Source organism: Candidatus Colwellia aromaticivorans (assembly GCF_003333305.1).
In the GTDB taxonomy this organism is placed as follows: Bacteria; Pseudomonadota; Gammaproteobacteria; order Enterobacterales; family Alteromonadaceae; genus Colwellia; species Colwellia aromaticivorans.
This window is the reverse complement of sequence record NZ_QOLD01000013.1, coordinates 57672-115342: the sequence shown is the minus strand read 5'-3', so window position 1 is coordinate 115342 and position 57671 is coordinate 57672. Positions and strand designations below refer to the sequence as shown.

The window sequence follows — 57671 nt, the reverse complement described above, 5'->3', positions numbered from 1 at the left end:
TTTGCCACATCATTTGCAGCAATTAAATCAAGATTCTTACGCATTAATTTACCACGGGCATAATGTTCTACATTTTGTGTTTCCGCAGCAAAGCCAATAATAAAGGGTTTATCAGTTAAACTGGCCACATCGGCAACAATATCATCATTTTTAACTAACTCAAGTTGCATGGCATCATTTGTTTTCTTGATTTTTTGTTCGGCGATATTTGCAACGCGATAATCAGCAACAGCGGCACAAGCAACAAAAGTTGTGCATTTTTTTGCATAGTTAAGTGCTTGTTGATGCATTTCGTCAGCGCTAATAACCGGTATTAATTGGCAGCCAATAGGCGGGCTAATAGCAACAGCACCTGAAATTAAAGTAACTTCTGCACCAGCTCGTAAGGCTGCTTGAGCAATAGCATAACCCATTTTACCTGAGCTATGGTTTGAAATATAGCGCACGGGATCAATTGCTTCACGGGTGGGTCCTGCGGTAATAACCCAGTGTTGACCTTGTAAATATTTATCAGCAAAAAAATCATTACTTAAATTGACTAATTCACTGATTTCTAACATGCGACCTAAGCCAATATCGCCACAGGCCTGTTCGCCACTACCGGGCCCCCAAAGATGGTAACCACGTTCATTCAGTGTAGCTACATTGGCCTGTGTCGCAACAGCATGCCACATTTGTTGGTTCATAGCGGGCGCAAGGGCAATAGGCGCATTGGTTGCTAAACACAGTGTAGTAAGTAAATCATTTGCCATTCCTGCTGTAATACGAGCAATGATGTCTGCAGTTGCAGGGGCAATAATAATTAAATCGGCCCATTTTGCTAGCTCAATATGTCCCATAGCAAGCTCTGCTTGAGTATCAAGTAAGCTATCAGCAACGGCATTGCCTGATACTGCTTGTAAGGTTAGTGGCGTGATAAATGCCTTAGCCCCTTCGGTCATGACAACACGTACGTTAGCACCTTGCTCTTTTAATCGACGTACTAATTCTGGGATTTTGTAAGCGGCTATACCACCACTTATACCAAGAACAATTTTTTTGTCCTGAAGAATTTGCATAATCTGCTAATCTTAAACTTATAAATATTGGTAATACGATAGCATTTATTATGAATGTTGAAAAATAGAAAACACTAATTAAACGCAAGGAAGCCGTGTATGTGTAAACCTGACCTATTGAGAAACAATGAATTTAAAGATCAAACCTTAAAAAATTGGCCAAGTGCGGAGCGTCCGCGGGAGAAGTTACTTAAATTAGGCGCCGTAAGTTTGAGTGATGCTGAGCTACTGGCTATTTTTTTAAGAACAGGGGTGAAGGGTTGTAATGTCGTAGATTTATCAAGAAATTTATTACTGAATTTTGGTAGTTTAGCCAATGTTTTTCGCGCGAATCAAGAAGAGTTTTGTCAGCAGCATGGGTTAGGTAGCGCTAAATATGTTCAACTTCAAGCCTGTTTAGAAATGTCAAAACGCTATTTGGCTGAACAATTAGTTCAACAAGGCAGTGCGTTAACGTCATCACAAGCGACACGAGATTATTTGATTAGCGAACTACGCCATGAAACTAGAGAGGTATTTGCCGTACTTTTTTTGGATAATCAACATCAAGTGTTAAAATTTGAACGGTTATTTTTTGGTACGCTTGATGCGGCAGCCGTTTATCCTAGAATTGTAGTGGAGCAGGCGTTAAAACACCATGCAGCAGCCGTTATTTTGGCCCATAATCATCCGTCAGGAATAGCGGAAGCAAGTATTGCCGATAAACAAATAACGCACAAATTAGAGCAAGCATTACAATTGGTTGATATTCGTGTGTTAGATCACATGATAATTGCAGGGCCTCAGTGTTATTCCTTTGCAGAAAATAGCGAGCTTTCATGACTATATTCCAATATTCCAATGAGATTAGTGATTTAAGTTGATAAATAGTTCAATGCCAGTTACTTTTAGGGGATATTAAATATTTAAGTATATACCCGTTCCACTTGAAGATGCATGATTCGAGCATCTTCAAGTGGAACGGGTATCAATAAAAGGATCCTTTTATGGCTGATAGTAGTATTGATGAGTCGGAACGCCGTAGTTCATTTCGTTTGGATATGGAAAAAGAGTTTATAGATATTATGTGGACGGATGAGAGTGGTCAAGAAAAAAGCAAAAAAATTGTTTGTTTAGATTTTTCTCGAGGTGGTTTGAGGCTTGATTGTGATGTCGCTTTGCCAGTACAAACCGCTGTTACAGTGATTTTTAAATCGGCATCTGCGAATAATCAAAAGTTATATGGCAAAGTTTTGCGCTGTATCAAGCAAGATACTGGTTGGTTTGAGATAGCTTTAGTACTTGATAAAAATAATTAATATTTCTACAACGGGCTGTAAAAAGCTTTTGTTAAAATTGGACCATAATTAACACTTGGCCTAGTCTTCTGTTTTTAATCAAGAGTTAGGTAGTATTTAGGAAGAAAAATATATGATGATATTAGTGGGTGGCGAAAAAGGTGGTAGTGGTAAAAGCTGCTTGGCGCAAAATTTAGCGGTATATTTCGCCCGAAATAAAAAAGCCATAGTATTAATGGTTGATTGTGATCCTCAGCGTACCACATCAGATTGGATACAGGCTCGCAACAGTGATCCATCTCTTCCTGCAATTAATTGTATTCAACTTTACGGTAAAATTCGTAATGATTTACTTAGTTTAGCCCAACATTACGATTATGTGGTTGTTGATTGTGGTGGCCAAGATAATTTAGCGTTACGCGCGGCAATGTCAGTAGCAGATCACGTTGTTATTCCACTAAGGCCTAAACGACGTGATTTAAAAACAGTACCTCATATGGAAGATATGCTCAGTACTTGTAAAATGGTTAATCCGAAAATGTTGGCTTCTTTTGTGATGACTCAATGTCCTTCATTGCCTAATCAAGCGCGTCGGATTATAGAAGCTAAGGACGTTTGTACTTCATTTGGTATTAATGTTCTCGATGCTTTGACGTATAATCGTAATGTTTATGACGATAGTGAAGAGCTAGGTTCATCGGTTATTGAAATTGATCCCGGTGGTAAAGCTGCCGCCGAAATGATAGCTATAGCTGAAGAGCTAATGGCAATGAAACCGGACAATGCGCATGAGTTTAACTGATCTAAAGAAAAACAAGGACAGACCCCATTCGAAGGGAAAGGTTAAAGGACAATTTACCATTGATGAATTTATTGCTGATGCGGATAACTATGCGAAAGGCACGCCGCAAATAGTTAGTAATGAGAATCACGGTAAAATGAACCTTAAACAGGCAATACATGATGCTAAGCGTCTTATTGAGCGAAAAAAATTGGCGGATGTTCAAAGCACACCTTTTAGGCGCGCAACATTTACGTTGAGTGAAAACACCATAGAACAATTAAAACAATTGTCTGAGGGCACAGATCTAGCTAAGTCTCATATTATTCGTATTTTAATTGATGATTTATCGAGTAAAGAACAAGAAGAGCAAATTAAAAAATTATTTGAATCAGATGTGGGCTAAACCGACTTACTTTTTTGCTGGTTTGTTGACGAATAAAACGAAAAGTATTAAAAAACACCTAAAAACTCACCTGCGCGGTGAGTTTTTGGGTGTTAGACCTATTATAATCTATTGATTACTAATGACTAAAATTGATCTGCAGCCTTTTTGTTAGCTTTTTACGCTTAGGGCTAGCATTCATAATTCAGTTTCTCTATAATATGCCACCTTTTTCAGGATCCCGAGACGACGGTCTTGGGGAACATATAGCTCGAGCTGAAATTAATATTGGAGTACTCACATGTCTAAAATTTGCCAAGTAACAGGCAAAGTGCCAATGGTTGGAAACAACCGTTCTCACGCAAGAAACGCGACTCGTCGTCGTTTTTTACCTAACCTTCAATCTCACCGTTTTTGGGTTGAGAGTGAAAATCGTTTCGTTAAATTACGTTTAACTCCGAAAGGAATGCGTATTATCGATAAAAAAGGTATTGATGTAGTATTAACTGACATCCGTGCCCGTGGCGAAAAAATTTAACCTAGTGTTAACTTTTGAAAAATTAAGGAATTATTATGCGCGATAAAATTCGTTTAGTTTCTAGTGCCGGTACTGGTCATTTTTATACTACTGATAAGAATAAAAAGACTATGCCTGAAAAAATGGAAATCAAAAAATTTGATCCAACCATTCGTAAGCACGTGATCTATAAAGAAGCTAAAATTAAGTAATTAACTTTAGTCTCTATTAAAAACCCGGTATTTACCGGGTTTTTTATTGCCAAAAATTCAGTATGATAAAGAGATACATACTTTAAATATTAAATTATACCAATACTAGTAAGTTAGTGATCAAATATTAATGAGGATAAATCTTCAAGAACACAGGTTTTTAGTTCCAGACAAAACCTAAGTACCTACATCCGTGTAGGCAAGGAGCTTGATTGAGCAATAGCTCGCTATTGGGATTGAAAGCAACGACGTTATTGGAGTATTTAGTCCATTTAGAATGATTACATATTTATTTGTATTGGTATTATCTACGCTAAGTCTATTAATCTATGAAACTAACTCGAACTGGCTGGAATAATGTTATTATTTTTTCAGTAATGATTATTATTTTACTTATAAATGCCACCAATGATCGTTTATTTCCTGAAGGAGATAGCGGCAGTGATAAGCTACTTTTACCTGAGCATAGTGTCATTTTAACGTTAGTTATTAATTTTTCAGATAATCGCCAATTAAAATTTGAACGTGTTGGCAGGGCATGGCAAATGACCAGTCAAGGCTTATTGCTAGATTTAAGTAATCAACAAATAGAGCAGCTGATGTTAGCATGGCAGCAAAGTAGCGGTTTAGTTCAAGCTGATGATATTGTTGTTGAAGGGTTGAAAGGTATTGAGGTTTTAATTAACACGGCGACAAATAAGCATGAGCTAGTTTATATGCTGTATCCTCTTGTTGATCAGTTATTGGTATTCAATTTACAAAATAAGTTGTGGTTAGCTTTACCTAAAGCCGTCGCTCATCAACTAGCTCCAATCAATAAATAGTTATACTCATGTTACCTCGAAATGCTCGTTTCAGCGAGAATTTAAAGGCTTAGAGGCAAGGCATTGATTGAAGAGAATGGCCTATTTCCTTGTCAAAATCAATAACGCCGTATGTAAGCCTTTAAAACACGCTCTTCGGGGGCACCTGAGAAAATCATGCTCGTCGTTGCTCCTTTTTTTAAGGGAACAACCATTAATAAAAATAAGCGTCTTGATCATGAATTGCTCAGGCGTCCTGAAACAGACATTTTGAAGTGTCATGAGTATATATATGCCTGAATTACCCGAAGTTGAAGTATGTCGTTTAGGCATTAGTCCCCATGTTCTTGATAATGAAGTGAGTAACGTTATTGTGCGTAACGCGCGATTACGTTGGCCTATTCCTGAGGAAGTACAGAGTATTGTTGGTCAACGCGTGATAGCGGTAGATCGAAGGGCTAAATATTTATTACTCCGTTTTTCTACCGGTACTTTGCTTTTACATTTAGGTATGTCAGGCACTATTCGCGTAATTGACAAAAGTATACCGGTTGCCAAACATGATCATTTTGATTTGGTTTTTGTCAATGGTACAACGTTACGCTTGAATGATCCCCGTCGTTTTGGGGCAGTACTTTGGTTTGAAGGGCATAAAGATGAGCAAGGCTTATTAAGTAAGCTAGGTCCTGAGCCGTTAAGTGATGACTTTTCGCATGGGCATTTATTCAGTAAAGCCAAAAATAGAAAAGTACCCATAAAAACTTTTTTAATGAATAATCATATTGTGGTTGGCGTGGGAAATATATATGCCAATGAAGCTCTGTTTCAAGCCGGAATATTACCAATGGCAAAAGCAGGAGAGATTAGCGAACAACGTTTTAATAAATTAACAGATATTATTAAACAAGTATTAAGCGCCGCCATCGAACAAGGCGGTACAACCCTAAAAGATTTTACTCAAGCAGATGGTCGTCCTGGATACTTTGCTCAATCACTTTTTGTTTATGGTCGCGCAGGCCAAGCTTGCTTGACCTGCAAAGAAACTCTGTTAGAAATTAGACAGTCAAACCGTAGCTCTGTGTATTGTCCTAATTGTCAGAAAAACTAGCTTGGCTTTGGTTCAAGTGCTGCTTTAACGGAAGGATGAACAAATTGACTGACATCGCCATTATGCAAAGACACTTCTTTTACTAAAGTTGATGAAATAAAAGAATTACCTTCAGCAGGCGTTAGGAAAACACTTTCTAAGTCAGGGGATAACCGTCGGTTCATATTCGCTAATTGAAATTCATATTCAAAATCAGACACTGCGCGCAAACCACGTATCAACACTTTAGCTTGATGGTCTTTAGCAAAATCCACTAGCAGACCACTAAAACCAACGACAGTGACATTGTTTAACCCCGTGGTAACTTCTTCAATCATATCGACTCTTTTTTCAAGAGAAAAACGAGGCTTTTTACTGGGGTTTGAAGCGACGCCAACAATAACTTCGTCAAACAACCTACTAGCTCGAATTATTAAGTCTGAGTGCCCATTCGTGACAGGATCAAAGGTGCCGGGATAAATTGCTCTTATGCTCATAAGTTATACGTCAACCTTAGTGGCTATTGTTACTCTTGTTGCTATTGTAATAGCTTATGTAAGTTTTTGACAAGAGAGACATTTAAAAAAAATCATTTAATATTAAAGTATTTACTCAAAATCATTTAATATTGACGAATTTTGGTAGTATGATAGACAGCTTATGATTGATTGATTTTAGATTATATCCAAGTGAATTCTTATGTCGAGTTTGCTTGGATATAATCCTCAACGGAAAAGAAGCAAAAATATGAAGACCCGTGATAAGATAATTCAGGCGAGTATTGCATTGTTTAATGAGCAGGGAGAGCGAAATGTTACTACGAACCATATTGCAGCACATTTAAGTATAAGCCCTGGTAACTTGTATTATCATTTTCGTAATAAAGAAGACATTATTTTGTCTATATATGAAGAATATGCGCGTAATCTACTTCTTGATACCTTTCCGCAAGTAACCAGTGAAGTTGAGCCACTCGATGCCATTATTTTATACATGGATTCTGTCTTTCAAACGACAATGAAATTTCGTTTCTTTTATAGTAATTTGCCAGTGTTACTTGGTAAAAGTCCAAGTCTTCGTGAAAAATACGTGGAAGTTCAGCACGCTATCGCTGAGCGGGTTAGCCAGTTACTTGTATCACTTCGTACTGCAAATATTATAATATTTGAGGATGAAGAGTTGGTCGATATGGTGAGTATTTTACGTCTTATTAATACATTTTGGGTGAGTTTTTATCAAACTCAAAATATTGTCAATGAAATTAATGATTCAGTATTCTACCAAGGTGTATTGAAAATATTAGTTATTTTACGCCCATACACCACAGAGGCCTCTTTACCTGGGTTACTTAAAGCGCGAGATATGTATCAGCAGCGTTATCAAGATGCATTATACCCGTAATCATTCAAAATGCTCGATTCAGAGTGCTTGAGCCATTCCAGTTTGAGGCGCATCAATTAAATCATGGTTATTCCCTATTTCTTTGATGCAACAATAAAATGGGATGGCTCAAGCGCTTCTACGATGGGGCTAAAAACGATTTATACGTCGTTATTGATTTTGATAATGGCGCTACATGGATGTAGCTTATTAGATAATGCAGGAGCACATTATCCGGAACAACCATTCCCTGCAATCAATGCCTTGTCAAAATCGTTTTTTTCTCCCACTGAAACATGCATTTTGAATGGTCACGGGTATAAATGTAGCATAGCAGCCGGTCTAAGTCGTTCATCTTCAGTGACTAAGATAGCCTTCAAGCAGTAGCCGCCAATTATCATCTTGCCAATGAAATGTTGGTAGTTTGTTAAACTCTTTTAAAAAAGAGCGTTGTAATCTTGCCATATTAGCCTGTTGCCAACTTGCTTGGTCATTTTTTCTGACCTCTCCGCGATCAAAATCAATTAAAAAAACATTGTCATCTTTATCTATTAAAATATTATGCGCGTTTAAATCATGATGATAAATATTATTATCATGAAAGCGTTTAATCGTTATGCCTATTTTTTTCCACAAAGCGTCTGATAAAGTTGTTTTTGATAATAATGCGACTAAGTCTTGAGCATGTTCAATACGGCTACTCAGTAGATCTGCGCTGTAAAACAATCCGTGGCGAGTAACTCGACAAGCAATAGGCTTCGGTGCAGGTAATGCCAATTTTTGCATGTAAGTCAGTAAATCAAACTCACGCGCTGCTCGAGTGTTTTTCTGTGAAGTAAACCAATAGCTGTCGCTGATTATTTTACCGATTAAACCACCGCGATAATAATGGCGCAATACCCAGTGCTTTTCTTGCTTGCTGGGTTTGCCTGAGTGTTTAACAAACCAAGTGGTACCACGCCCTTGTGCTGAGCCAGTGATAGTATTTTTCTTTTGCCAATAGCTTACATCGAGCATGTTGGGTACAAATGAATTAATTTCATGGCTATCGTAAAGGCAGTAGCTTTTACCTTGTTGAAAGGTTTTTATCTGTAAGCCGTTATTCATGACATTAGTTCCTGCACTTGTGACAATGTACGATCACTTGCGCCTTGATTATTCATCACAACTTGAAGGGCTTGCTTGCCTAATAATTCTGCTTTTGGTTTATCTTGTAGTAAATTAATAATCATTTTGGCTAGCTGAGATGCTTGCCTTGTACTGGTTTGATTTACGGGTAGTTGCACTATGCCTTGAAGTTGCTTTAATTGTTTTAAAATATCAGTAAAATTACTCATATCACTACCAACCACAATAGGTTTTTTAAACAAGGCAGGTTCCAACGGGTTGTGTCCGCCGATATGGCTAAAACTGCCACCCATGGTGACTATATCTGCTAAGGAATAAGCGGCCATTAATTCACCCAGGGTATCAAGGAGCCAGATGTCTTGTGACTCTACAGGATTATTATCACTGCGCTTAACCAGTGTAAAATCATGACTAAGACAAAGTTTTTCAACTGCATTAAAACGCTCTGGGTGTCTAGGAACTAGCACTAAAAGTAGCGTTGGGAATAGGGCTTTAATTTGTTTAAATGCCGTTAAAGCAATTTCCTCATCCCCTTGGTGGGTACTGGCGACTAACCAAAGTTGCCTGTTTTCAGGCAGTAATGCTGTTAACTGAGCTTTTTTGTCTAATATTGTGGTATTGATGCAGATATCAAACTTAAGGTTGCCAGACACCATACAGCGCTTATTGTGTGCGCCTAGTTGAAGAAAATTCGTTAGATTATCTTGGCTTTGGCATAATATTTTATCAAAACTATTGAGTGTTGGTGTAATCAACGGGCTTATTTTTTTATAGCTTTTCATTGAATTAGCAGACAATCTACCGTTAATTAATAAAAGCTTTATCTGCTTTTTTGCACATTGGTTAATTAGGTTTGGCCACAACTCTGTTTCCATAAAAATCATGAGTTTAGGTTGTAATCGTGATAAGAAAAGCTGTGTGCATGGGAGAATATCTAAGGGTAAAAAGCTATGTTGCACTCGTGATGAAAACTGTTTCTTTACTTGCGCTGAGCCCGTAGGGGTAAAGGTGGTCAATGTGATTGGTAGTTCAGGATAAGTTTGCAATAGCTGTTCAATAAGAGGTGTTAGCGCTATAACTTCACCGACACTAGCAGCGTGTACAATAATGCCATTTTTTTTATATGGCTTTGAAATTAAGCCAAAGCGCTCACTTAGTCGTTGGCGGTATTGCGGGTTACGGATTGAGCGAAATAATAACACCAATAATATAACAGGCAAAAGTAATAGTAATATTATTCGGTAAATTAGTAACGCAAACATAAATTGTTCTATAGTGAGTTTATGATAGATTATACCTAACTTTGATTAAATGCCTATTAATACTGATGAATATGCCTAGCCAACAAAAAATAAAATATTTTTTCCCACTTTTGAGCGCTTTAATGGTGACGTTAATATTTCTCATGTCAGTTAATGCGTATGGTTATGAAAAAGAAACCCCTTCGATAAGTAATGCACAACAAGTTAAATTCAAAGCAAGAGTCGACAATGATTTTTTACTCGTTGCTGACTATTATGCGGGTGGAAAAAGATCGGGTGGCGTTATTGTGTTGCATGATTGCAAAAGTGATCGTAGTCGCTATAGCACTATGGCGAATGGTCTTTTTCAACAAGGTTTACATGCCTTAGCACTTGACCTTCGAGGATATGGAGATAGTGTTTCACCCGCATTTTCACGAGAGTTAATTAAACAAAATGCTACAGACATTGTGAGTTATCAAAGTGAAATGGCATTGTTAACTACTTATTGGCAAGATGATTTGATAGCAGCTTACCAATTTTTACGTAGTAAGGTTGATTCAAGCCAAGGTATTGCTATTGTTACAAGCGGCTGTAGTTCAACTTATGGGGTTGCGTTAGCAGAGAAAATCTTGTTGAATTCTATCGTTATGATCACACCACAAATGACTTATGCGGATAAAGAGCGTTATAAAAATTTAATTGATATTCCTAGTTATTTTGTTACTTCAGCACATCACGCTGATAGCTATCAAGTTGTACAGGAATTATTCTCTTGGAACGGTTCAGAAAAATCAAAAATGCAAATATTCAAAGGTGGCCGTTATGGTTATCATCTGATTGCTCGTGAAAAGTCGTTAATTAATGACATTTCCCAGTGGATTGAATTAAATGTTAGAAAATAAATCAGCAACTTTTTATCAAAATATTCAAACACAAATAGATCAAGTGAAAGTTGAGGGATTGTATAAAGCTGAGCGAATTATTACTACCGCCCAACAAGCTAAAATAGCGGTAAATACTGGTGAGCAGGTTATTAACTTTTGCGCCAATAACTATTTAGGTTTGGCTAATCACCCTGAACTCATTGCTGCAGCAAAAACAGGCTTAGATGAGCATGGTTTTGGTATGGCTTCAGTGCGCTTTATTTGTGGTACGCAAGATATTCATAAAATGTTAGAGCAGGGTATTAGCAAATTTTTAGGTATGGAAGATACTATTCTATATTCTTCTTGTTTTGATGCTAATGCGGGTTTATTTGAAACCATATTAACCAGTGAAGACGCTATTATTAGTGATGCTTTAAACCATGCCTCTATTATTGATGGTGTGCGCTTATGTAAAGCTAAACGTTTTCGTTATGCTAACAATGATATGGCGGCATTAAAGCAAAGCCTTATTGCTGCTGAGGAGTCTGGAGCTCGTTTTAAGCTAATTGCCACTGACGGTGTGTTTTCAATGGATGGTGTTATTGCCAATCTTAAAGGCGTTTGTGATTTAGCGGATAAGTATAATGCAATGGTAATGGTTGATGATTCTCATGCGGTTGGTTTTGTTGGCGAACATGGTCGTGGTAGTCATGAGTTTTGTGATGTGATGGGTCGTGTTGATATTATAACTGGCACCTTAGGTAAAGCCATGGGTGGAGCATCGGGCGGCTTTACCTCTGCTAAAAAAGAAGTGGTTGAATGGTTACGTCAACGTTCGCGTCCATATTTATTCTCTAACTCGTTAGCGCCAGCAATTGTGAATGCTTCATTACGGGTACTACAATTATTGGCAGAAGGTGGTGAATTACGTAAAACCTTAATAGATAATACGGCTTATTTTCGCAACAATATGGAAGCAGCTGGTTTTACTTGTGCGGGCGCTAATCACGCCATTGTACCTGTGATGTTAGGGGATGCCAAAGTAGCAAGTGATATGGCTAATAAGCTTTTGGCTGAAGGAATATATGTTATTGGTTTTTCTTTTCCTGTGGTACCAAAAGGGCAAGCAAGAATTCGCACACAAATTTCAGCGGCACATACTAAAGAGCAGCTTGATCAAGCTATAACAGCCTTTATTAAGATTGGCAAAGAAATGAATGTGATTAGTTAAGGCCGTTGGGAAATATGATGAAATCTTTATCTAAATTAAAAGCTGAACCGGGCATTTGGTTAACGCGCACAGAACGACCGAAAGTAGGCCATAACGATCTATTAATTAAAATTAAAAAAACGGCTATCTGTGGTACAGATATTCATATTTACAATTGGGATGAATGGTCGCAAAAAACAATACCTGTGCCTATGGTTGTTGGCCATGAGTATGCTGGTGAAGTGGTTGGTATTGGTCAAGAAGTCAAAGGGTTTTCATTAGGTGATAGAGTCTCAGGCGAAGGTCACATTACGTGTGGTCATTGCCGAAATTGCCGTGGAGGTCGTACGCATTTATGTCGTAATACTGTAGGTGTTGGTGTAAATAGAGCAGGCTCTTTTGCTGAATATTTAGTTATTCCTGCTTATAATGCCTTCAAATTACCCGATGAAATTTCTGATGATTTAGCTGCTGTTTTTGATCCTTTTGGTAATGCTGTACATACTGCTTTATCGTTTGATTTGGTGGGTGAAGATGTACTGATTACGGGTGCTGGCCCTATAGGTATTATGGCAGCAGCGGTAGCAAAACACGTAGGTGCTCGTCATGTAGTTATCACCGATATCAATGAATATCGTCTTGATTTGGCGAGAAAAATGGGAGTTACTCGTGCGGTTAATGTTTCAACAGAAAGTTTAACGGATGTTATGGCTGAACTCGGTATGACAGAAGGCTTTGATGTTGGTTTAGAAATGTCAGGTGTGCCAATAGCCTTTACAAGTATGTTAGACAATATGAATAATGGTGGTAAAATCGCTATGCTAGGGATTCCTGGCAAAGAAATGGCGATTGATTGGAGTCATATCATTTTTAAAGGGCTAACCATTAAAGGTATTTATGGTCGTGAAATGTTCGAAACTTGGTATAAGATGGCGAGCCTTATTCAATCTGGTTTAGATTTATCACCTATTATCACTCATCATTTTGATATTGATGATTTTCAACAAGGTTTTGATGTCATGCGTTCAGGGCAATCAGGAAAAGTAATTTTAAATTGGGAGTAAACTAGCAATGTCTGACAAGAGCGCCTCTAATGAAGAACGTTTTATGCACATGCAAGTAGAAGAATTAGCGCAGGTGCTTAACGATAAAACTCACGTAGTAGTGGATATTCGTGATGCCACTTCATTTGTGAATGGCCGTATTACTGATGCACTTCACTTAACTAACGAGAGCTTAGCTGATTTTTTACGTGAAGCAGACCCTGATGCACCCGTAGTGGTCTGTTGTTATCATGGGCATTCTAGTCAGCAAGCCGCGCAATTTTTGGTTAGCCAAGACTTCACCAAGGTTTATTCGCTTGATGGTGGTTTTACGCAATGGCAATCACAATATCCAGATAATATTTCTCGCTGATGGTTGATCATGAAGGTTTACAGCCATTAGTACAGCTTGAACAGCATAATATAGCACTACTTTTTGCTAATTATTTAGCTACCTTAGGCATTGATGCTAAAGTGGTTAGTGAATCAAAACAAGCCCATATGGTTTATTGTCAACAGGATAAAATTTCTCAAGCTAAAGCTGAATTTGATGTTTTTATTACAAAGCCTTTTGATAAAAAATATCAACAAGCGGCTTGGCAGTATGGTGAAACGGTTACTATCAACAGTAGTGACGTGTCATTATTTGCTAATTTTAAAGAAAACTTCCTTGATCATGCAGGTATCGTAACCCTGCTAGTTTTTGCTTTATGTTGGTTGGTATTTATCGGCAGTAATATTGGTTGGGGCCAGTCAATATTTAACCAACTGCAGTTCTATCCTCATCTATCTATTGATGCTTTCCTTGCGGAGCCTTGGCGTTTATTAGGACCTGCTTTTTTTCATTTTTCTTGGTTACATATTGTTTTTAATACCATGTGGTGGTGGCAGTTAGGTGGCAGTATTGAAGAAGCATTAGGTAAAGGCACATTGATTAATATATTATTAATTTCAGCTATTTTTTCAAATTTAGGGCAGTTCATTGTCTCAGGAGCAAGCTTTGGTGGTTTATCAGGTGTTGTATATGCCTTGGTAGGCTTTATTTGGTGGTATGGCTATTTAGCGCCGGAAAAAGGTCTGTCTTTATCTAAGTCTATTATTGGTTTTTTATTGTTTTGGTTGTTGTTGGGTTTTATGGATATATTACCAGTAAATATGGCGAATACAGCACATTTACTCGGTTTAATTTCAGGGTGTTTGTTGGCCGTGTTTAGTGTGAAGTTATCTCGTAACTAGTTAACCTGAGCTCGGCTTAACAAATGTTTCTCTAGCAGCTGTTTTTACTTATTTCTGCGTTAAATTCACTTGCAATAGGCAAGCTATTGACGCGTAAATTTGCCTTGAAATAAGCAAAACTATCAAGCTAGAGATAGTGTAGATTAATTTATATTTTAATTATCTAACCATTGGGTGAATAATAATTTTTTGATCAAAGGCTGACCGGTTTCTTTGGTGAGTAACTCTTTTACTTGCTCTTCACAGAGTAATTGAATTTCAGAGCGGCCTTTAATGGATTTGACTTTAGCTTCAGCTTGTCTACCAATGATATCGATAATAGCATCACGTAGTAATGGTGAGTGATGCATAACTATTTCTAAGTTATCACTTTCAACCATTAATTCGACCGTGAGACGCACATAACCCATTTTTTTCTTTTCGGCGACATAATTTGTGACTATGTCCGGCTCAAAGCCAAAATAAGCATAATTACTAGCCTTAATGGATAGTGAAGTAAAAAAGAAAGATAAAACTATTAAATATTTGATCATTAGAAACTTATTGTCATCAAAAGAAAAAATCACTATTCATCTCACTCTGGAAAGCTCGTTATTCCGTAGGTTTTTATACGGAGCGTTGTGCATTAATCCTGAGATCCTCAATTTAGACATAATGAGGATGATGAAAGATGAATAAAAACATATAAAACGTTGGCTTTATCATAACCTGATTTTTTCTTTTTTCCTGAATAATTTTAAATTATTTTTATTACAAGTTGGGGTGAGCATGCTTTTCTTTATTAAAGCCTGTTACTATACCCGTTCCACTTGAAGATGCATGATTCAGCTGGAATTAGAAACGCTTTTAGGCAAGGCATTGATTGAAGAGAATGGTTACTCCCTTCTCAAAATCAATAACGCAGCATAAAACGCTTCTAAACCAGCCCTTTGGGGAAGGCTGAGCAAATCATATTCTCCTGAATAACCCTTAATAAAAAAATGCGCCTTGATTATGAATCGCTCAGGCTTCCTGAAACGAGCATCTTCAAGTGGAACGGGTATATACCCTTATTTTTGTCTAATTAATATTCGATAGTACGTTATGAATTTGCAGTTACTTTTTCCCGTTACCCTACCAAGCCATTGGCAAAGTTCAGATTCATGTGAATTGCCAGATAATTTACAATCTTGGTTACTTGATCCTGATTCACTGACGGCGCGCTTAAAAACACATTGTCATCAATTTAGAGTTGAATTGTTAGGCCAAAAAGTTGAACACTGTCAAGCATATGAAGCAGTAGCTTGTATTCCTGTTGGAGAGAAAGTGCTAGTGCGTGAAGTTTTGCTTTATTGTGACGATAAACCACAAGTTTTTGCCCGTAGTTTATTACCTATGTCTAGTTTAACTGGTGCGGAACAAGCATTAGCAAATTTAGGTACGCAATCACTTGGGCAGGTATTATTTAATAACCCATCGCTTGAACGAAAATTTATTGAAGTGGCAACGTTTGATTCAACTAGTTCAGTCGCTAAATTAGCGTGTGACTTACAGTTAAATATGACTCATACACTATGGGGGCGACGATCTGTTTTTGTGCTAGAAAATAAACCCTTAATGGTTGCAGAGGTTTTTCTGCCCGGTGCCTTCTCTTATCAAACAATTGAAAATTTAGTTACTAACCCAAGAACTGATCATGTTTAATAAGCTGCAACAAAAATGGTTAGCCATTAAATTAATCACGCGTATGGATAAACCCATTGGTACTTATCTATTGTTGTGGCCAACTTATTGGGCATTATGGATTGCTAGTGATGGCTGGCCTAATTTACATTTACTCATGGTTTTTAGCTTAGGCGTTTTTATTATGCGTAGTGCAGGCTGCGTAATAAATGATATTGCCGATATAAAAGTAGATGGTCAGGTTGAGCGGACTAAAAATAGGCCGTTAATTTCTGGCTTAATGACTAAAGCACAAGCAATTAATTTGTTTGGCGTATTGATTGGTTGTGCTTTAGGTTTAGTGTTAACTTTGAGTTGGCCAACTATTTATTTGTCTGTAGTTGCTTTCGTGTTAGCGTCATCTTACCCATTTATGAAACGCTATACCCAGTTGCCACAAGTGGTATTAGGGGCGGCTTTTAGTTGGGGTATGATCATGGCCTTTTCTGAAACAATGGGCGAAATTCCGCTCATTGCTTGGTTATTATTTTCGGCAAACTTATTGTGGACCGTTGCTTACGATACCATGTATGCCATGGTTGATAGAGAAGATGATTTAAAAATAGGTGTGAAATCGACGGCCATTTTATTTAACAATCATGATAAGCGGATTATCGGCTTTTTACAGATAACAGTATTGGGCTTGTTATTTACCGTGGGTGATATGTTAGCTTTTGGTTGGCCGTTCCAATTAAGTTTAGTGGTATGTGCTGGTTTATTTAGCTATCAACAATTATTGATTAGTAATAGAGAACGAGATAAGTGTTTTCAAGCATTTTTACATAATCACTGGGTTGGTATGATCATTTTTATCGGTATATTTATTGAATACTTGTAGGAACTGCTGATCTTTCGCAGTTAAATTTTGTTTGAAATAAAAATATCTTAATCGCGGCGAGTGGTGTGTAGCCTATTAGGCAATGAAGGAGCATATACCGATGTTACTTCAATATGTCGGATTCAGCTGGAGTTAGAAACGTCTTTAGGCACAGGTTCATAGTTCCCGACTGAACCTAAGTACCTACATCCATGTAGCGTCATTGTCGAAATCAATAACGTAGCTAAAGCGTTTCTAAACCAGCCTTACAGGGGCCCCTGATCAAATCATGTTCTTCGTTGCATCTCTTTTTAAGGGAACGACCCTTAATAAAAAGATGCGCCTTGATCATGAATCGTTCAGCTGCCCTGAAACGCACACTTGAAGTATCATGGGTATATAGTCCTGAACAACCACATGACAAATACTCTATCTTGTATAAATTTCCAACAAAGGCCTGCAAAAATAATCTCGAAAGATCAACAGACCCTAAGGGTTTGAAAAACAAAACTAGCTGTCAACTAAGCCATGATTAACGGCATAGCGTATTAAATCGGCCAAGCTCTCTAATTGTAACTTTGTTTTTATATTACGGCGATGAGCCTCAACCGTTCGAAAGCTAATATCGAGCTTTTTTGCTACTAGCTTGCTTGATAAACCTTGAGCTATAAAAGCTAGCACCATTTGTTCTCGTGTTGTTAATTTTTCTTGTTCTTCTCTTAATGGATTTTCTAATAATGCTGCTGCTACTGAAGGGCTAAAATGTGTTTTTCCTGACGCTACTGCTTTAATTGCTAAATAAACTTCAGCTGAACCAGTATCTTTTAAAATATAGCCTGAAGCGCCGGCTTGCATTGCACTGTTAACAAACTCTAAACTATCATGCATGCTAAAAATAAGTATTTTTGTACTCGCTAATTGCTCAGTAATTATTTCAGTAGCATCAATGCCATTCATATCTGGCATGCTTATATCCATTAATATCACATCAGGTTTTAAAGTAAGAGCCTGCGCTAGCGCACTTTTACCATCTTGTGTTGAGCCAATAATTTCAATGTCATGATAGTAGGATAAACAAGCCGTTAAGCCGTCTTGAACCATTGGGTGATCATCGACAAGTAATACTGACGTAGGTCGTTCATTTTGTGATGATATTGTCATGCCGCGCCCTTTTATTTAACTGGAGTTGATGTGTTAGTTTCTTTAGTGTTATACGAATTGCCTTTTTGAGCATTATTATTAAAATAATAAGCAAAAACATGGCTTGGAATTATAGCGGTAATACTTGTTCCCTCTTTTGAAGTGCAAACCTTAAGTTGGCCACAATGGTATTCAATTCGCTCAGTTAAATTACGTAAACCTATACCAAAAGATTCAATAGGAGCGCCTTTTTTATTTTTTTTGCTACCACAAAAGCCTATACCGTTATCTTTTATGGTTAACGTGAGCCGTTTATTTTCTATAGACAGGTCAATGGTAACATGGGTTGCTTGTGCATGCTTTTCGATATTAATTAACGATTCTTGAACGACCCGATAAAGGCTAATATTAATATCATCAGGGAGCAATTTACTTAATTTGGGCTTAGTTAAACTGATTTTAATGTGAGTTTGTTTGGAAAATTCTTTAGCTAAGCCTGCAATTGCTGCAGATAAACCTAACTCATCAAGCACTCTAGGGTGCAAATGATGAGAAATGCGCCGTACCTCTTGAATTGCTATCCTGAGATTTTTTTCGGCTTCTACTAACGGTTTTGGCTTTTCATGTTTTGACTGCATTAAAAATATTCCGGTTGCTTCAATAGAATACTGGATAGACACTAAAATTTGTACTATTCCATCGTGCAATTCACGGGAAACATGTCGATGCTGATCTTCTTGCAGGTTTATTATTTTTTGCCCTAACTCGTTTATTTTTTTATCGGTTTTTTTCTTATGGCTTAAATTAATAATCAACCCAAATAGGAAAATAATAAATATTGAGCTTAAAGAAATGATCAGGATGATTTGTTTTGTATTATTAATATGCTGATCTATTTTTTCCTGTATTGCCGCTAATTGTTGATTAACATCGTCTAGGTAAACCCCTGTTCCTAACATCCATTGCCAATCGTGCAAGTAAGTTGAATAGCTCATTTTACTCGATTTTTGTTGGTTAGAAGGCTTTCGCCATTGATAGTGAAGAAAATCACCACCGGCTTTTGCATTGCTAATTAACAGTTGAATGATTTTGTCGCCTTCATCACTTTCTAAATTCCACCAACTCTCACCAACTCGATGTGGTTCTTTAGGGTGAGCCATACTGATCCCTCGATCATCGTAAGCGAAAAAGTAACCGTCATCTCCGTTATACAATAATTTATTGATCAAGTTTTGAATAGCAAGTTGTTTTGATATTGACTCAGGCTCAGCATCAGGATGAATATGTTTTATTGCCGCACTCGCGAGTGAAGTATAATTTTTTAGCTCTTGTTTTTTTTGGTTGATCAAAAATGATTCTAAAATCTTTAAGTTATTATGAGATAGCTCTCGGTACTCACTAGATACGAAAAAATAAATAACGATAGAAGTAAAAATTACTTGTATCACTGCAATATAGAAGAGGCGAATTGGCAGAATCATTCGAAAATTAACCCGTAATAAATAATTTAATTAATCATTACAAATTTCGACATAGATCACTAGCTAGTATGTTATAAATTATAGTTTGCGACTTTAGTCTTAGGTGTTCTTACCGATAGCCATATGATGATTATTATACTATTGTAGGTATATGCTTAAAAAGCATAAAAAAGTTATTCAAAAAAAGAAAATAATAATAATTATTAAATTACAATAAGTTAAAGGATAAACAAATGAAAAAATCAGTGTTTTTAAAGGCGGCACTTATCGTATCGCTTGGTCTTTCTTCGCTTGGCTTGTCAAGTGTAGCAATGGCCGCTAATGATAAAGTATATCGTTGGAAAATGGCGGAAACATGGGGGCCGAATTTCCCTATTTTTGGTGAAGCAACTAAAAATTTAGCCAAAACGGTAAAAGAAATGTCGAATGGTCGCTTAATCATTCGTGTCGATTCATCCAATAAACATAAATCACCACTAGGTATTTTTGATTTTGTTAAAAGTGGTCAGTATCAAATGGGGCATTCAGCTTCATATTACTGGAAAGGTAAAAACTTCAACGCCTTGTTTTTCACTACCGTACCATTTGGTATGACAGCGCCAGAGCAATATGCATGGTTCTATTATGGCGGTGGCATGGAGCTAATGAAGAAGGTTTATGATAAGTACGGTATCTTATCCTTCCCAGGTGGTAATACAGGTAATCAAATGGGTGGTTGGTTCAAAAAAGAAATCAACAGTGTTGCAGACCTTAAAGGTTTGAAAATGCGTATTCCAGGTTTTGCTGGTGAAGTGTTAGCAAAATTAGGCGCTAAACCTACCAATATCCCAGCGGGCGAGCTTTATACTGCGTTAGAGCGTAATACTATTGATGCACTTGAATGGGTTGGTCCATCGTTAGATTTACGTATGGGCTTTCATAAAATTGCCCCTTATTACTACACAGGTTGGCATGAGCCGGGTGCTGAATTACAGTTCATGGTAAATGAGAAAGCTTATAACAAGCTTCCTAAAGATTTACAAAAAATCCTAACAGTAGCAATGAAAACCGCTGCTTATGATATGTATATTCAGTCTTACCATGAAAGTGGTAAAAACTTAGCAACCTTGAATAAAGATTATCCGAACATTAAAATGCGCTCTTTCCCTAAATCAGTGATGACAGCAATGAAAGAAACGAATGATGTTCTATTGAAAGAGTTTGCTGCTAAAGATCCAATGACTGCAGAAATTCTTAAGTCAATTCAAGAATATCAAACAAAAGTTCGTGCATGGACTAATTTATCTGACCGCGCATATTTAGACACTACTGATCCTAAGTAGTTTTATACCCATAATACTTCAAAAATCGAGTTTCAGGATGCCAGAGCGGTTCATGATCAAGACACATCTTTTTATTAATGGTCGTTCCCTTAAAAAGAGATGTAACGAAGAGCATGATTTGCTCAGATATCCCCGTAGGGCTAGTTTAGAAACGCTTTATGCTACGTTATTGATTTCGACAAGGACGCTACATGGATGTAGCTTATTAGAGAATGCAGGAGCTTATTCTCCTGAACAACCATTCTCTTTAATCAATGTATTGCATAAAGGCGTTTCTAATTCTAGCTGAACCTGCATCTTGAGGTTATATGGGTATCTATGTGTAAAAGCAGCTGCCATTATTTATTGATAGTGTGGTAGCTGCTTTTTTTATGCTTTAAATGAATCGTTGTTATAATAGATAAATGACAGAAAAATGTTGCGGGAAAAAAAATGAAAACTAGTTTAAAAATAATTGGCAAATTTATCGACATGCTTGGTAATTTTTGTAGTTTGTTAATGGTGTTAATGATACTGAATGTTTTTTATGATGTAATTATGCGCTACTTCTTTAATGATGTAAGCATTGGCATGCAAGAGCTAGAGTGGCACTTATTTGCTGCCATGTTTATGTTTGGTATTGCTTATACGCTAAAAGAAGATGCACATGTACGCGTAGATATATTTTATGATGCCATGACCAAACGTAAAAAAGCTTTCATTAATATTTTTGGTTCAATCATTTTTGCTCTACCTATCACGTTATTAATCTTTTATTACAGTATTGATTATACATTAGATGCTTACACTATGGGCGAGGGCAGTGGAGACCCTGGTGGTTTACCGCATCGTTGGATAGTACGCTCGGTTATCCCCTTATCTTCACTTTTTCTAGTTTTAGCCATTATTCATGTGGTGCTTAGCCAAATTCAAATACTAACTAACAATGATAGTAGTAATACAACGAAGCATGAAGGAGAGCACTAATGACTGGATTGATTCTTTTTGCCATTGCGCTAGTTTGTCTATTTTTAGGCTATTCCGTTGCCTTTACTTTTGCCGGTATCTCATTAATTGTTGGTGCGTTAACCTTAGGTGTTGAACTATTCGAATTCATGCCATATCGCATTATGAGCATTATGGAAAACACCATCTTAATGGCCGTTCCTATGTTTATATTTATGGGCATAGTTTTACAAAAAACAGGTTTAGCAGAACGTTTATTGGAATCTGCCGCGAAGCTATTTGGTGGTATGCCAGGTGGTGTTGCTATTTCGACTATTGTTGTTGGCGCCTTGTTAGCTGCTTCTACTGGTGTTGTTGGCGCTAGTGTTGTCGCTATGGGAGTTATTTCCTTACCTGTGATGTTGAAAAATAACTATCATCAACCGACCGCAGCAGGTGTTATTTGTGCGTCTGGTACGTTAGGGCAAATTATTCCACCTTCTATTATTCTCATTATTTTGGGTGATGTAATGGGAGTACCTGTTGGTGATTTATTTAGAGCGGCAATAATTCCCGGAATGTTGCTGATTGTTTCTTATGCTCTATACATAGTGATTTTAGGGAAAATAAGACCAGATTTTTGTCCTCCTATGATAGTTAATGAGAGTAAACGCGAATTATTAGTGCAGGCGCTAAAAGATATAGTGCCACCATTGACACTTATTCTCGCGGTGCTTGGTTCAATATTTACCGGTATTGCCACACCAACTGAATCCTCTGCTATTGGCGCTGTTGGTGCTGTTATTTTATCCATTTTCTATGGTGGATTTTCATTTGCTAAAATGCATGAAGTGTCAAAAGAAACGGTAAAAGTTACCTCGATGGTCTTTGCCGTATTAATTGGCGCAACTGCATTTGCGATGGTTTTTAGTTACTCAGGCAGCGAATATTTAATTGAAGAATTCTTTATGGAATTACCGGGAGACAAGTGGACCTTTATCGCCTTAGCGATGATAGCGATTCTTATTTTGGGCTTCTTTATTGATTTTATTGAAATCGCTTTCTTAGTGGTGCCGATATTAACACCAGTCGCTATTGCACTTAATATTGATTTGGTTTGGTTTGCTATCTTAATTTCAATGAACTTACAAACCTCCTTCTTAACACCACCCTTTGGTTTTAGTTTATTTTACTTAAAAGGGGTTGCACCAAAATCGTTTAAAACCACCACTATTTATAAAGGGGTCATACCGTTTATTCTTATACAAATAGCCGTATTAGTCTTAGTGCTACTATTTCCTGAATACTTGATATTCTCTTAGGGCAGGGGTGAGGCTTGTGATGTAATAAAAATCTCGGTTGCCTCTATTCTATTTAATAGAAAAGAGGCAATGATATCACTGCAACCCAAATTAGCACCTACAGAACCATGTGAAATTTATGGTGCTTTAAAAGAACACACTAGAAATGATTGGCGCCTAAAACTTAATTCAAAGAACAATACATCTCGTTATAAGCCAAACTAAGCATTGATTTTACAAAAATCCTGTATATACTACCAGTATAACTGTCAATATATACAGGAAGTCCTTCATGGTTGCTATTCACGAACTCAAACCGTTAACTAATAGACAACAACAAATATTTGATCTTATTAAAGAGACCATTAGCGATACTGGAATGCCGCCAACTCGTGCGGAAATTGCTAGATTTTTTGGTTTTAAATCAGCTAATGCGGCAGAAGAACACTTAAAAGCGTTAGCTAAAAAAGGCTATATAGAAATGCTACCTGGCACATCTCGTGGTATTCGTTTAGCTGAACAGTTTCTTGAAGAAGAAGGCTTACCTTTAATAGGCCGTGTTGCTGCAGGAGAGCCAATTTTAGCCCAAGAACATGTTGAAGATCACTATAAGATGGATGGCAGCTTATTTCATCCTGCGGCAGATTACTTATTACGAGTAGATGGCGAAAGCATGAAAGATATTGGCATTCTAGATGGTGATATACTTGCTGTGCATCAAACGACTGATGTACAAAATGGGCAAGTTATTGTTGCCCGTGTGGAAAATGATGTTACGGTTAAGCGCTTCAAGCGAGAAGGAAATGTCGTTTATTTACAGGCTGAAAATGAAGATTTTGAGCCGATTATAGTTGATTTAACTTGCCAAGAATTTAACATTGAAGGTCTTGCAGTTGGTGTTATTCGTAATGGTAACTGGATGTAGTATGTATTTACGAATTATGAGTTAATCATTTGTAAATACATAGAATGAGTATCGAAATATGGTACTCGTTTACATTTTTTAAAAGCTGTTCTGTTAAAAAGTTATTTTTTATATTTCAATAACCCCTATCTGCCCTTTATTAGTTTGTATCAAAATAATTGATACAAATAAATTACTTAAACATTTCAAAATATTTATTTTCTGAATGATGAAAATATTCCTCGCATATACCACTAAAGCCTGTACTGCTTGAGCCTGTGCCTTATCTTAGAGTTGTTACTCTATTGAAATTATTGATATTTATTTATTTGCAGTTGAAAAATTGTTTGACCTAGATCAAATTTTGAGTGATTCTAGATCTGAAACCTAACAAAAAATAACAGAATACAATAATAAAAAAGGCGTTAGTGTGCTCGATATCTGCCTCGCAAGTTAAGGTGTGCCATTTCACGTCGGTAAATTTAATAAAACAATAATAACTAAATTAATAGATATTCAGTTTAATTAGTTGTAATGAGCATTACAGCATTTCTGTTTTCTATTTTTAATAAATAGGGGAGAGGTTGAGTGAGTAGAGGTAACCAAAATTGGTTGGTGAGGGCTTGGCTGTTTTTAGGAGCTATGCTTTCTAGTTCAGCATGGGCAGATACACAGTTAAATCTAACTAAAGGGGTAACAGCAGTTAGTAGAGAGGTATATGACTTACATATGCTATCACTCTATATTTGTACTGCTATTGGTGTGGTTGTGTTTGGTGCTATGTTTTGGTCTATGATTTTTCATCGAAAATCTAAAGGCGCGAAAGCTGCTGACTTTCATGAGAGCACTAAAGTAGAGATACTTTGGACTGCAATTCCTATTGTTATTCTTATTGCTATGGCCGTTCCGGCAACTAGCACATTGATTAACATGGAAAATAATGACAATTCAGATGTTACTATTCAAATCACTGGTTCACAGTGGAAGTGGCATTATAAATATTTTGATGAAAATATTGAATATTATTCCGTGCTGTCAACGCCACGAGAAGAGTATGAAAATCAAAATGGTAGTTTTGACGGTAACGGCGCCCAGAAGGGCGAAGATTATTTACTTGAAGTAGATAAACCCTTAGTTATCCCCGCTAATAAGAAAGTCCGTTTTTTAATTACCTCTGATGACGTTATCCATTCGTGGTGGGTTCCTGCCTTTGCCGTTAAGCAAGATGCTAATCCAGGCTTCATTAATGAAGCTTGGACTAATGTTGATTTACCTGGAACTTATCGAGGTCAGTGTGCTGAGCTTTGTGGTAAAGATCATGGTTTTATGCCCATTGTTGTTGAAGTTAAATCAGTGGAAGATTATGACGCTTGGTTAAAAGAGCAGCATGAATTGACGGCTAAAACAGCAGATGCAGAAAAAGCGTCTTTAAGTGCTTCTATGGGCAAAGACAAGTTAATGCAGCTAGGTGAAACTACTTACATGGCTTATTGTGCAGCATGCCATCAACCCACAGGTGTAGGATTACCGCCAGCGTTTCCTGCGCTTAAAGCTAGCCCAATTGCCACAACAGGCTCAGTGGTCGACCACATTAATGTAGTCTTCAATGGTCGCGCAGGTACGGGTATGCAAGGTTATGGTAAGCAACTTAGTTTGAAACAAATAGCTGCAGTGGTTACTTATGAGCGAAATGCTTGGGGTAATGATACTGGTGATCTAGTGCAAAGTTCAGATGTTAAAGCGGCAAGCGAGGAGTAAAACATGACAACAGAAACAATAAATGAATCGCTTGATGATGCGCATAATGATGATCATCACGACCATAAAATGACTGGAATAAAGCGTTGGTTATACACTACAAATCACAAAGATATTGGCACATTATATCTATGGTTTGCATTCATTATGCTACTAACCGGCGGTGCTCTTGCAATGGTGATCCGCGCTGAGTTATTCCAGCCTGGTTTACAAATTGTAGAACCTGACTTTTTTAATCAGTTAACGACAGTGCATGGTTTGATCATGGTGTTTGGCGCGATTATGCCCGCTTTTACAGGATTTGCTAACTGGATGCTGCCTATGATGATAGGTGCGCCAGACATGGCGTTACCACGTATGAATAACTGGAGCTTTTGGATTCTACCTTTTGCTTTCGCTATTTTACTTGGCTCATTTTTTATGGAAAGTGGTGCTCCTAACTTTGGTTGGACATTTTACGCCCCATTATCAACCACCTATTCAAATGGTAGTACTGCCTTTTTTGTATTTGCTGTTCATATTATGGGCATATCTTCAATTATGGGGGCAATTAATATCGTTGTAACCATTATGAATTTACGTGCTCCGGGTATGACCTACATGAAAATGCCGCTATTTGTTTGGACATTTTTTATCACCGCTTATTTGCTCATTGCCGTAATGCCCGTGTTAGCGGGTGTAGTGACAATGCTGTTAACGGATACCTATTTTGGCACCAGTTTCTTTGATGCAGCAGGCGGTGGCGACCCAGTAATGTTTCAGCATATTTTTTGGTTCTTTGGCCACCCTGAAGTGTACATCATGATTTTGCCTGCTTTTGGTATTGTTTCAACCATTATTCCAGCTTTTTCACGTAAGAAACTATTCGGTTATAGTTCAATGGTTTATGCAACATCGTCTATTGCGTTGTTGTCATTTATTGTTTGGGCGCACCATATGTTTACTACGGGTATGCCGTTATTTGGTGAATTATTCTTCATGTATTGCACCATGTTAATTGCTGTACCAACCGGGGTTAAAGTATTTAACTGGGTTGCGACTATGTGGCGCGGCTCTCTGACCTTTGAAACGCCGATGTTATTTTCTATCGCCTTTGTTATTTTGTTCACTATTGGTGGGTTCTCTGGTTTGATGTTGGCATTGACTCCGGCAGATTTTCAATATCATGATACGTACTTTGTTGTTGCCCATTTTCATTATGTACTCGTAACAGGTTCGTTGTTCTCAATTTATGCTGGAGCTTATTTTTGGCTACCAAAATGGACTGGGCACATGTATAACGAATCTTTAGCTAAATGGCATTTCTGGTGTTCGTTAATTTCGGTCAATTTATTGTTTTTCCCTATGCATTTCTTAGGGTTAGCTGGTATGCCTCGCCGTATTCCAGATTATGCATTACAGTTTGCTGATTTTAATAAGTGGGTCAGTATTGGTGGTTTTGCTTTTGGCTTATCACAGTTGATTTTCTTAGCTGTTGTGATCAAATGTATTAAGGGTGGTAAGAAAGCACCAGCTAAACCATGGGATGGCGCAGAAGGTTTGGAATGGACAGTGGCAAGCCCTGCGCCATATCACACCTTTAGTACGCCACCAAAGGTTGACTAGAAATGGGTGAAGGCACAGAGCAAAAAACGGATAAGCCAAACAACGGTAAAGTTATTAAAAAGCTAGTGTTGGTCGTGTTTGCAATGTTTGGTTTTGGCTTTGCGCTTGTGCCTTTATACGATGTGTTTTGTGATATTACCGGTTTGAACGGTAAAACCAACGATGTTGGTGTAGCGTATGAAAATGAGGGTATTGATACTTCACGCACAGTAAAAATACAATTTATTACTCGGATGGCTAAAGGGATACCTTGGAAATTTGAGCCGATAATCAATGAAATACTGGTTCACCCCGGTGAAGTGAAATTTGTTAACTTTTATGCTAAAAATAAATCGAAACGCGATATCGTTGGACAAGCTGTACCTTCAGTTTCGCCAGGATTAGCAGCAGGTTATTTTCAAAAAATCGAGTGTTTTTGTTTTACGCAACAGCCGTTACAAGCGGGTGAAGAAGTAGAGATGGGCTTGCAGTTTTATGTTGATATTGATTTGCCGAGTGAAATCAATACGCTAACGTTGTCTTATACGTTATACGACATTAGCTCAAAAGTGGATTCATAGAAGCGTAAATATAAAAATTCTTATTTAAGATAAGAGAAAAGATAAGGGAACAAAAATGACTACAAAAGAATATGAAAGTTATTATGTACCAGCACAAAGTCACTGGCCAATAGTTGGCGCAGTGGCATTATTTATGATTGCTTTTGGTGCGGCTAATTATGTTACCGACCTTAAAAATGAAGCTAATGGTTACGGCGGTTATTTATTGTTAGCAGGTATTGCTTTAGTTATTTATATGCTAGTTGGTTGGTTTAATAATGTGATTAATGAATCAATGACAGGGAAATACAGTCATCAAATGGATCATTCCTTTCGACAAGGAATGAGTTGGTTTATTTTTTCAGAAGTTATGTTTTTTGCCGCGTTTTTTGGTGCACTGCTATATGCCCGTACGTTCGCCGTACCTTGGTTAGGTGGTGCAGGTAATAATATTGAAACGGGGGCTGTTTTATGGCCTGAGTTTACTGCCAGCTGGCCTTTATTGAAAACACCTGACGGCACAGAAACTACCGGTATGGGTTGGTTTGGATTACCCTTAATTAATACCGTTTTATTATTAACGTCATCGATAACCGCTCATTTTGCTCATGTGGCGTTAGAAAAAAATAAACGCCCGCAATTAAAAGCTTGGTTAGGGGTAACTATCATCTTAGGTTTAGCTTTCTTATTTTTCCAAGTGCTAGAATATTCTCATGGTTATTCTGATGAGATGCAACTGTATTTAACCAGTGGTATTTATGGCAATACCTTTTATATGCTGACAGGTTTTCATGGTATGCATGTAACACTGGGTTGCATTATGTTAATTGTGATGTTTTTTAGGATATTAAAAGGGCATTTCACTCCTGATAGTCATTTTGCATTTCAAGCGGCCAGTTGGTATTGGCATTTTGTAGATGTTGTATGGGTTATGCTATTTGTCTTCGTCTACATAATGTGATGCTAAATGCGTTGGTAAACACGTAATAACGGCATTGAAGGTACTCATTGACTAGCGTCAACTCCGTGCCTTCGCTTTGTTCTAACGCGTTTATCTTGGCATTGAACTATCACAAAGAAAAAGAAGATAAATCGAAAGTTACAGATATTTTTCAGAGAAAAGAATAAAGTATTAATAAGGTTGTGGGTTAGGGGTGATTAATCCAGTTAATAAGCCGATAAGTAGTAATACGACAATGGCGACGGAGAGCATTAATCTTCGACCAATATATTTACTCATAGATGGTTTGTTTGGGTCATTTTTATTCATTAGCAGGAGAGCACGGAATAAGTTGTAAACCATGAAAGCGAGCATAGCGACAATAACAATTTTAAATAGCAAATCAATCTCCCATAATTTTATAAAGTTAAATCTATAGTTAAGCCTATAGTTAGTTAATTATTAACACGTTGTAAGGAAGTAACCTTAGGTGTCAAGTAGTAGCAAAATGAATATTCTGTGGTTATTACTTACTGTGCTAGTTTTTTCTGCATTAGTAAAGCTTGGTTTTTGGCAAAGTAGTCGGGCGTTAGAAAAAGAACAGCGCTTATCACGCATTGACCAACTTAAATCAAAAAATCCTCTGTCGTTGCAACAAGTCAACTTACTTACAATGAATGAGAACATTAATGACATGCCAGTAGCGATTGAAGGGGAATTTGATGAACATGCCGTTTTCCTCCTCGACAACCAAGTCAATAATGGGCGTTTAGGCTATCGAGTCTATCAAGTGTTAATTACTGAACAATATGCCGTATTGGTAAACCTTGGTTGGGTACAAGGCTCCGTTAATAGGCAAGAGTTACCTAAAATAAAATCATTATCAGATAAACATTATGTTCATGGAAATGTGCGTTTAATCGAAGTAGGCATTCAATTACAAGAACAGGTTTTTAGCGATGTACAATGGCCATTGAGAATTCAGCAAGTAGAGTTAGATAAATTTTCGTCATTAATTAATCGTCAGCTATTGCCCTTTGTTATTTATTTAGATAAAAAGGAAGACATTGGGTTTGAAAAAAATTGGCAGCCCATCGTTATGCCACCAGAAAAACATCGAGCTTATGCTTTTCAATGGTTTAGTTTAGCTATTGCTTGGATCATGTTAATGGGTTGGGCTAGGTTTGGTGCTAGAAAAACAAGTGAAAATAATCAAAATAATAATTTAAAGAAAAGTTCACCTTTGAAAAAAGAGGCCTAAGTAAGTATGAGCACCATCGAGCTACCTGAAAATAACAATAACTTAAATAAAAGTAAGTCAAAGAAAAGTCGCCGTAGCTTATTTATGGTATTAGCTGCTTTTGCTTTACCTATTATTTTGGCGAAATTGGCTTTAGAACAACAATGGTTAGACATGGGTGTTACTAACAAGGGTACGTTATTAACGAATGAATTAACCTTAGAGCAATTAGGCTTAAAAACGACTGATTTTGAACAACACTGGCTTATCTTATACAATCTGCCTGAACACTGCTCTATTGATTGTCAGAAAACGTTTGAAGCTATACACAATACTTATGTTGCTTTGGGTAAAGAAATGCCAAGAGTTTTCCCCGTGGCATTGTATCAAAATGAATTATCTGGTGAACAACGTCAAAAAATTTCAGAAAGTAAATGGCAGTTACTTGCTATGCCTGAACAAGCAAAGCAACATTTAACTAAACCGCAAATATTCATTGTGGACCCACTTGGTAATGTTTTTTTAAGTCACCAATTACCTGAAAATACCGAGCAGTTACCACAACTTGGTAAACAAATATTGGCCGATATGAAAAAGCTGCTTAAATATTCTAAGGTAGGCTAGCAAGTGGATGATGACCTTTATACACAACACAACCATGTGGTGAAGAAACTAGTTTTCGTGAGTATTTTACTGGCCTTGGTAGTGGTGACTTTAGGTGCTTATACTCGATTAACTCATGCGGGACTGGGTTGTCCCGATTGGCCTACTTGTTATGGTTTAATTGATGTACCCGAAACGGCAGAGCAAATTGCTTTAGCTGAGCAGGCATACCCTCAAAGTCAAGTTGAGCCAAGTAAAGCGTGGAATGAAATGATCCATCGCTATTTTGCCGGTACGCTTGGTTTATTGATCCTCGCTATTGCTATTCTTTCGTTTAAAAATCGTGCTCAGGGTACACCATTGCGCTTACCTCTACTTATTCTTGTTATTGTTATTTTTCAGGCTGCGTTAGGTATGTGGACAGTGACATTGAAGCTGATGCCAATAGTTGTTATGGGGCATTTGTTGGGTGGTTTTACTACCTTATGTTTGTTATTTCTACTGTATTTACGTTTAATGCCGCACCGTATAAATCGTAGCGATTTTTCAATAAAAAAATATGGACGATTTGCTCTATTGGGCATTGGTCTATTAACAGGGCAAATAGCATTAGGCGGTTGGACGTCGTCTAATTATGCAGCGTTGAGTTGTGTCGAGTTGCCAATTTGCCAATCAGGATGGCAAGATCAAATGAATTTTGAGAAATCGTTTGATTTGATCCCCCCAGAGCGAGAAAGCTATGAATTTGGTCATCTATCCCATGATGAACGAGTGACCATTCATGTGGTACATCGATTTGGCGCTATTGCAATTACAATATACTTAACTTGGTTGTTGTTAATGATCTACTCTAAAGCGCAAACCTCAACATTTAAAACGTCTGCTGTTGTTGTTGGTATAGCTTTGATCACTCAGGTAAGTTTAGGAGTGAGTAATATTTGGTTTTCGCTACCGTTATCTATTGCGGTAGGCCATAACTTGGTTGCTGCTTGCTTAATGCTTACTCTAATCGCGTTAACTTACCGATTACGTCGAAAAATATAGGAAAAACTTATGTCTGATGAAATGATGAGTGAAACAAAAGTGGCTCCAGTAATCATGTCTAAATGGCGTGCATATTATGATCTCACTAAGCCTAGAGTAGTCGCGCTTTTGGTACTTACTGCTGTAGTTGGTATGAGTTTATCTGTACCTGGAGGGTTGCCTTGGCAGTTGTTTATACCTGCTATGTTGGGTATTGGTTTGTTGTCATCAGCAGCGGCGGCAATTAATCACATTGTTGATGAAAAAATCGATGCGATTATGGGGCGAACTCATAACAGGCCTTTACCTGAAGGTAGGGTTAGCACAAATAATGCTATTGTGTTTGCTTGCAGCCTTGCCTTGTTAGGTTTTGTTTTACTTATAGTGTTAGTGAATCCATTAACTGCTTATTTAACTTTAGCTGGCTTGGTTGGGTACAGTTTTATTTATACTTTATATTTGAAGCGAGCTACGCCACAAAATATCACTATTGGTGGTTTGGCGGGGGCAATCCCTCCTTTACTTGGTTGGACGGCAATGACTAACCAAGTTGATCCTAATGCTTTATTGTTAGTTCTATTGATTTTTACTTGGACGCCACCACACTTCTGGGCGCTAGCGATTCATCGTAAAAATGAGTACGCCAAGGTAAATATTCCCATGTTACCGGTAACCCATGGAGTTAGTTTTACTAAAACACAAATATTGCTTTATACGGTATTGCTGTTTGTGGTTGGTTTATTGCCCTATTTGGTCGGCATGAGTAATTGGCTGTATTTGATTGGCGCAGTTACTCTGAACCTAATGTTTTTTGCTTATGCATGGAAACTTAAATTTCATGCTGATGAAAATACCGCGATGGATACTTTTAAGTTTTCGATTATTCACCTAATGTTATTGTTTGTAATTTTATTGCTCGACCATTATTTATTACCTGTAGGCTAATATATCTATGAATAAAGTTTTTTTTGGTCTTATAGCGATAGCAGCTGCGGCTATTGGTGTTATTAGTTTTAAAGCTATAACGAAGTTACCTTCACCTGAATATGCCTTATATTATCAACAGTCGAGAGTTATTAAGCCTTTTGAATTAAGTGATCATCATGGGCAGTCTTTTACTAAAGAGCAGCTAAATGGTAAATGGTCACTGGTATTTTTTGGATATACCTCTTGCCCAGATATATGTCCTACGACCTTGCAAAATTTAAATTTTATCTATGATGATTTGAAAGCTATTACTCAACATAGCCAAGTGTTGTTAGTTAGTGTAGATCCTCAGCGTGATAGCCAAGAAAAATTGGCGCAATATATTGCTTATTTTAATCGTGAGTTTATCGCACTACGAGCGGGGCATGAGGTGTTGTTCCCATTTGCTCGTAACATGGGGTTAATGTACGCGATAAGTGGAGAAGGCGATGATTACTTGGTAGATCATAGTGCTTCTTTGGTATTAGTTAACCCAGCGGGGAAAATAGCAGCTATTTTTAAGCCTGAACAAGCCGTTGGAGAAGTACCTAGTATTGATAGTGATAAGTTGTTGAGCGACTATCAAAAAATAGTCGCATTGTATTAATCTGAGTTACAAGCAAGAAAAGTGTCGAGTAACGAAAACATTGACTAGCAGTAATTTGTCTTCGTAACTATTAACTCGCTACTAGCAACTATTGTTTTTATAAGTGATACCATTCTCCGCCTGTTTTTAAAACAAACCATGGTTTTGAATACCAATAATAGCGCCCCGGTTTACTAATGCTAGCGGCAGTACAGTTACAACGTACTCTTCCTATAGGTAAGTCACTGCTAAAATTAATAGTGAAGCTACTCTCTCCCTGCCAAATTATTTTCTGTTTCCCCAAGCCGGATATATAACAGTTTAAACCAGATTTATAAAAATCTTCAGTTTCAATATTGAAGGTGATGCTTTTAGTTTGCTTGAATTCAAAAATGGTTTTGGCTTGTTCACCTTGTAATTTGATATTAAATGGCAATGAATTCAGTTTATCTCGTAAACCTGAAATTTTGTCATATGGCATAGAAGCTGGGAAGCGGGGTACACTCGTTAAATCTGTATATAAACCTACTGCACCAGATTGTTGAGAAAAACCAATAAAGTTATTTTCTTTAACCCAATGCTGTATTTCAGGGCTAAATTCACCGTAAGGGTAGGCAAAATAATACCAACTCTGCCCGGTTTTTTCTTTAATAATAGCTTCAGCCTTTAACAGTAATGTCGTTTGTTGTTCTAGCCATTGCTGTTGAGATAAATTATCAGTGATTCGTGTTAATGAATCATGTTCAAAGCCATGATTGGCAATGATTACGCCTTCATCGCCCAAAGCTTTTAATTGCGCCCATGAAAGGTAATGTGAATTCATTCCTTTAATAAGAGCACCTTCATTACGATTGATAATGCCGGGGTTAACGTAAATAGTGTAGGGGAAATTATATTCATCGAGTATAGGTTTAGCATTGGTTAGTACATCGATATAAGCATCATCAAAGGTAATCGCAACAGTTTTATTTTTTAATGGTTGTTGATTTTTTATGTTGTCAACTATTTGTGATAACGGGACAACATTGAAACTATTTTCTTGTAAATACTTCAGATGTACCGCAAATTGTTCTGGTGTGATACTCGTACTTTTGGGCGTAGTGCCGCTAACATGGTGGTATTGTAAAATTACAGCGCCGAAACTAGAAAAATGAAATAAAAGTAAAAAAACAGCTAAAAGGTTAGTTTTCATGACGTTTTCTCTTATGATAGCGACAATAATATAAAATAGCGCCTTTTGCGTTAATAGGAAACACTTCTTGTTAATTAATACCAATCTCACTAACTATGTGATCATTTCTACTTGTTAAAACGACCAACTACTTCGTTATTTATTTAATAGCTAGAACAACTAGTTATTGAAATAAACGCCTTGTATTTGACCGTTTTTCCTACGTATAAAATAGATCACCTAATTAATGAAACTGGTATAATACCAATATAGATCAATATAACCAGTTATTGCTAACAGCATTATCTATGATTTTATCAAATATCACTGTGTCATTATAAGGGGTAGTTGATACCGTTGTTACTGCTCATTTAACTTATGCGTATTTTATAGGATATAGCGCTATTGGTGAGATGATTGTTGCTTAGTAGTGCTACTTTTATGCTTGTGACTACAGGATTAAGTGCACAAGCTTTTGGTTTTATACTTGATTTATTCTAAGCAAGCTCTAATCTTGATCAGGTTTTAAGCAAGGGATACTGGTACTTCCCATAACATTTAATACCACGCCTATAGCAAAGCAGATAAAGGTAATGGCTCCCATTGAAGCTTTATTGGCTTCACTGACATCGCCAGCATAAATTAGTGTAAGTACAACGCCAATGGCGGCACAGGCAAAGCTCATTTTAGCAATAATAGCTGTGATTTTTTGCCATAAACGTTTAGGTGGATGTCTAACTTCTTGCATGATAAGGCCATTAATTGTTGAGTAATAGATACGAGCACTAAAGACTAGTTTAGCCTATTAATAAAAAGTTGTATTGATAATGGTCAAGGAACTGTGTGATTTTATTGAAGAGGAACATTTTTTTTAAAAGCAAAAAATACCATTATTTTAGCTAATATAAAGCCACAGAATAAGCCAACAGCATTAGCAGCCATATCTAACCACTCACCATAACGATTTACATAGGGTTGTATTAATTCTATTGAGCCACTAAAAGCGAGAAAAGCAAAAGCAATAATCAACCAATGCTTAGGTTGACGCAATGCTGTAGGCAACATTAAAGCGGCATAAGCTATAAAGTGATGGGTTTTATCTGTGCCTGGCACACTAGGTAAATAGGCTGCAGGCCAAAGTGATAAAGTAGCAATACTAACAAGTAGCATTAAGGTAATATGAAGCCAATACTTTTGAATTAAGCAAATCATTAAATGGGTTATTTTCTATTATTCGGGCTGTGTCGATTTAAAATGTTAAACCAACGATTGGCAAAAAGACCTAAGTAACCCCAAGCCGCTATTGTACAGGCAAGTGCAAGAATAAAAAGGCCGAGTATTTGCCAGAAATGGTGATAAAAATAACCGATAGCGATAAATACTAAACCAACGGTAAAAAGGCCAAGCCCGGATAAAAATATAGACAAACTACGTTTTGGATTTTGGCCTAATTTAGCAAGTAAATTATTCATGAACTGGATGTCTTTCGACTGTTCACTCCCTCGATCAGGATGAGCGGTGTCATTTTTCGTATATCCTTAATAGCTCTTCCGTATGTCCTGAGCTTGTCGAAGGGTTCCGTATGTCCTGAGCTTGTCGAAGGGTTAATAATATGAATGCTCGCCGCGCTCATGCTCAGTTGCATCTTTCACGCCTTTGATTTCATTACCCATTAACTCAATTAGTTGCGTTTCAATACCATCTTTAACAGTAACATCAATTTGGGCACAACCATTACAGCCACCACCAAATTGTAATACCGCATAACCGTCGTCAGTTATTTCAACTAAGGTACATTCACCGCCATGTCCAGCAAGTTGCGGGTTAACTTCTGCTTGAAGAAAATAATGTACACGCTCAAATAGCGGCGCGTCATCAGCTACTTTACGTAATTTAGCGTTCGGAGCTTTTAAGGTAAGTTGTGAGCCCATTTGATCGGTAACAAAATCGATTTCCGCCTCTTCTAAGAAACTTTTACTGTCCGCATCAACCATGGCAGAAAAACCTTCAAAAGGTAATGTAATGTCATCGGGCTCTACTGCATCAGCAGGACAATATGAAACACCACATTCAGCTTTAGCTGTACCTGGGTTTACAACAAATACACGAATATGTGTGCCATCTGCTTGTTGAGATAGCAGCTTAGCAAAGTGCTCTTGGGCGGTAGGTGAAATAGTGATCATAATACGGTACTCTCTTTGCTCTTAAACTTAAACAGGTATACTTGAGTGTTTTACTCAAGTATGGCTATTTTACTCCGCAATCATGTGATGTGCTAATGATTTTTATGCTTTTATTTGCTATTTTAATAAATATCAATATAAAGGAAAATGTAATGTCGCTTTCTCGCCTGCTAATTGTGTTAGTTTTATTTGCTTTATTTTCTTCTTCACATGCTGCGTCGGTACAAGATTACTTACCCAAACAAGCCACTTTTGATTCGCTAATCCCATTACCAAAGCAAACTCTGGGCTTTGAAATAGGTCAAAGTCATGTAAGGCATGACCAATTAAAGCAGTACTTTAATATTCTAGCCGATAGTTCGAAGCGTTTGAAAATTACTACTATTGGACAAACTGCTCAATTACGAGAGCAATTTTTAGTCACCATTTCTAGTGAGACAAATTTAGCTAATCTAGATAACATTCTCGCTAAGCGGCATGTCCATCAAAAAGAATCACAATCAAATATAAAAAAGCATACAGAAAAGGAGCCCTTAGTTTTATGGCTTGGTTATAGTGTACATGGTGATGAAATTAGTGGCGCAAATGCAGCAATGGTCGTTGCCTATTATTTAGCTGCCGGTACAGAACAAACCATTGAAACGATGCTAGAAAATACCATTATTGTGTTAGAGCCAAGTATCAACCCTGATGGTATGGACAGATTTGTTAATTGGGTGAGTACTTACCGTGGCTCAGCTAATAATGGTGATCCGGAACATATTGAGCACCACCAAGGTTGGATTAGCGGTAGAACTAATCACTTTTGGTTTGATTTAAACCGTGATTGGTTATTATTAACTCAGCAAGAAAGTCGTCATAGATTAAAGTACTTTCATCAATACCAGCCGCATGTTTTGGGTGATTATCATGAAATGGATGCTAACAGCAGTTATTTTTTTCAACCGGGGATTGTAAGTAGAACGCATCCGCTGACACCCAAACAGAATATTACCCTCACTAAGGAGTTAGCAAAATATCATTCCAAAGCGTTAGATAAAGCACAGCGCTTGTATTACAGCGAAGAAGAGTATGATGATTTTTTCTATGGTAAAGGTTCTACTTATCCTGATATTAACGGCAGCATTGGTATTTTATTTGAACAAGCAAGCTCCCGCGGCATGCAACAAAATACCATCAATGGCTTACTAACCTTTGAGTTTGGTATTCAAAATCATGTATTAACGTCACTTTCAACTATTGAGGGTGCTTGGCAAAACCGTGAAGAACTCAAAAAATATCGGAAAAATTTTTATGTACAAGCGCTAAAGCAAGCTAAAAAAGAAAGATTTGATGGTTACCTGATTAATGAAGAAAAAGATAACTATCGACTACATGCCTTACTAAATACGTTAGCTCAACATCAAGTTAATGCTTATCCACTTGGTGACGACTTCAGTTATAAAGGAAAAAAATATATAGCTGAGAATAGCTATTATGTGCCATTAGCGCAAAATCAATATCGATTAATTCAAGCGTTATTTAATCAAGAAACTAACTTTGCTGATAACACCTTTTATGATGTTTCAGGTTGGACCATGCCACTGGCAATGAATATTGATTTTCAACAACTTGATAATACATGGGGGTTAGTGTTAGCGGATAAAGCTTGGTCTAACAAGGACATTATTCAAGTGAGTAAAATTAACACTAACAGTGAAGATTATGCCTATGCTTTTGAATGGCACCATTATTTGGCACCAAAACTATTAAACCAATTACTGAATAAAAAAATTAAAGCCAAAGTGGCAACGGGTGGCTTTTCAAGTCAAGTACAGAATAAAAATCACACTTTTGCTAGTGGCACGATAATAATTCCTGCTGCAATTCAATCTGAGCCAAATTGGCGAGCCGAATTAGCCGCATTAGCGATGACCGCAAACATTGATTTATTCGCAATAAAGAGTGGTTTAACTAGTCAAGGTATTGATTTTGGTAGTAACTCTTTTAAGCTTTTAGAATCGCCGAAAGTTTTATTGTTGGGCGGTAAAGGTATATCTCAATATGAAGCGGGAGAAATTCGATTTTACCTTGATGAAACATTGCAGATACCATTAAGCATCATTGAACATTCTCGATTGAATAATGTTGATCTCTCTCATTATAGCCACCTAATTTTAGTGGATGGTAATTACACTACAATATCAGATGACAATGCGAGTAAACTGAAAGCTTGGGTAAAGCAAGGAGGCGTGATTTTTGGTCAAAAGCGTGGCGCGAAATGGTTAGCAGCGCAAGAGATTCTATCAGCAGACTTTGTGAGTAAAAAACAAATAGCACAATTATTTGATAATGAACCATTAAGCTATAAAGACAAAGAAAAGCTTAATGCAAGAAAACGTATTGCAGGTGCCATTTTTGCGACTAAACTTGATACATCACACCCATTAGCTTTTGGTTATAGCGATTATAATTTACCTTTATTCCGTAATAGCACCTTAATTATGGATACAGGACAGCAGCCTTTTATCACAGTAGCAAAATATACAGATACCCCCTTACTCAGTGGCTACACAGACAAAGAAATAGTAAACCGTTTAGCGCATAATGCCGCTATTGTTGCTCATAATTATGGCGAAGGCAGGGTAATTGCTAGTTCAGATGTTTTAGCATTTCGTGGTTATTGGTTAGGAAGCAGTAAATTACTGGCGAATAGTTTATTTTTCGCTAAGACGTTTAGTACCAAAGCGAAGTAACCTCAGTGCTTTGGTAGGGTTAAACAAACGGTAACCACGGTCACTTTTTCAACACCTTTGTATTTTAATAGTTTACTGATTTCACTGGCGGTGCTACCTGTGGTTAATACGTCATCGATCAGCATGACATGCTTAACCCCTTTAGTTAACGGTTGGCGTAAGGCAAAAGCATTCGCTAAATTGTTACGCCTTTGCGCACCTGTTTGTCCTACTTGACTAGAATTCTTTTTAATGCGAACTAAAGCTGAACTTTGATAAGGTAGCTGCAACAATTGCGAAAATGGTTTGGCAATTAAATGCGCTTGATTATAGCCACGCTGTTGCCATTTACTGATATGTAGTGGCACGCTCAAAATAAGATCTACAGATGATTTTAACTGTGTTTCTAACCATTCTTTTGCCAGTAAAGAAGCAAATAATGAAGCTAATTCAAAACGTCCTTGGTATTTTAGTTGTGACAACCAATGATTGAATGGCGCTAAGTATGGCGATAGACAAAATAAGTGGTCGAAATGAATACTAGGTAAGCTTCTGTTTACGGCTGGCCAATTAAGCAAGTCTCCTTGAGTAATCTTTTGTTTGAAAAGAGGTAGATCAGCTAAACAAGCCGAACATACGAGTGTTTGTTGTTGGGTGGCATTACCGCACAAATCACACTGAGAAAATATTAGTAGTATTCGCTGATAATAAGTGTGAATTTGCGATTGCCAATTGTTTTTCAGTTTGATTAACGCTAGCCATTCCATTGTTATCACCCATTTTGTAAAATAGTGTTCATTCAACTACCTACTTCTTAAGATATAAGCATGGCAGATACGCTTCAATTTTCCACTTACCTTGAACCTAAAAAGCAATATATTCCCATTATTTTACTCCATGGATGGGGCTTTAATTCAGCTATATGGCAACCACTGATTGCGAATTTACCTACTGAATTCACTGATGTGTTTCATATTATAACCATAGATTTACCTGGCTTTGGCACCAATATTAATAAAAAAGTTAGTCCTTATTCTTTGTCGAATATTTGTGAGCAGATCACTAACACTATAGAACAACCGGCAATTTATTTAGGTTGGTCTTTAGGGGGCTTAGTCGCTACTGAAATGGCGTTAAAATATCCTGAAAAAGTTTTGGGTCTAATTACCGTAGCAAGCTCACCACGCTTTACTGAACAAAGAACTGAACAAAGAACTGAACAAAGATCAGAAGACATTGTTGAAGACAAAATGCTTAATCAGGATATATGGCCGGGAATAAAGCCTCAGGTTCTTGATGGCTTTCATCAGCAATTACAAATAGATGCTAAAAAAACCATTAGTGGATTTTTAAAATTACAAGCGATGGGTAGCCCACATGTTCGCCAAGATATAACACAAATTAGTCAATTAGTCTTTCAGCATGATATGGCTAATGAAAAGACGTTAGATGAGTCATTAAAGCTACTAGAAACAAGCGATTATCGCTCAACGCTCAGAGACATACACCAGCCTTTTTTACGTTTGTATGGCAGTGCTGATAGCCTCGTGCCTAAATCAGTTATTGGTCAGGTAGCTCTGCTTGCTAAGAATAATAGTGAGCAACATATATTTGAGCGAGCATCTCATGCGCCCTTTATTTCACATATTGATGATTTTACTCAAGTACTAACAGATTGGTTGTTAACTCAGTTTACCCTTTGATTTTTATTAACAAGATCAGTTTATTATACGACAGTATTTACTTTTTTGCTGTTTTGATTGATAATTAATCAGTGCGAAGTGGTGAAAGAAGGTGGCTTTGATGGAAATACAATCAGCATTTAATTCAGGTATACAAGGCTTTCAAAAAGCAACAGACGAGGCTAATCAAGCAGCTGCAAATATAGTTGCTGGGACGGCTAGCCGTGATGAAAGTACTGTTAGTCAAACAGAAAGTAGCCAAATTGCAGTGAATAGTGAGAAAAAAATACCAGACTTGAACCAGTCAATTGTCGATTTAAAAGTTGCTGAGTTTCAAGCGAAATCATCAGCGCAGGTAATAAAAACGGCTGATGAAGTGCTCGGTACTTTACTTGATGTAACCGCTTAAGCTTTTTGGCTATGATTTAAATAATTATGAATATTACTCCGCAGGCGCCTAATTTATCTATTCCAACTGTGCTTAATCCGCATACGGAAAGTTTGCGTCGTGAAAATAACCAACGAGAAATTATTACTCAGCCTGCAGCACTTAATCAGTCGGCAGCAGAGAAAGGTGTATCTTCTGATCGAGAGCGAGGTAGAACACCAGCTCAAAATAGTGAAAATATTGATTTTGCCAATCTAAAAGAAAAAGCGGAATTAGCTAACAACACCATCTCAGAGCAAAAAGGCGAACACAAAGAAGAGCAAAACAAAGAATCATCTCAACATTTTGCAATAAATGAAGTACAAGATGATGAAAAGTCGAATGAATCAGCTGAAAGTGACTCTAGGGATAAAGACGTTCAACAAGAACGCGTAATTAATGAGTTACAGCGTCGAGATAAAGAAGTACGCTCGCATGAATTAGCACATGCAGCGGTAGGGGGATCTTTTACCGGAGCGCCTAATTATTCTTTTGAAACAGGTCCTGATGGCCAAAAATATGCAGCGGGAGGTGAAGTGTCGGTAGATCTATCTACCGTAGCAGGTAACCCCTCGGCAACAATTGCAAAAATGCAAAAAGTGCATGCTGCTGCATTAGCTCCAGCCAACCCCTCAGCACAAGATACTCAGGTTGCCGCGAACGCGATACAAATTATTCTTCAAGCTCAATCTGAATTACAACTACAAGATAGCCATACCGTAAAACCCGCTGACGATAATGAAAGCTCATTAGCGATTGACTCAGGTCAAAAAGATGAAAGTGAATCAGATGATGAACTTAGTTTTGATGCTTTTATTAATAAAACACTAACAGCGCAAGAGTATATTGCACCAACACAGTCGCATGAGGTGTTGCAGCGTGCCGTAAGAGTTGAGACTTTTTATTCTAATATCACAGAGGCTTATGGAAAGCCTGCTACTTATCAGTTTGAATTAACGGCCTGATTTTGAAATAGCTTGCTCAAATTTAACCAATAAAAAAACCTGCAACTGCAGGTTTTTTATTGATTAATTTATGGGACTAAGGAAGTATTTTGTTGAACGCTAAATTCCGTAGTCTTGGCGGTATTGTTTAATACTCGCTAAGCTCAACGCTAATTCAGTATCTGCAGCCTCATCACCGGTAAGTTGTTCTTCTAGAAAAGTGACTACGTCAGCGAGGGTAACAATAGAAATTACCTTAGTACCAAAATCGCGCTCAACTTCTTGAATGGCTGATAATTCACCTTGGCCTTTTTCTTGGCGATCTAAGGCGATTAGTACCCCTGAAAGTTCAGCATTATGGGATTTAATTATTTCCATTGATTCACGAATTGCTGTGCCAGCGGTGATCACATCATCCACTAACATAACTTTTCCGTTAAGCTCAGCACCAACTAAACTGCCACCTTCACCATGGGTTTTTGCTTCTTTGCGGTTAAAACAATAAGGCACATCAAGATTGTGATGATCAAATAATGCTACCGTGGTAGTGGTGGCAATAGGGATACCTTTATAAGCAGGACCAAATACTAAATCAAAACTGATATCAGCATCTACCAGTGCAGCAGCATAAAATCGTCCTAAGCGTGCTAAATCACCACCGGTTTTGAATAAACCGGCATTAAAAAAATACGGGCTAGTACGGCCAGACTTTAAGGTAAATTGGCCAAAGCGCAGTACTTGTTTAGATAAAGCAAACTCAATAAAGTCACGTTGATAATCTTTCATAATTTTCTCCAAGTTATTTGCTTTTCTTAGCTTAATGCAGCTTTCTGGTGGTCGAATAATTCATTAATTGCATCTTTAGATAGTTGCATCATGGCTTGCATTTCTTCAAAGCTAAAAGGCTCTTCTTCAGCGGTGCCTTGTACTTCAATAAGCTTACCAGTATCAGTCATTACAACATTCATGTCCGTTTCTGCATTTGAATCTTCGGCATAATCTAAATCAGCAACAGGTTCGCCTTTATATATACCAACAGAAATAGCAGCAATCATGTGCTTAAGTGGGTTTGTTTTAATGATATCTTTAGCACGCATATAATTAAGTGCATCAACTAAAGCAATACAAGCACCGGTAATTGAAGCGGTACGTGTACCACCATCGGCTTGAATTACATCACAATCTACGGAAATAGTATTTTCACCTAACGCTTTTAAGTCAACTGCAGCACGTAAAGCACGGGCAATTAAACGAGAAATTTCTAGGGTGCGACCACTCTGTTTTCCCATTGCAGCTTCTCTGCGCATACGCGTATGAGTAGAGCGCGGCAACATGCCATATTCAGCGGTAATCCAACCTTTACCTTGGCCTTTCAAAAAACGAGGCACACCTTGGTCAACTGAAGCAGTACATATAACTTTGGTATCGCCAAACTCAATAAGTACAGAGCCCTCAGCGTGAGCTGTAAATTGACGAGTAATGGTTACTGGGCGAATTTGCCCTAATGTTCTGCCGCTTGGACGCATAATATGACCCTTTTAATAAGCTTAAATAAAATAATTGGCGGTATTATAATGCCTCAACAGATTTTTTGAAATATAGTTAAGACAATAAAGGTCATCTATACTCATGATACTTCAAGATGCGAGTTTCAGGACATCTGAGCGATTCATGATCAAGGCGCATCTTTTTATTAATGGTCGCTCCCTTAAAAAGAGATGTAACGAAGAACATTATTTGCTCAGATATCCCCATAGGGCTGGTTTAGAAACACTTTATGCTACGTTATTGATTTCGACAAGGGAACAACCATTCTCTTCAATCATTGCCTTGCTTAAAGACGTTTCTAATGCCAGCTGAATTCTGCATCTTGAGGTCACATGAGTATAACCAGTAGATCGTCATTTAATGCGATATTTTCAAAAGTGAGAAAAAAATGAAATCTGTTTTATTAGTCGTATTCACTTTAATGGTAAATACTGGTTTGTTTTACGTCGGCTCAACTTATGCCGCCGAGCCAGTTAATGATAAGCCGTTACCTCACTTATCAGTAGAAGATGAGCTACCAGAGTATAGTAAAGTCTATGATGATCAGCGTAATCCTTTTAACGATGCAAATGCGGCTTTGGCACTAGCGAAAAAAACTAACCGTAATGTGTTGATTGAAATTGGCGGGAATTGGTGTACTTGGTGTCATAAAATGGATGCTTTCTTATTAAAAAACCCTAACGTTTATCAAGCGCTTCATAACAAGTATGTACTCTTAAAAATCAGTGTTAGTGATAGCAATGAAAACGATGATTTTATGAAATCATTACCACCGGTACTTGGCTATCCACATATGTATATCTCTACGGCGAGCGGAAAAATGTTGTTGTCAAAAGATACCGCTGAACTGCAAGATAGTGACGGCTACTCAACAGAATATTGGTTGGACTTCCTGCAACAGTGGCAACTAAAACAACAAAACCTATAGGGAGTTATCCGTTGAAATCATTTTTTGATAAAGCTTATCAAACACCTCTTTGGTTTAAAGAAAAAGAACTGTCCAAAAAGGTACTCACGCAGCAAGTGAGCCGACGAAACATCTTAAAGTCAGCAGCAGGTGCAACAGGAGTGATGGCATTACCTGCCTTTTCACTTGATTCACAGACACAAACCTCTTTAGCAAAATCAAAAAAAACTGATCCCTGGTTAACACTTGATGCCACCCTTGCGCATTTATTACCAACATCAGCAACAGGGCCAAGTGCAGCTGATATTAATGCGCTAGCGTATTTGTATCAAGTGATGACGGTACAACCAACCCCATTGCAAGAAAAAGAGTTTATTGTTAAAGGCGTTGGTTGGTTAAATAGCTTTGCTAACAGTGAATACAGTAAGGCATTTGTTCAGTTATCTGTTGATGAAAAGGAATTGTTACTTCGTGGTATTAGCCGTTCAAGTGCAGGTGAAAATTGGCTAAATACCTTATTGAATTATATTTTTGAAGCAATGTTAACACCACCTGCTTATGGTGGTAATCCTGAAGGCATTGGTTGGCAGTGGCTAGAGCATCAAGGGGGCTTTCCATTGCCGAAAGCAGGGCAGCGATATTTTGAGTTACCGCCGCGTGGAAAGGCAAAAAATCAAATTGCTATTCATGAAATAGAAATCGTAAAAGATAGCAATCGTCTTGCTAATATTTTGTTAATTAAGAGAATAAACAAAGCATGAAAAACATAACTTATGATATATGCATTGTTGGTAGTGGCGCTGGTGCTTCACCTGTGGCTTACACTATGGCAAAAGCGGGAGCCAAAGTTTTAGTATTAGAAAAGGGCCCATGGTTGACAGAAAAAGAATTTTTTAAAGATGAATTAGCTATCAGTATTCATGACGCATATAACCCCAAACTGAGTGATGAGCAGCATGTTATTGAAGAAGAATACGAAACTGAAGAAGGTAATAGTTTCTGGCAGGGCGAAGCGACTAGTGATTCAGGTTGGTCGTGGTGGAATGGCACGGTAGTTGGCGGATCCTCTAATTTTATGAGTGGTTATTTTCATCGGTTAAAGCCAATAGATTTTCGTTTAAAGTCCGAATTTGGCGCAATAAAAGGTGCTAACGTTGCCGATTGGCCGATTAGTTATGATGAACTGGAACCTTATTATGCAATGGTTGAACGTGAAGTAGGCGTTTCGGGACGTGTAGTTGAACACCCTCACCAAGAGCCACGTTCAACCGATTTCCCTTACCCCCCTATTAGCGAAGTGCCAATGTCGTCATGGATAGATAAAGCCGCAACCAGCATTGGTTATCATGCCTTGCCAGTACCAAGAGCGATATTGTCGCAACCTGCCATGGGCCGCCGCAGTTGTGAGTACTCAGGCTATTGTAGTAGTTATGGTTGTTCGTCGGGTGCTAAGGGCGGTGGTAGAGCTGCGCTACTTAATCATGCGGTTGCTACGGGTAATTGCACCATTAAACCGAATGCTAAAGTATATAAAATAGCCACAGATAGCAACGGTGAAGTTAGCGGCATTCATTATTATGATGCCCAAGGTCGTCAGCAAAGTGTTCGCGCAAAAACCTATGTGGTTGCTTGTCAGGCGGTAGAAACTTCTCGCTTGTTGTTAGCTTCTACAGGCGAAAAATTCCCTAATGGTTTGGCTAATAATAGTGGTCAGGTAGGTAAAAATTTACTGTTTAGTGGTGGTGGTACAGGCAGTGGCGATTTCCTTTATGATCAGCTTAATGAACAGCAGGTAAAAGAATTAAAAGTTGTGGGCCCATTTATAAATAGAGCATTGCAAGATTGGTATCAAATTGATGATAAAACTTTTACTGGTGCCAACACTAAAGGTCAGGCAAAAGGTGGCACCATTGATTTCTTATTCCATCAAAACCCTATCGCTAGAGCCAGTGGAACACAGTGGGGTGTTGATAATGAAGGTAAAGACAAACTACTTTGGGGTGAAGAATTAAAACAAAGTATCAAGCAAGAATTCACCACATACAAAACCTTACGCTTTGAAGTGTTTAATGATTGGTTACCAACAGATGACTGCTTTGTTGCGTTAGATGATGAAGTAACAGATAAGTGGGGCGATCCGGTAGCCAAAGTACGTATTGGTTATCATGACCATGATTTAGAGGTGGGTGAATATCTATCAGTAAAAGCCGAAAAGTTATTGATTGCTTTAGGGGCAAAAAATATTTCTTCTTCGGTGAGTGGTTACCCAGCAACGAACTTAATGGCGGGAGGTTGTCGTTTTGGTGATGATCCCAAAACATCGGTACTAGATAAAAATTGCCAAGCGCATGAAGTTGATAATTTATATGTCACCGATGGTTCATTTATGCCAACAGGTGGCAGTGTGCCTTATACTTTTACTATATACGCGAATGCCTTTCGCGTAGCTGAGCACATAAAACAGCAATGGCTATCTGCATTAAAAGAAAGTTAGCGCGAAGCGAATAACAAGGTGTTTTATAGCACTGTTGTCATTACCAACTACTTTTAAATAAATATGACTTTAATCAGGAAACAAAACGGCAAAAGATGAAATAAAAACCAAAGATAACAACGTTTATATTACTGCTTTTTCTTCAAGTACTAAGCGCTTGGTGCTGGTATCTAAAGTGGCTAAGGCACCAACAGGGATAGTGGCTAAATCTTCTATATGACCAATCATTACACCACTGAGCACCGGAATGTTTAAGCTTGCTAGTCTATCGCGTAATACTTGCTCAACACTTAGTGAAGGCGCTTCGGTTGCATCACAATCACTACATTTACCAAAAACAACGCCAGCTAATTTGTCTAATCGACCTGCTAGCCATAAGTGAGTTAACATGCCATCGACACGGTAAGGTGCTTCTTCAATCTCTTCCAAAAAGAGAACTTTTCCGGTGTAATCAGGCTCAAAGGGACTACCGACCAGTTTAACCATTAATGATAAATTACCGCCAATTAACCTACCAGTAGCTTTACCTTCATGTAATACGGTTAGCCGATTGTCTTGTTCAGCCGTACCTTCTTTGGCTTCAAATAACGGCGGTGTTGCTAACTCGATGGGCGCACTTGGGTTAAATAAAATATTTTTAAAGCTCGCCAGTGTGTAATCACTAAAATTTTGTTTCGCGATTGGACCATGAAAGGTAATTAAGCCGGTACGTGCAGTAATGGCATTTAATAAGGCGGTAATATCGCTATAACCTATGAATGCTTTTGGGTTTTTTTTGATCAAATCATAATCTACATAAGGCAACATTCTTGGGGTACCGTAACCACCGCGAATACAAAAAATACCATCAACCGTTTTATCAGCAAACATAGCGTTAACATCTTCGGCACGCTCTTTATCTTGCCCGGCTAAATAGCCATAGCGTTTGAATAGATTTTTACTGTGCTTCACTTTAAAGCCAAATGATTTCAAAACATCGGAGGCGAAATAAATGTCTTCGTCTTGCCAAACATTACTTGCGGGTGCAATTAACCCAATGGTATCACCTGCTTTCAACCGTTTAGGTTTGATCATATTGTTGATTTCATCTGATGCAGACTTTGCTAAAGCAGATGGCACTATTGCTGATACAAGAGTAGCAGCAAATAATGTTTTGAAAAAATTTCGTCTTTGCATCGTATTTAATCCTAACCGTTTGAATAAGTATTAACTCAATAATTGATATTAAAGTAAATAGTAATTACTTTTTATTTATCTTTATACCCGTTACCAATCAAGATGCACTCAAATCCTGCACTTTGAATGGTAATGGGTATATATGGTAAATATAATATAGAAAATATTGTTAGCTATCTCAACTTCGCATTTAGAGTAGGCTTGGGTATAATAAACTCTCTTTTTTGATTAGTTATTCGGAATATTTATTATGATTCACAGCATGACGGCATTCGCCCGAGTTGAAATTAAAGGTGAGTGGGGCAATGCAGTTTGGGAAATTCGCAGTGTTAACCAACGTTTTTTAGAAACGTACTTTCGTTTACCTGAACAGTTTCGTGGCATCGAGCCAGTATTACGCGAACGTTTCCGCAAACAATTAAATCGTGGCAAAGTTGAATGTAATTTACGTTTCAATGCTAATCCTGGAGCCAAAAGTGATCTAGCGCTCAATGAAAAACTAGCCTTACAGTTAATTCAGCATGCCAACTGGGTTAATGAGCAGACGTTAAACTGTAAAATTAATCCACTCGAAGTTATGCGTTGGCCTGGCGTAATGGAAGCGCAAGAAAGTGACATGAGTGCTATTCAAAATGAATTGTTAGCCGCATTTGATACGGCTCTAAAAGACTTTATTCTCGCTCGTGCTAGCGAAGGTGAAAACCTTAAAGTGATGATTGAACAACGCCTTGATGCTATCAGCAGCGAAGCGGATAAAGTGCAGAAATTTATGCCAGAGGTTATTGAATGGCAGCGTAAACGCATTACCGACAAATTTACCGATGCTAGCATTGACTTAGATTCTACTCGTGTTGAACAAGAGCTAGTCTTGTTAGCGCAAAAAATGGATGTTGCTGAAGAGTTAGATAGATTAAATAGCCATGTGAGTGAAACCAAAAAAATTCTTAAAAAAGGCGGTGCCCAAGGCCGACGTTTAGACTTTATGATGCAAGAATTTAATCGTGAAGCGAATACGCTAGGCTCTAAATCAATCAACACTGATGTTACCGCCAGTGCAGTTGAGCTTAAAGTGTTAATTGAGCAAATGCGTGAACAGATTGCGAATATAGAGTAGTTATCAAACGAATCTTGTCTATTAAAAAGCCATAGCTAAGCAATGCCTTCACTATGGCTTTTTTATGAGCAATCAAACACTATTACATAGTAAAGCTGCATATTGCTTGGTATAACATGGCTAGATGTTTTAATAAGGGTACCTTCAATATGATCACACTATCCGCAGAGCAATGCCGCATTATCGGCGTAATGCTAGAAAAAGAAACCACAACACCAGAGCAGTATCCTCTTTCTGTAAACGGTATTACCACCGGCTGTAATCAAAAAAGTAACCGTGAGCCAGTAATGTCACTTTCAGACGGTGACGTACAAAATAGCGTGGATGAACTGGTGAAAATGAGCCAATTAATGGTAGATCACAAAGCTTCAGGCCGAGTAAGTAAATATTTTCATCTTTTTTGTGATACAGAATTTGGCAGTTTGAAATTTACACCTCAACAAAGAGCCATTATTTGTGTGTTATTGTTAAGAGGGCCTCAAACGCCGGGTGAGTTAAGAACTCGCACTAATCGTTTAGCTGACTTTGCCGATGTAAGTGAAGTTGAAACTGCCCTTGAGCAATTACAAGATTTAAACAACCAAGCACTGGTTAAAAAACTCGCACGAGAGCCAGGAAAACGTGAATCCCGCTACGTGCATTTATTCTCAGACATTGATGAAAGCGACTTGGCTGAATCTAACAGTACCCAAACAGATGTCATCCCCTCAAAAAGTAATAATCAACTGGCTGATAGAGTAACTGCGTTAGAGCAACAAGTTGCTTCATTAACAGAACAAATTACTTGTTTAACGGAGCTGCTTGAAGATAAGTAATCATTGGTTTATTGCGTGTACTGGATCTGAATATTGAATAATTTTTAAAATCTTTTTATAAGGTACCTATAAGTCATGTTCAGCCCTTGTAAAATAAGGGATAGCCATTTTTAGCTAATTCTCTTGCACACAATAAAATGATCATGAATAGCCTATTAATCGATAAAAGTGACAGCAAAATGGTGATCTAAAAAGCATTCGTTCTTATTAATTATAGGAAGATTGATGAATAATACCAATCAGACTAACTAAGTGATCTTTTTAAATGGTCTAAATATCCAATAACATCGTTGCTTTCAATCCCAATAGCCAGCTATTGCTCAATCAAGCGTCTTGTTCTTGAAAATTTACCCTCATTAAAATTTGAACCATTAATTAATCTGATTGGTATAAATATCTGAATCAGGTATGAAACACTTCCTATTAGCTGCTTTTACAGTGACATCATAAAAATGATGTATTCATTTAAAGTCGAATTTTTGCTCTCACGGAGTTTTTGCAGGTCTGTCTAACTATTAAGTGAACAAGGTTAGATAAATACGGACAGGTGACACCATTCTTGAATTCAACTGATGGATGTAACGCATTCATTACTTTCCATTAAAGTTAACTATTATTTACTTATAGCCACTGATAATATTTTTACCAAGCATAAGTGATATATAGTTTACTTATATATATTTAACAGGCTAAAATAACATAAAAGTTAATTATTATTGACTTTTATAGCTTGTACTATTAGTTTGTATTATAAAAGTAAACTAAAGTTAACTTATATGATAAATAAACCGGTAAAGAAGGCATTAGGTCGGGTAGTCAAAAGTACTGAGATGCCTGATATAACTAAAAATTTTTCACCAAAGCAATTAGCTGAAGCTATTACAGCGAAGCGTACGGGTATGAAACTCACACTAGTTGACGTATCTGAAGCTCTTTCTATCTCAAAACCCACTCTGATCAAAATTGAAAAAGGAGATACCAGCGTTAAGCTCGCCAACCTACTCAAAGTGATGGAATACCTTGGTTTGTCATTCAGTATTGTCTCAGATGATCTCATACCAAATAGTACTACTACCGGAGTAAATGATGACGAATGGTACTAACGTAAACGCTCTACATGTATTCATTGGTCATCATAATAAAATCGCTACGATTAGTATTCCAGTAGGTTCAGAAACTGACATCTCGTTAATTTATGAGCCTTCATGGGTCGAAGAAGGCTTTGCCATTTCACCTCATCTTCCATTGGATGGTAATTTTGATCATCGAGCGGTTCGAAACTACTTACAAAACTTACTACCCGAAGGGAAAGGCTTAGAAGAAATCACCAGTAATACCACCATTTCTAAAAATAATACATTTGGCTTGATCTGGATAATTGGCGAAGATACCTCTGGCGCACTCTCTTTCAGAGGGGAAAAAAACGCTGCTAAAGAAACGAATTTTCGAGAAGTAACGGAAGATGAGTTAGATGAAAAGCTTGCTCGTTTCAAGGCGATGGGAGAATCCATTACCTATTGGGATGGCCAGACTCGACTTTCTGTTGCGGGTGTTCAGGATAAACTTAATTTATTTGAAGTAGATGGTAAGTTAGGGTTTGGCGAAGGTGACTTATGTTCGAATAAAATCTTTAAATTTGAGACAGGCAAAGCGCCTTTTATCGCCGTGAACGAATTATTTACCATGTTACTCGCGAGTGAAGCAGGTATTAAAATTTCTCATGTTGAAGTGCGCACATATGGTGGCGTGAGAGCTTTTGTGATTGATCGTTTCGATAGACGTATTGTCTCTGGAGGAAATCGTGTGTTACGCCGACATGTCATTGACGGTTGCCAGGCGACTAACCTTCCCCCCTCTTATAAATATGAACGCCAATACGGCGATGAAGGCGATGGAGTTTATATGCGAGATGGTGTTTCGTTTCCTAAATTATTCGCAGTTGAAACAGCTAACTCTGAGGCTTATCAGGCTCAACTCGTTCGTTGGATGACATTTAATATTTTAGTACGCAACTATGATGCACACGGAAAAAACATTAGCTTCTTTTCAGGAAAACAAGGTTTAGAGTTAACGCCTTTTTATGATCTTGTGAATATTGAAGCAATAATTAGAGAAATTAAAACCCGACAAGCAGACGCTACTCGTGGGACATTGCATAGCATTTCACAACACTATGCAATGTCCATTGGAGAGCACCGTACGGGAAGCGAGGGAAACTTTAGTAATCCTATTACAGCTTATATGCTAGCCGACCTTGCTGATGAGTTTGGGATATCATTACCTCGTATGCAATTACTCATGAGTCAAATGATCAAATCGGTACTCAATGCTGTAGATACAGCAAAGAATAAAGCATTTGAACAAGATTTATCAGACGAAGAAGTCAACCATATCGATTTGTGTATCGCGATTATCATTGAGGCTGCAGAGAAGTTAAATGAAGAGGTTAAACAGTTACCTGCTATGAAAGAGTTGTTTTAATAAGGGAGATTAACTTGGATCATGTTGGTTCGCAAATCAGATATAAAATACTACAAATTAATTTTGGATGTGCCTCAACAAGTCGAGAATTAAATTAGAGCGATAAAAAGCGTGGCCAAAATTAGTTTGCCACGCTCGTATAAATGAAATTGGATATAGTTTCTTTGAATCGACGTTTTTTTAATAAATTTATTTTTCATCAATTTTAGTTGATTGAACTTTGTGAAAAATCCAATGATTTTAATTACTCATACCTATTCCTAAGCTCAGGCAAGTCACTATGATATTGCACAAATTCAACTTCATAGCCACTTGGATCTATAAAGTAAACATTAGTGCGATACTCGTCTTCAGCGCCTTCCTTATCAACGGAAAATCCAGCTTCTGCTAAGCGCTTAATTACGTCCGCTAAATTACTAGTTACATAAGCAAAATGAGCAAGGCCAATTTGGTGACCGGTCAAGTCACGGTTTTTACCTACGCCATCATCATTAAAAGTAAGGTATTGATAGTCATCGCCAAAGTGTATCCAATTACGAGGTTTACCGTGCCATTCGCTAATACCGCCACCGCGAACAGCCCAATGTGGAAAGGCTGCTTGGTAAAATTTTATTGTTTTTTCAATGTCGCTTACGACTAAGTTTATATGCTCTAAAGTAATCATGTTGCTCTCCTGTTTTTCTCTCGTTATTGGTTATTAACCTTATACCAATTACACTAACTAAGTGATCATTTTCAAATGGCTTAAATATCCAATAACATCGTTGCTTTCAAGCCCAATAGCCAGCTATTACTCAATCAAGCGCCTTGCCTACAGGGATGTAGGTACTTAGGTTTTTTCTGGAACCAAAAACCTGTGTTCTTGAAAATTTATTCTCATTGAATTTTGTAATCTTAATTAATGTAAATGGTATTACATGCCATTAGAATAACGTTCTTCATTATTATAGGGGTGAATTGATAAATTTGTTCTTAATGCCCGTAATGCTTCACTGTAATGATATAAAACATGCAAGCTGTAACCAATGCGATGGCGTATATTGCTATCTTTATCGGATAATTCTGATTCATTAGCACTATTAAGTACTTCCTCTACATTTCTAATAACAAGATGATCAGGAATAGCGACTAGCTTGTTATTTTTAAAAGCATTCATGCGTAATTCTGCAATGGGGTAAACACCACTGATGCCACCGGAAAGTCCCACAAGTAATACCGGTTTGTGGGCGGTATCTTGCCCTGAGCACATCAATAAGACATTTTTAAGTAAAGGTGATGCCATGCCGCTCCATTCTGGCGTAATCATAATGAATGCGTCTGCTTGGCTTATTTGTTTGTTCAATAATGGCCAGTCGCTTAGCTCAGCAGATTTGCTTGCCAGATCACCGTCCCATAAAGGTAGGTTATATTGGCAAAGCTCGAAATGGGTGACTTCTTCATAGCCAGTAACGGACTCTGCTATGTATTGTGCTACTTTTACGCTTTGTGATTGTTTTCTTTGACTGGCACTTATAATAACTAAATTCATTACTTATCCTTTGGCTTTCTTATGTAAACCTTATTGTTTACTAATTAACGTGTAAATTATACCCTTTACTTAATTATGTCAATGGCAAAGAAAAAATAAAATAAATTAAAAAGTTTACATAAGGTGTTTATAAGCGATAATAGCGATACTCAGTGCATTGGAACGATTATGAAAACCCATCATAGAATTATTGATTTACTTAAAACTCAAGGACCGTTGACCGCTAAAGCGTTAGCGCAAGAACTTAACGTGACTACGATGGGCGTGCGTCAACATATGCTGGCGTTAGAAGAGTCAGGTGAAGTTACTTTTCAGGATGAAAAAGCGCCCCGGGGTAGGCCAACCCGTTATTGGTCATTAACGCAGAAAACCAATAGTCATTTTGCTGATCGACATGATGAGTTAACGGTGCAATTAATTGACTCGGTTATTGCTGTGTTCGGTGATGATGGCTTAGATAAACTCATTACTAATAGAGAAGAGTCTTCAATGCGAAGTTATCGTTTGGCTTTAGCGGATAGATATGGCGTACTAGAAAAGCTGCAAACACTGGCGAAAATACGGTCTGATGAAGGCTATATGGCGACGGTTGAGCAAGAAGACGATTTTTTCTGGTTGTTAGAAAATCATTGTCCTATTTGTGCAGCGGCAAAAAAATGCACGAACTTTTGTCGCAGTGAATTACAGTTGTTCCAACGTTTGCTGAGTGATGTGGCTGTGATTAGCCGAGAGGAGCATATTGTTGAAGGCGCAAGGCGCTGTGCATATAAAGTAATCCCCGTATAAATTCGGCAACAGAGACTACTTTATCAAGCGCTTTTCAGTTTAGGCGCTTTTTCACCCCGCAAGATTCACAATCAAACTTATATACCCAAACCACTTGAAGATGCAGTTTCAGAGTTAAGCTAGGAAATAAGATCAAGGCGCAGCACGAAGGTAATGGTTATTCCCTTATCAAGTACTGTAACGCTGAACTGTTTTTCTAGCTTAGCTCCCTTCGGGCAAGGCGATAAAGGGTCATCTCCAGCGTTATTGATTTCGACAATGGAACAACCATTCTATTCAATCAATGCCTTGCAGCTGACCCTTTCTCGACTTGCTGAATCCTGCATCTTCAAGTAGCTTGGGTATAGGTATTAGCCACATTTAGAATCTGCACACGAAACACACGTTAAACAACCATCGAGTTTGATCACCGTATTGCGCACTTTACACTTAGAACAATCTAGCGCATTTGGCATCCCAGCATCTTCATCAACACTTTCTGGTGATGCCATGCTGGATGTGTGTTTTTTCAGGTATTCGGCTTTTTTTTCTTCGATGATTTCTTTTGCTTCACTTGATAACTCAATCTTTTTAATAGCAACGCCACAGGTTTGCTCAACATGGTAAGCAATTGTATCGGCGATAGCTGAAACCATCGACTCAATATACCTAGGATTACCACCGCGGGTATGTTGTCCAAACCAACCCGCATTTGATGAAGAAACTTCACGTAATTCATCCAATAAAAACATGTATTCACCTCCTTTACGAAAGATGGCTGACATCATAAAGGTTAAGGCATGTACCCATTGGACACTTATTTTGTCTTTGGTATTGATGAATATTTCATAAGGGCGCACTTCTTCTAGCTCAGTGCCTTCATTAAGGACTACGTTTGAAATGCTGACGTAATATGCATGGTCATAACCTGATGAGGCTTTGATCTTATACGTTCTTGAATCCAATTGTATAGGGCGCTTAGTCTTTTCAATTAATTCAACTATTTTGGCTTCTTTTTCTATGGCACTAACAGAGCTGCTTTCTTTATTTAATACGGATACGCCGATAATTTTTTTACTGATCTCGATCGGTTTTGTTGTCGAAGATGAGTGTGTCATGATGTCGTCTCTTTTAAATGACTGGTAAATAAACCAGTTAAACAAATTAAGTATTGCTTGAAATTGTTCTACAAGCCTTTTGTGTTGGTTAATATGCCCCAATACCAATAGACCCAGTACAATGAGGCATCTTAACTATTCCACTATATAAGCGCTAAAAACGTCCGTACTGCCCTTCTTTGATCGCATCAAATAAGTTAGAGGCAATATGCTCTTGGCCTTCATAAATCACCTTAGCATTACCCTTAACGGTGATCACGTCACCACCTTCAAGGGTAAATTGATAATCTGTATTTGCCAGATCAGCTTCGTTGACAAGAACACCTGAAAAGTTTTCAGGATTGAAACGAAAAGTTGTACACCCTTTTAACCCTGCGGTATAAGCTTCCAAATAAACATCTTCAAATTGAGAGAAAGGGAATTCTGTTGGAATATTTATGGTTTTAGAAATTGAACTGTCGATCCAACTTTGGGCCGCTGCTTGAACCGCAATATGCTCTGATGGCGTAACCGTCGACGTATCAACAAAACTTTCAGGCAGCTGCGATAAATCCAGTGATAAGATTGGCCCTATTTTGGTCATCGGCAATTGCCAATCATCCCCGTGTGTGGTTTTCATCAAACGTTCATACGCTAACACTTCAGCAGAACGAACGTTCACTTGCTGTTTAGTTGATTTTCCGGGGACAATAACATTACGTTTGTAGTCATGCGCAAAACTTGGTTCTATACCATTACTGGCATTATTCCCTATAGATAATGCAATGGTTCCTGTGGGTGCTATCGAGCTATGGTGAGTAAAACGTAACCCTGTTGCTAGCGCTTCTTTTACCCAGTTGTCACCTAACTCGGCGACAATGTTTTTCATGTAACGGCTATAGTTAACGTGTAGTTCAACCCCTTTAACTTGATCACCTAACTTGTACTTTTGTGCTAACTCGGGACGTTTGCGTAATAAAGCCCCCGTAATGCTATACATTTCATTTAAGAATGGCGCCCCGCCTTTTTCTTTGGCAAGCTTTGTCGCTTCACGCCATCCTTCTAATGCCAACTGTTTAGTGACTTCACGGGTGAAGTTCACCGAATTGTCTTTACCATATTTCATACCAAGCATGGTCATGGCGGAGCCTAAGCCTAAATATCCCATACCGTGACGGCGCTTGCTTTCAATTTCAGCAACTTGCTCTGGCAATGGTAAGCCATTAATTTCTACCACGTTATCAAGCATGCGCGTGAAAATACGGATAACTTTCTTAAATCGTTTCCAATCAAAACTCGCTTGGGCGGTAAAAGGGTTTGTAACAAAAGCGGTTAAGTTAATTGAGCCCAACAAACACGAACCATTTGGAGGTAGCGGTTGTTCGCCGCATGGATTGGTTGCACGGATAAGTTCAGCAAACCAATTGTTATTATATTCATTCACCTTGTCGATCAGGATAAAACCCGGCTCCGCATAGTCATACGTTGCACTCATTATCATGTTCCACAAGTTTTTTGCACGTATCGTGCGGTAAACTTTACACGCGA

63 protein-coding genes (2 of these 63 cut by a window edge) are annotated in these 57671 nt (G+C 37.7%); 42 read left to right on the top strand and 21 right to left on the bottom strand.

Features of this window, described 5'->3' with window-relative positions; all coding sequences use genetic code 11:
- Window positions 1-1058, bottom strand: partial view of a bifunctional phosphopantothenoylcysteine decarboxylase/phosphopantothenate--cysteine ligase CoaBC gene (coaBC, locus tag DWA31_RS02140; RefSeq protein ID WP_114325019.1) — the 5' portion only. The gene continues 148 nt to the left of window position 1, outside the view; only the first 1058 of its 1206 coding nucleotides appear in the window; it begins with the start codon at window positions 1056-1058; its stop codon lies off the left edge, out of view.
- Between the two features lie 99 nt (window positions 1059-1157).
- Here coaBC and radC point away from each other — a divergent pair, with 99 nt between their 5' ends.
- The 8 genes from radC to mutM all read left to right on the top strand — a co-directional run bounded on the left by radC (window position 1158) and on the right by mutM (window position 6141).
- The gene (gene radC / locus DWA31_RS02135) at window positions 1158-1880 is read left to right on the top strand and encodes a RadC family protein (RefSeq protein ID WP_114325018.1); all 723 of its coding nucleotides are present in this window, start codon (window positions 1158-1160) and stop codon (window positions 1878-1880) included.
- 164 nt (window positions 1881-2044) lie between these two features.
- Complete coding sequence (locus DWA31_RS02130; RefSeq protein ID WP_114325017.1) at window positions 2045-2356, top strand: PilZ domain-containing protein; 312 nt, start codon at window positions 2045-2047, stop codon at window positions 2354-2356.
- 112 nt (window positions 2357-2468) lie between these two features.
- Window positions 2469-3137, top strand: a complete 669-nt coding sequence (locus DWA31_RS02125; RefSeq protein WP_114325016.1) for an AAA family ATPase — start codon at window positions 2469-2471, stop codon at window positions 3135-3137.
- Window positions 3124-3522, top strand: coding sequence for a hypothetical protein (locus tag DWA31_RS02120; RefSeq protein ID WP_114325015.1), 399 nt, complete (start codon window positions 3124-3126; stop codon window positions 3520-3522). The genes DWA31_RS02125 and DWA31_RS02120 overlap by 14 nt, the downstream gene beginning before the upstream one ends.
- Before the next feature lie 280 nt (window positions 3523-3802).
- Window positions 3803-4039 carry a 50S ribosomal protein L28 gene (gene rpmB, locus DWA31_RS02115; RefSeq protein WP_114325014.1) on the top strand — a complete coding sequence of 79 codons (237 nt, stop codon included), beginning with the start codon at window positions 3803-3805 and terminating at the stop codon, window positions 4037-4039.
- Window positions 4040-4074: 35 nt separating this feature from the next.
- Window positions 4075-4230 (top strand): 50S ribosomal protein L33, encoded by a 156-nt coding sequence (gene rpmG / locus DWA31_RS02110; protein WP_011041084.1) that lies wholly within the window; start codon window positions 4075-4077, stop codon window positions 4228-4230.
- A 329-nt stretch (window positions 4231-4559) separates the two neighbouring features.
- Entirely contained in the window at window positions 4560-5054 is a 495-nt protein-coding gene (locus tag DWA31_RS02105; RefSeq protein ID WP_114325013.1) for a hypothetical protein, read from the top strand.
- Window positions 5055-5325: 271 nt separating this feature from the next.
- Window positions 5326-6141: a bifunctional DNA-formamidopyrimidine glycosylase/DNA-(apurinic or apyrimidinic site) lyase gene (gene mutM, locus DWA31_RS02095; protein WP_114325034.1), complete on the top strand. Its 816-nt coding sequence runs from the start codon at window positions 5326-5328 to the stop codon at window positions 6139-6141.
- Here mutM and coaD read toward each other — a convergent pair.
- Window positions 6138-6617, bottom strand: coding sequence for a pantetheine-phosphate adenylyltransferase (gene coaD / locus DWA31_RS02090; protein WP_114325011.1), 480 nt, complete (start codon window positions 6615-6617; stop codon window positions 6138-6140). The two genes, mutM and coaD, sit on opposite strands and share 4 nt — an antisense overlap.
- Window positions 6618-6867: 250 nt before the next feature.
- On the opposite strand from coaD, the gene DWA31_RS02085 reads away from it, so the two are divergent.
- Window positions 6868-7521 (top strand): TetR/AcrR family transcriptional regulator, encoded by a 654-nt coding sequence (locus tag DWA31_RS02085; protein WP_114325010.1) that lies wholly within the window; start codon window positions 6868-6870, stop codon window positions 7519-7521.
- A gap of 336 nt (window positions 7522-7857) precedes the next feature.
- Here DWA31_RS02085 and DWA31_RS02080 read toward each other — a convergent pair whose 3' ends face one another.
- Window positions 7858-8607, bottom strand: a complete 750-nt coding sequence (locus DWA31_RS02080) for a 3-deoxy-D-manno-octulosonic acid kinase (RefSeq protein WP_114325009.1) — start codon at window positions 8605-8607, stop codon at window positions 7858-7860.
- Window positions 8604-9890, bottom strand: a complete 1287-nt coding sequence (waaA, locus tag DWA31_RS02075; protein ID WP_114325008.1) for a lipid IV(A) 3-deoxy-D-manno-octulosonic acid transferase — start codon at window positions 9888-9890, stop codon at window positions 8604-8606. Before waaA ends, DWA31_RS02080 begins: the two co-directional genes overlap by 4 nt.
- 143 nt (window positions 9891-10033) lie before the next feature.
- Between waaA and DWA31_RS02070 the strand changes: the two genes are divergently transcribed.
- From DWA31_RS02070 to glpG, 5 genes are read left to right on the top strand one after another with little or no spacing between them, the layout of a single operon-like run.
- A complete protein-coding gene (locus tag DWA31_RS02070) occupies window positions 10034-10774 on the top strand; it encodes an alpha/beta hydrolase (RefSeq protein WP_114325007.1) in 741 nt (246 codons plus the stop codon).
- Entirely contained in the window at window positions 10761-11969 is a 1209-nt protein-coding gene (locus tag DWA31_RS02065) for a glycine C-acetyltransferase (protein ID WP_114325006.1), read from the top strand. The genes DWA31_RS02070 and DWA31_RS02065 overlap by 14 nt, the downstream gene beginning before the upstream one ends.
- A 17-nt stretch (window positions 11970-11986) precedes the next feature.
- Entirely contained in the window at window positions 11987-13012 is a 1026-nt protein-coding gene (gene tdh, locus DWA31_RS02060) for an L-threonine 3-dehydrogenase (protein ID WP_114325005.1), read from the top strand.
- Between the two features lie 7 nt (window positions 13013-13019).
- Window positions 13020-13364: a thiosulfate sulfurtransferase GlpE gene (gene glpE, locus DWA31_RS02055; RefSeq protein WP_114325004.1), complete on the top strand. Its 345-nt coding sequence runs from the start codon at window positions 13020-13022 to the stop codon at window positions 13362-13364.
- On the top strand, window positions 13364-14227 hold the full coding sequence (glpG, locus tag DWA31_RS02050) for a rhomboid family intramembrane serine protease GlpG (protein ID WP_114325003.1): 864 nt from the start codon (window positions 13364-13366) through the stop codon (window positions 14225-14227). Before glpE ends, glpG begins: the two co-directional genes overlap by 1 nt.
- A gap of 155 nt (window positions 14228-14382) precedes the next feature.
- On the opposite strand, the gene DWA31_RS02045 is transcribed toward glpG, so the two are convergent.
- Complete coding sequence (locus DWA31_RS02045; protein ID WP_114325002.1) at window positions 14383-14760, bottom strand: flagellar basal body-associated protein FliL; 378 nt, start codon at window positions 14758-14760, stop codon at window positions 14383-14385.
- Between the two features lie 550 nt (window positions 14761-15310).
- Between DWA31_RS02045 and DWA31_RS02040 the strand changes: the two genes are divergently transcribed.
- Both DWA31_RS02040 and ubiA read left to right on the top strand, forming a co-directional pair.
- A complete protein-coding gene (locus tag DWA31_RS02040; RefSeq protein WP_114325001.1) occupies window positions 15311-15910 on the top strand; it encodes a chorismate--pyruvate lyase family protein in 600 nt (199 codons plus the stop codon).
- Window positions 15903-16766, top strand: coding sequence for a 4-hydroxybenzoate octaprenyltransferase (gene ubiA, locus DWA31_RS02035; RefSeq protein ID WP_114325000.1), 864 nt, complete (start codon window positions 15903-15905; stop codon window positions 16764-16766). The genes DWA31_RS02040 and ubiA overlap by 8 nt, the downstream gene beginning before the upstream one ends.
- A 489-nt stretch (window positions 16767-17255) precedes the next feature.
- Here ubiA and DWA31_RS02025 read toward each other — a convergent pair whose 3' ends face one another.
- Together DWA31_RS02025 and DWA31_RS02020 are read right to left on the bottom strand one after the other, a co-directional pair.
- Entirely contained in the window at window positions 17256-17906 is a 651-nt protein-coding gene (locus DWA31_RS02025) for a response regulator (protein ID WP_114324998.1), read from the bottom strand.
- Window positions 17907-17917: 11 nt separating this feature from the next.
- The gene (locus DWA31_RS02020; protein WP_245942441.1) at window positions 17918-19234 is read right to left on the bottom strand and encodes a cache domain-containing protein; all 1317 of its coding nucleotides are present in this window, start codon (window positions 19232-19234) and stop codon (window positions 17918-17920) included.
- 365 nt (window positions 19235-19599) lie between these two features.
- Here DWA31_RS02020 and DWA31_RS02015 point away from each other — a divergent pair, with 365 nt between their 5' ends.
- The 9 genes from DWA31_RS02015 to DWA31_RS01975 all read left to right on the top strand — a co-directional run bounded on the left by DWA31_RS02015 (window position 19600) and on the right by DWA31_RS01975 (window position 28680).
- Window positions 19600-20688: a TRAP transporter substrate-binding protein gene (locus tag DWA31_RS02015; protein WP_114324996.1), complete on the top strand. Its 1089-nt coding sequence runs from the start codon at window positions 19600-19602 to the stop codon at window positions 20686-20688.
- 118 nt (window positions 20689-20806) lie between these two features.
- Window positions 20807-20977: a hypothetical protein gene (locus DWA31_RS02010; RefSeq protein ID WP_245942440.1), complete on the top strand. Its 171-nt coding sequence runs from the start codon at window positions 20807-20809 to the stop codon at window positions 20975-20977.
- A 143-nt stretch (window positions 20978-21120) separates the two neighbouring features.
- Window positions 21121-21654, top strand: a complete 534-nt coding sequence (locus tag DWA31_RS02005; RefSeq protein ID WP_168427268.1) for a TRAP transporter small permease subunit — start codon at window positions 21121-21123, stop codon at window positions 21652-21654.
- Window positions 21654-22934, top strand: coding sequence for a TRAP transporter large permease (locus DWA31_RS02000; RefSeq protein WP_114324995.1), 1281 nt, complete (start codon window positions 21654-21656; stop codon window positions 22932-22934). Before DWA31_RS02005 ends, DWA31_RS02000 begins: the two co-directional genes overlap by 1 nt.
- A 271-nt stretch (window positions 22935-23205) precedes the next feature.
- Window positions 23206-23838, top strand: a complete 633-nt coding sequence (gene lexA, locus DWA31_RS01995; RefSeq protein WP_114324994.1) for a transcriptional repressor LexA — start codon at window positions 23206-23208, stop codon at window positions 23836-23838.
- Between the two features lie 567 nt (window positions 23839-24405).
- A complete protein-coding gene (gene coxB, locus DWA31_RS01990) occupies window positions 24406-25575 on the top strand; it encodes a cytochrome c oxidase subunit II (protein ID WP_245942439.1) in 1170 nt (389 codons plus the stop codon).
- Window positions 25576-25578: 3 nt separating this feature from the next.
- Window positions 25579-27180 carry a cytochrome c oxidase subunit I gene (gene ctaD, locus DWA31_RS01985; protein ID WP_114324993.1) on the top strand — a complete coding sequence of 534 codons (1602 nt, stop codon included), beginning with the start codon at window positions 25579-25581 and terminating at the stop codon, window positions 27178-27180.
- Between the two features lie 2 nt (window positions 27181-27182).
- A complete protein-coding gene (locus tag DWA31_RS01980; RefSeq protein WP_114324992.1) occupies window positions 27183-27740 on the top strand; it encodes a cytochrome c oxidase assembly protein in 558 nt (185 codons plus the stop codon).
- A 55-nt stretch (window positions 27741-27795) separates the two neighbouring features.
- A complete protein-coding gene (locus tag DWA31_RS01975; RefSeq protein WP_114324991.1) occupies window positions 27796-28680 on the top strand; it encodes a cytochrome c oxidase subunit 3 in 885 nt (294 codons plus the stop codon).
- A 171-nt stretch (window positions 28681-28851) separates the two neighbouring features.
- Here DWA31_RS01975 and DWA31_RS01970 read toward each other — a convergent pair whose 3' ends face one another.
- Entirely contained in the window at window positions 28852-29061 is a 210-nt protein-coding gene (locus DWA31_RS01970; protein WP_114324990.1) for a DUF2909 domain-containing protein, read from the bottom strand.
- Window positions 29062-29167: 106 nt separating this feature from the next.
- Here DWA31_RS01970 and DWA31_RS01965 point away from each other — a divergent pair, with 106 nt between their 5' ends.
- The 5 genes from DWA31_RS01965 to DWA31_RS01945 are packed head-to-tail and all read left to right on the top strand — an operon-like array spanning window position 29168 to window position 33098.
- Window positions 29168-29920, top strand: coding sequence for an SURF1 family protein (locus DWA31_RS01965; protein WP_114324989.1), 753 nt, complete (start codon window positions 29168-29170; stop codon window positions 29918-29920).
- 6 nt (window positions 29921-29926) lie between these two features.
- Window positions 29927-30523, top strand: a complete 597-nt coding sequence (locus DWA31_RS01960) for a hypothetical protein (RefSeq protein WP_114324988.1) — start codon at window positions 29927-29929, stop codon at window positions 30521-30523.
- Between the two features lie 39 nt (window positions 30524-30562).
- On the top strand, window positions 30563-31546 hold the full coding sequence (locus DWA31_RS01955) for a COX15/CtaA family protein (RefSeq protein WP_114325030.1): 984 nt from the start codon (window positions 30563-30565) through the stop codon (window positions 31544-31546).
- Between the two features lie 9 nt (window positions 31547-31555).
- A complete protein-coding gene (gene cyoE / locus DWA31_RS01950; RefSeq protein ID WP_425451845.1) occupies window positions 31556-32470 on the top strand; it encodes a heme o synthase in 915 nt (304 codons plus the stop codon).
- 7 nt (window positions 32471-32477) lie between these two features.
- Window positions 32478-33098, top strand: coding sequence for an SCO family protein (locus DWA31_RS01945; RefSeq protein ID WP_114324987.1), 621 nt, complete (start codon window positions 32478-32480; stop codon window positions 33096-33098).
- A 97-nt stretch (window positions 33099-33195) separates the two neighbouring features.
- Here the strand turns inward: DWA31_RS01945 and DWA31_RS01940 are convergent, their stop codons facing one another.
- From DWA31_RS01940 to nfuA, 5 genes are all read right to left on the bottom strand, one after another.
- Entirely contained in the window at window positions 33196-34269 is a 1074-nt protein-coding gene (locus DWA31_RS01940) for a polysaccharide deacetylase family protein (RefSeq protein WP_114324986.1), read from the bottom strand.
- A gap of 487 nt (window positions 34270-34756) precedes the next feature.
- A complete protein-coding gene (locus DWA31_RS01935) occupies window positions 34757-34996 on the bottom strand; it encodes a hypothetical protein (RefSeq protein WP_114324985.1) in 240 nt (79 codons plus the stop codon).
- A 101-nt stretch (window positions 34997-35097) separates the two neighbouring features.
- Complete coding sequence (locus DWA31_RS01930; protein ID WP_210725526.1) at window positions 35098-35460, bottom strand: VanZ family protein; 363 nt, start codon at window positions 35458-35460, stop codon at window positions 35098-35100.
- 8 nt (window positions 35461-35468) lie between these two features.
- The gene (locus DWA31_RS01925) at window positions 35469-35720 is read right to left on the bottom strand and encodes a hypothetical protein (RefSeq protein ID WP_114324983.1); all 252 of its coding nucleotides are present in this window, start codon (window positions 35718-35720) and stop codon (window positions 35469-35471) included.
- A gap of 132 nt (window positions 35721-35852) precedes the next feature.
- Window positions 35853-36431, bottom strand: coding sequence for a Fe-S biogenesis protein NfuA (gene nfuA, locus DWA31_RS01920; RefSeq protein ID WP_114324982.1), 579 nt, complete (start codon window positions 36429-36431; stop codon window positions 35853-35855).
- Window positions 36432-36583: 152 nt separating this feature from the next.
- On the opposite strand from nfuA, the gene DWA31_RS01915 reads away from it, so the two are divergent.
- On the top strand, window positions 36584-39166 hold the full coding sequence (locus DWA31_RS01915) for a M14 family zinc carboxypeptidase (RefSeq protein ID WP_114324981.1): 2583 nt from the start codon (window positions 36584-36586) through the stop codon (window positions 39164-39166).
- Window positions 39167-39168: 2 nt separating this feature from the next.
- On the opposite strand, the gene DWA31_RS01910 is transcribed toward DWA31_RS01915, so the two are convergent.
- Window positions 39169-39912, bottom strand: a complete 744-nt coding sequence (locus tag DWA31_RS01910; RefSeq protein ID WP_114324980.1) for a ComF family protein — start codon at window positions 39910-39912, stop codon at window positions 39169-39171.
- Between the two features lie 60 nt (window positions 39913-39972).
- On the opposite strand from DWA31_RS01910, the gene DWA31_RS01905 reads away from it, so the two are divergent.
- From DWA31_RS01905 to DWA31_RS01895, 3 genes are all read left to right on the top strand, one after another.
- A complete protein-coding gene (locus DWA31_RS01905) occupies window positions 39973-40848 on the top strand; it encodes an alpha/beta fold hydrolase (protein ID WP_114324979.1) in 876 nt (291 codons plus the stop codon).
- Between the two features lie 100 nt (window positions 40849-40948).
- Complete coding sequence (locus tag DWA31_RS01900; protein ID WP_114324978.1) at window positions 40949-41236, top strand: hypothetical protein; 288 nt, start codon at window positions 40949-40951, stop codon at window positions 41234-41236.
- A 26-nt stretch (window positions 41237-41262) separates the two neighbouring features.
- Window positions 41263-42219 carry a putative metalloprotease CJM1_0395 family protein gene (locus tag DWA31_RS01895; RefSeq protein WP_114324977.1) on the top strand — a complete coding sequence of 319 codons (957 nt, stop codon included), beginning with the start codon at window positions 41263-41265 and terminating at the stop codon, window positions 42217-42219.
- Window positions 42220-42318: 99 nt separating this feature from the next.
- Here DWA31_RS01895 and pyrE read toward each other — a convergent pair whose 3' ends face one another.
- Entirely contained in the window at window positions 42319-42984 is a 666-nt protein-coding gene (gene pyrE, locus DWA31_RS01890; RefSeq protein ID WP_114324976.1) for an orotate phosphoribosyltransferase, read from the bottom strand.
- A gap of 26 nt (window positions 42985-43010) precedes the next feature.
- On the bottom strand, window positions 43011-43724 hold the full coding sequence (rph, locus tag DWA31_RS01885) for a ribonuclease PH (RefSeq protein WP_114324975.1): 714 nt from the start codon (window positions 43722-43724) through the stop codon (window positions 43011-43013).
- 410 nt (window positions 43725-44134) lie between these two features.
- Between rph and DWA31_RS01875 the strand changes: the two genes are divergently transcribed.
- From DWA31_RS01875 to DWA31_RS01865, 3 genes are read left to right on the top strand one after another with little or no spacing between them, the layout of a single operon-like run.
- A complete protein-coding gene (locus DWA31_RS01875; RefSeq protein ID WP_245942438.1) occupies window positions 44135-44674 on the top strand; it encodes a thioredoxin family protein in 540 nt (179 codons plus the stop codon).
- An 11-nt stretch (window positions 44675-44685) separates the two neighbouring features.
- A complete protein-coding gene (locus tag DWA31_RS01870; protein WP_245942437.1) occupies window positions 44686-45414 on the top strand; it encodes a gluconate 2-dehydrogenase subunit 3 family protein in 729 nt (242 codons plus the stop codon).
- Window positions 45411-47147: a GMC family oxidoreductase gene (locus tag DWA31_RS01865; protein ID WP_245942436.1), complete on the top strand. Its 1737-nt coding sequence runs from the start codon at window positions 45411-45413 to the stop codon at window positions 47145-47147. The genes DWA31_RS01870 and DWA31_RS01865 overlap by 4 nt, the downstream gene beginning before the upstream one ends.
- Window positions 47148-47270: 123 nt before the next feature.
- Here DWA31_RS01865 and DWA31_RS01860 read toward each other — a convergent pair whose 3' ends face one another.
- Window positions 47271-48323: a S66 peptidase family protein gene (locus tag DWA31_RS01860; protein ID WP_114324974.1), complete on the bottom strand. Its 1053-nt coding sequence runs from the start codon at window positions 48321-48323 to the stop codon at window positions 47271-47273.
- A gap of 250 nt (window positions 48324-48573) precedes the next feature.
- On the opposite strand from DWA31_RS01860, the gene DWA31_RS01855 reads away from it, so the two are divergent.
- The 4 genes from DWA31_RS01855 to DWA31_RS01840 all read left to right on the top strand — a co-directional run bounded on the left by DWA31_RS01855 (window position 48574) and on the right by DWA31_RS01840 (window position 52733).
- Entirely contained in the window at window positions 48574-49437 is an 864-nt protein-coding gene (locus tag DWA31_RS01855) for a YicC/YloC family endoribonuclease (RefSeq protein ID WP_114324973.1), read from the top strand.
- 149 nt (window positions 49438-49586) lie between these two features.
- Complete coding sequence (locus DWA31_RS01850; protein ID WP_114324972.1) at window positions 49587-50252, top strand: YceH family protein; 666 nt, start codon at window positions 49587-49589, stop codon at window positions 50250-50252.
- An 830-nt stretch (window positions 50253-51082) separates the two neighbouring features.
- A complete protein-coding gene (locus tag DWA31_RS01845) occupies window positions 51083-51355 on the top strand; it encodes a helix-turn-helix domain-containing protein (RefSeq protein WP_210725525.1) in 273 nt (90 codons plus the stop codon).
- Window positions 51339-52733, top strand: a complete 1395-nt coding sequence (locus DWA31_RS01840) for a HipA domain-containing protein (RefSeq protein ID WP_114324970.1) — start codon at window positions 51339-51341, stop codon at window positions 52731-52733. Before DWA31_RS01845 ends, DWA31_RS01840 begins: the two co-directional genes overlap by 17 nt.
- A 244-nt stretch (window positions 52734-52977) precedes the next feature.
- Here DWA31_RS01840 and DWA31_RS01835 read toward each other — a convergent pair whose 3' ends face one another.
- Complete coding sequence (locus DWA31_RS01835; protein ID WP_114324969.1) at window positions 52978-53397, bottom strand: VOC family protein; 420 nt, start codon at window positions 53395-53397, stop codon at window positions 52978-52980.
- Between the two features lie 249 nt (window positions 53398-53646).
- Window positions 53647-54261: an NADPH-dependent FMN reductase gene (locus tag DWA31_RS01830; protein ID WP_114324968.1), complete on the bottom strand. Its 615-nt coding sequence runs from the start codon at window positions 54259-54261 to the stop codon at window positions 53647-53649.
- Between the two features lie 168 nt (window positions 54262-54429).
- Here DWA31_RS01830 and DWA31_RS01825 point away from each other — a divergent pair, with 168 nt between their 5' ends.
- Window positions 54430-55047: a helix-turn-helix transcriptional regulator gene (locus DWA31_RS01825; protein WP_114324967.1), complete on the top strand. Its 618-nt coding sequence runs from the start codon at window positions 54430-54432 to the stop codon at window positions 55045-55047.
- Between the two features lie 350 nt (window positions 55048-55397).
- Here DWA31_RS01825 and DWA31_RS01820 read toward each other — a convergent pair whose 3' ends face one another.
- Both DWA31_RS01820 and DWA31_RS01815 read right to left on the bottom strand, forming a co-directional pair.
- On the bottom strand, window positions 55398-56144 hold the full coding sequence (locus DWA31_RS01820) for a vitamin B12-dependent ribonucleotide reductase (RefSeq protein WP_114324966.1): 747 nt from the start codon (window positions 56142-56144) through the stop codon (window positions 55398-55400).
- Between the two features lie 154 nt (window positions 56145-56298).
- Window positions 56299-57671, bottom strand: the 3' portion of a protein-coding gene (locus DWA31_RS01815; protein WP_245942435.1) for an adenosylcobalamin-dependent ribonucleoside-diphosphate reductase. Its footprint extends 838 nt past the window's final position; 1373 of the gene's 2211 nt are visible here — the last part of the coding sequence; the start codon falls outside the window, past its right edge; the stop codon is at window positions 56299-56301.

Bases quoted from the DNA above. Each gene is read 5' to 3' on its own strand.
- radC (WP_114325018.1), top strand. From the start codon at position 1,158: ATGTGTAAACCTGACCTATTGAGAAACAATGAATTTAAAGATCAAACC.
- DWA31_RS02130 (WP_114325017.1), top strand. From the start codon at position 2,045: ATGGCTGATAGTAGTATTGATGAGTCGGAACGCCGTAGTTCATTTCGT.
- DWA31_RS02125 (WP_114325016.1), top strand. From the start codon at position 2,469: ATGATGATATTAGTGGGTGGCGAAAAAGGTGGTAGTGGTAAAAGCTGC.
- DWA31_RS02120 (WP_114325015.1), top strand. From the start codon at position 3,124: ATGAGTTTAACTGATCTAAAGAAAAACAAGGACAGACCCCATTCGAAG.
- rpmB (WP_114325014.1), top strand. From the start codon at position 3,803: ATGTCTAAAATTTGCCAAGTAACAGGCAAAGTGCCAATGGTTGGAAAC.
- rpmG (WP_011041084.1), top strand. From the start codon at position 4,075: ATGCGCGATAAAATTCGTTTAGTTTCTAGTGCCGGTACTGGTCATTTT.
- DWA31_RS02105 (WP_114325013.1), top strand. From the start codon at position 4,560: ATGAAACTAACTCGAACTGGCTGGAATAATGTTATTATTTTTTCAGTA.
- mutM (WP_114325034.1), top strand. From the start codon at position 5,326: ATGCCTGAATTACCCGAAGTTGAAGTATGTCGTTTAGGCATTAGTCCC.
- coaD (WP_114325011.1), bottom strand. From the start codon at position 6,617: ATGAGCATAAGAGCAATTTATCCCGGCACCTTTGATCCTGTCACGAAT.
- DWA31_RS02085 (WP_114325010.1), top strand. From the start codon at position 6,868: ATGAAGACCCGTGATAAGATAATTCAGGCGAGTATTGCATTGTTTAAT.
- DWA31_RS02080 (WP_114325009.1), bottom strand. From the start codon at position 8,607: ATGAATAACGGCTTACAGATAAAAACCTTTCAACAAGGTAAAAGCTAC.
- waaA (WP_114325008.1), bottom strand. From the start codon at position 9,890: ATGTTTGCGTTACTAATTTACCGAATAATATTACTATTACTTTTGCCT.
- DWA31_RS02070 (WP_114325007.1), top strand. From the start codon at position 10,034: ATGTCAGTTAATGCGTATGGTTATGAAAAAGAAACCCCTTCGATAAGT.
- DWA31_RS02065 (WP_114325006.1), top strand. From the start codon at position 10,761: ATGTTAGAAAATAAATCAGCAACTTTTTATCAAAATATTCAAACACAA.
- tdh (WP_114325005.1), top strand. From the start codon at position 11,987: ATGAAATCTTTATCTAAATTAAAAGCTGAACCGGGCATTTGGTTAACG.
- glpE (WP_114325004.1), top strand. From the start codon at position 13,020: ATGTCTGACAAGAGCGCCTCTAATGAAGAACGTTTTATGCACATGCAA.
- glpG (WP_114325003.1), top strand. From the start codon at position 13,364: ATGGTTGATCATGAAGGTTTACAGCCATTAGTACAGCTTGAACAGCAT.
- DWA31_RS02045 (WP_114325002.1), bottom strand. From the start codon at position 14,760: ATGATCAAATATTTAATAGTTTTATCTTTCTTTTTTACTTCACTATCC.
- DWA31_RS02040 (WP_114325001.1), top strand. From the start codon at position 15,311: ATGAATTTGCAGTTACTTTTTCCCGTTACCCTACCAAGCCATTGGCAA.
- ubiA (WP_114325000.1), top strand. From the start codon at position 15,903: ATGTTTAATAAGCTGCAACAAAAATGGTTAGCCATTAAATTAATCACG.
- DWA31_RS02025 (WP_114324998.1), bottom strand. From the start codon at position 17,906: ATGACAATATCATCACAAAATGAACGACCTACGTCAGTATTACTTGTC.
- DWA31_RS02015 (WP_114324996.1), top strand. From the start codon at position 19,600: ATGAAAAAATCAGTGTTTTTAAAGGCGGCACTTATCGTATCGCTTGGT.
- DWA31_RS02005 (WP_168427268.1), top strand. From the start codon at position 21,121: ATGAAAACTAGTTTAAAAATAATTGGCAAATTTATCGACATGCTTGGT.
- DWA31_RS02000 (WP_114324995.1), top strand. From the start codon at position 21,654: ATGACTGGATTGATTCTTTTTGCCATTGCGCTAGTTTGTCTATTTTTA.
- lexA (WP_114324994.1), top strand. From the start codon at position 23,206: ATGGTTGCTATTCACGAACTCAAACCGTTAACTAATAGACAACAACAA.
- ctaD (WP_114324993.1), top strand. From the start codon at position 25,579: ATGACAACAGAAACAATAAATGAATCGCTTGATGATGCGCATAATGAT.
- DWA31_RS01980 (WP_114324992.1), top strand. From the start codon at position 27,183: ATGGGTGAAGGCACAGAGCAAAAAACGGATAAGCCAAACAACGGTAAA.
- DWA31_RS01975 (WP_114324991.1), top strand. From the start codon at position 27,796: ATGACTACAAAAGAATATGAAAGTTATTATGTACCAGCACAAAGTCAC.
- DWA31_RS01965 (WP_114324989.1), top strand. From the start codon at position 29,168: ATGAATATTCTGTGGTTATTACTTACTGTGCTAGTTTTTTCTGCATTA.
- DWA31_RS01960 (WP_114324988.1), top strand. From the start codon at position 29,927: ATGAGCACCATCGAGCTACCTGAAAATAACAATAACTTAAATAAAAGT.
- cyoE (WP_425451845.1), top strand. From the start codon at position 31,556: ATGTCTGATGAAATGATGAGTGAAACAAAAGTGGCTCCAGTAATCATG.
- DWA31_RS01945 (WP_114324987.1), top strand. From the start codon at position 32,478: ATGAATAAAGTTTTTTTTGGTCTTATAGCGATAGCAGCTGCGGCTATT.
- DWA31_RS01940 (WP_114324986.1), bottom strand. From the start codon at position 34,269: ATGAAAACTAACCTTTTAGCTGTTTTTTTACTTTTATTTCATTTTTCT.
- DWA31_RS01935 (WP_114324985.1), bottom strand. From the start codon at position 34,996: ATGCAAGAAGTTAGACATCCACCTAAACGTTTATGGCAAAAAATCACA.
- DWA31_RS01930 (WP_210725526.1), bottom strand. From the start codon at position 35,460: ATGATTTGCTTAATTCAAAAGTATTGGCTTCATATTACCTTAATGCTA.
- DWA31_RS01925 (WP_114324983.1), bottom strand. From the start codon at position 35,720: ATGAATAATTTACTTGCTAAATTAGGCCAAAATCCAAAACGTAGTTTG.
- nfuA (WP_114324982.1), bottom strand. From the start codon at position 36,431: ATGATCACTATTTCACCTACCGCCCAAGAGCACTTTGCTAAGCTGCTA.
- DWA31_RS01915 (WP_114324981.1), top strand. From the start codon at position 36,584: ATGTCGCTTTCTCGCCTGCTAATTGTGTTAGTTTTATTTGCTTTATTT.
- DWA31_RS01910 (WP_114324980.1), bottom strand. From the start codon at position 39,912: ATGGAATGGCTAGCGTTAATCAAACTGAAAAACAATTGGCAATCGCAA.
- DWA31_RS01905 (WP_114324979.1), top strand. From the start codon at position 39,973: ATGGCAGATACGCTTCAATTTTCCACTTACCTTGAACCTAAAAAGCAA.
- DWA31_RS01900 (WP_114324978.1), top strand. From the start codon at position 40,949: ATGGAAATACAATCAGCATTTAATTCAGGTATACAAGGCTTTCAAAAA.
- DWA31_RS01895 (WP_114324977.1), top strand. From the start codon at position 41,263: ATGAATATTACTCCGCAGGCGCCTAATTTATCTATTCCAACTGTGCTT.
- pyrE (WP_114324976.1), bottom strand. From the start codon at position 42,984: ATGAAAGATTATCAACGTGACTTTATTGAGTTTGCTTTATCTAAACAA.
- rph (WP_114324975.1), bottom strand. From the start codon at position 43,724: ATGCGTCCAAGCGGCAGAACATTAGGGCAAATTCGCCCAGTAACCATT.
- DWA31_RS01875 (WP_245942438.1), top strand. From the start codon at position 44,135: ATGAAATCTGTTTTATTAGTCGTATTCACTTTAATGGTAAATACTGGT.
- DWA31_RS01865 (WP_245942436.1), top strand. From the start codon at position 45,411: ATGAAAAACATAACTTATGATATATGCATTGTTGGTAGTGGCGCTGGT.
- DWA31_RS01860 (WP_114324974.1), bottom strand. From the start codon at position 48,323: ATGCAAAGACGAAATTTTTTCAAAACATTATTTGCTGCTACTCTTGTA.
- DWA31_RS01855 (WP_114324973.1), top strand. From the start codon at position 48,574: ATGATTCACAGCATGACGGCATTCGCCCGAGTTGAAATTAAAGGTGAG.
- DWA31_RS01850 (WP_114324972.1), top strand. From the start codon at position 49,587: ATGATCACACTATCCGCAGAGCAATGCCGCATTATCGGCGTAATGCTA.
- DWA31_RS01845 (WP_210725525.1), top strand. From the start codon at position 51,083: ATGCCTGATATAACTAAAAATTTTTCACCAAAGCAATTAGCTGAAGCT.
- DWA31_RS01840 (WP_114324970.1), top strand. From the start codon at position 51,339: ATGACGAATGGTACTAACGTAAACGCTCTACATGTATTCATTGGTCAT.
- DWA31_RS01835 (WP_114324969.1), bottom strand. From the start codon at position 53,397: ATGATTACTTTAGAGCATATAAACTTAGTCGTAAGCGACATTGAAAAA.
- DWA31_RS01830 (WP_114324968.1), bottom strand. From the start codon at position 54,261: ATGAATTTAGTTATTATAAGTGCCAGTCAAAGAAAACAATCACAAAGC.
- DWA31_RS01825 (WP_114324967.1), top strand. From the start codon at position 54,430: ATGAAAACCCATCATAGAATTATTGATTTACTTAAAACTCAAGGACCG.
- DWA31_RS01820 (WP_114324966.1), bottom strand. From the start codon at position 56,144: ATGACACACTCATCTTCGACAACAAAACCGATCGAGATCAGTAAAAAA.